The organism is Streptomyces aureus (assembly GCF_001418135.1).
Lineage (GTDB): Bacteria > Actinomycetota > Actinomycetes > Streptomycetales > Streptomycetaceae > Streptomyces > Streptomyces aureus_A.
Window position 1 is genome coordinate 1 of record NZ_LIPQ01000016.1, and the last position, 54,084, is coordinate 54,084.

A 54,084-nucleotide genomic window follows, 5' to 3' on the forward strand; every position below is an offset into this window, starting at 1 on the left:
TCGTCACCAGGTGTGGTCGCCTCGCCTGCCGTGCCGACACAGGCCTCCGATCACTCCGTGTCGCGCGCGATCCCCAGGGCGAGAGCCCGGAGGATCCGTTCGAGCGGGACGACGTACTCGGGATCGGGGCTCCGCGGGCGAAGGCGCGCTCCGGACACGCCCCGCCTCTGCACGCGGGCTGGACGGGCGTCGCTCGGCCGAATGGCCCCGCGGACCCACCTGTCCGAGCATCTCCGCCTGCCGTCGAGCAGGCCCGATGCCAGGGTCGAGTGACTGATACCTGACTCCGAGGGCAAGGGCGGAGAGGGGCGGCGCGCCGATCCGGCACGGAACCGAAGGGAACGATCATGCCTCGTGGATCGAATTCCAAGCGAGAGCGGCAGTACGAACACATCAAGGAAAGCGCGGAAGAGCGCGGGGAGAGCACCAAGCGTGCCAAGGAGATCGCCGCCCGGACGGTGAACAAGGAACGCGCTCGTTCCGGCGAGTCGAAGACCGCGAGCAAGTCCTCGACCCAGGACGAGCCGTCGTCGAAACGAGGCGGCCAGCGGTCCTCGGGCGGATCGGAAGGCCCCACGTACGACCAGCTGTACGAGGAGGCCAAGCGCCGCAACATCCACGGCCGGTCGTCGATGAACAAATCCGAGCTCAAGAAGTCGCTCGGCCACTGACACCCTGGTCGTCCCGCCCCTCGTCAGGCCGGACCCTGAAGGACGGGGTGTTCTGAGGTGGCCGACGACAGCCAGAGAATGCCGGGCGACGTGCCGCCGTTCCTCCGGAGACGGGCGCGCGTCATGAGTTCGCGGAGGCGAACGATGAGCTTTCCCCTGCCCGACACCGTCGACGCCCTCAAGGGCATGATCGGCCGAGAGATCACCACCCTGCGTGCGGCCGTGCGCCGGAACGCGGAGCGCCCTCTCGACGGATCGGCCGGTACGGAGCTGACGTCGCCGTTGCAGTCCCTGGCCGTCCTCCCTCCGTCCGCGGACACGGACGGGACGTCACCCTGCCTGTGCGGCGCCCACGAGCCGGGCGGCAGCGGCGTCTGCTCGGTACTCGCCGCGATCCCGGCCTCGGCCGTACTGCTCGAACCGGTCCAGGACGACTCGGGCGCCATTCTCGACTTCCGCATCGTGGCCGGCAATCGGGTCCGGTCGGGGGACTGGCTGGAGGCGCCGGACCACCAGGTCGGCCAGCGGTTCCTGGAGGCCCGACCAGGCGCGGCGCACTCCGGACTGCTTGCCGCGTTGGCTGATGTCATGGACACCGGCAAGCCCTTGGACGGTCTCGTCGTGGACTACACGGAGCAGCGGCTCGGCCGGCTCCACCGGGCCCCGCTGCTGTACTCCGCCGCCCGGTGCGGCGATCAGGTGCTGGCGACGTGGCAGCCCGTGCAGAGCCGGGCGGAGCTGCTGACGATCGACGCGCAGTTTCTGGCGTCGATGGGATGGGGGCACTGGGATCTGCTCTCCGGGAAGGTCACCTGGTCGGAGGGGCTCAGCCGCATCTTCCACGCCGACGTGCGCATGCCGTGGACCCTGGAGCAACTGTGCGACGCGTTGTTGCCGGACGACCTGACGGCACTCGCGGAGTTCCTCAGCTCGGTGCTGGCCGGTGAGGAGCCCGCCTGGACCCGGATCCGCTTCCTCGTGCTCGGCGAGCTGCGCACCCTCGACCTGCTGGGACGGCCGGTCACCGGCACGGACGGCAGAGCGTGGGCGCTCAACCTCGTGGCCCGCGATCTCACGCCACAGATCCGCAGCCGAAGGCGGCTGGCCGAGACGGAGCGGGAGTCGGATCGGCTGAGGCGGCAGACGGAGGCGGAGCGGAGGGTCGCGGACGCGCTGCGCGAGGCGATCCTCCCCACGCATTCCGAGGCGCTCGCCGCGGTCGGGCTGACGGTGGCGGCTTCGTACCGCCCGGCCGAGCCCGACGCCGCAGTGGGCGGTGACTGGTACAAGTGCCGACTGCTCCCGGACGGCCGGGTGCTCGTCGCCATCGGCGACGCGTCGGGACACGGCTTGGACGCCGTGGCAAGGATGGCCCAGCAGCGGCACGCGCTGGCGGGGCTCGCGCAGACAGGGGCTTCCGCCGGCGAGATCACGACGTGGCTGAACGATCTGGTGTGCAGTGACCCGGCGGGGCAGACGGCCACCGTGGTGGTCGGTCACCTCGACGAGGACAAAGTCCTGCACTGGGCAGACGCGGGGCACCCCGCGCCCCTGCTGCTGCGTGACGGCCGGGCCGAGCCGCTGGAGGCCGAGCAGCGAGGCCCCCTCCTCGGCGCGCTGCCGGGATACGCGTACGAGACCGCGTCGACGCGGCTGCGGCAGGGCGACCTGCTGGTGCTCTACACCGACGGCATGGTCGAGCGCCGCGGCGAGGAAGTGACCGAAGGGATCGCGCGACTGGCCCATGCGGTGGCGGCCGCGTCCCTCGGGGACCCGCGGGGGGTGATCGACGTGCTGCTGGAGGACCCCGGGATGGCGGGCCACGAGGACGACGCGTGCCTCCTGGCGATCCGGGTGGACTGAGGCCGGCGGAGGTGTCGGCCGTACCGCGCCGTCCCTATCGCTCGGGCGAACCGTCCCCGGGCCACTCGTCATGGTGAAGTACCAGCTCAGGGGTGTGCGGATGGTGGCTTCTGTCCGCATAATGTCAGTTGCACCGCTGCTGCTGCGCGCGAAGCGCGACCCGCTCTCTGCAAGGTGTCCACCTGGAAGGAGACTGTCATGGTCATCAGCCACGCCTTCGCGGACGGGGTCCTGTACGTGACGCTCCCGCCCGACCTGGACGTCACCAACCGGGCCGCGGCCGCCCTGGAGACGGAAGCGCTCGTCCACGCCCACCGCCCCCGGCTCGTCCAGATGAGGCTGGACGGCACCGACCCGTCGCCGGCCTCGCTCAGCGCGCTCGCCCGTGCTCGGAGAGTGTGCGCGAGTCTCGGCATCCCTCTCACCTTCACCGCCGTCGGCCCTGCGACGACGGAACCGGACGACTCCGCCGCGCCCACCGCGGCGTGAACTCCCGGCCCGAGTCCGGGGCGCGACGGCTGCGGCGGGCGTGCTCCCCGCGTGATGCGACCCTCGACGACGCGGGTTCCCTCCCCGCCTCGGACATCGCCTCAGCGTCGGACTTCGAGACCCGGATGAATCAGTGGGTCGCTCGTGTCTTCGGAGTGCGCGGCTCTGCTCGTTGAGTGAGTCCCGGTCCGTCTCGGTGCTCGAACTCTGCTCGTCCGCACCGCACAAGGCGTCCCATCCGCAGCTGCGGGGCGAAGTCGCGCGGACCCTGGCGGATGCCCGCGTCCTCGGCAACGAACTCGGCGAGGCGGGGGCGCTGGCGGTCGCCGCGTTCGGCGAGGCGTACGAGGGCGACGTGGCCGCAGCGACCGAGTACGCGGCGCATGCCGCCGGGTTACTGGACGGCCTGCCCGACGACGTACCGTCGAGACCCACCTCTCGCGGGTGTTCCGTAAGACCGAGATCGTCTCAAGGTCGGCTCTCGCCGCCCTCATGGCCCGTTCCTGACACCAGGAACCACCCCCCGGCCGCCCCTCTTCCGGGCACGGGGCGGGCGCCCTCCGCGCCAAGACCCGCCATGCCGAGACCCGCCGAGACCTGGCATGCCGAGACCCCGAGGTCCGGCCGGGGGTCGCTCGGAGTCCTAGATCCGCGAGTTGCGCACCGACTGCCACACAGCCCCGGCCAGCGCCCGCGTCGAGCGGGGGACCGACAGCCCCTCGTGCCGGCGGTACAGCTCCCAGTTGTACGGGACCAGCGAGAGTTTGTTGGAGGACAGCGAACCCGCCTGATGGGACCTGTACACCGCAAGCGGTTCGGCCAGACCCCGGGCGTCAGCGCCGTCCCGCATGATCGACAGCCACAAGGCGTAGTCCTGCCGCTTCCGCATCTCCGGCATCAGCCGCGAGCCGAGGACATTGCGGTCGTACATGGCGGTCAGAGCGCCGATGTAGTCCCTCACCAGCATCGCGCGGTAGTCCACGTGTTCCCGCGCGCGGACCACCCGACCGTTCGGGACGAAGTCGACGCTCTCGCCGTCGTAGTCGGCGTCCATCTTGTAGTAGGAGGTGAACGTCAACGGCGCGTCACCCGCGGTGGCGAACTCGATCTGGCGCTCGGTCTTCTCCGGAAGCCACAGGTCGTCGCTGTCGAGGAACGCGACGTAATCCCCCCGGGCCCGTCCGATGGCGAGGTTGCGCGCCCGGCCGGCACCGCCCTGCTCCGGTGCGGACTGCGGCTTGACGCGCTCGTCCTGCCGGGCGAACTCCATGAGCAGGTCCAAGGAGCCGTCGGAAGACTTGTCGTCGGTGACCAGCAGCTCCAGATCACTGTGGGTCTGCGAGAGCACCGACCGAACCGCCGCACCGAGCGTCGCTGCCGAGTTGTAGACGGGCATCACGACGGACACCAGGGGCACAGCGCTTCTCCTTGCTCGGTCAAAGACGACATCCTATTCAAGCACTGGAATCGTAGTGGGGGCTGCCATGCACGGTGCCGTCGCCGGCCGGCCGTGAGGACCTCGGCCGGACGGTCCCGTCCGGCGTCATCCATCGGCCAGCCGCCGGACGGCCTTGAGCACCCGGCCTGCTCCGTCCTCGACCGCCAGGTGTCGCGCCGCTCCCGCGGCGGCCGACGTTCCGGCTCCGCCATGGTGGACCACCGCGGCCAGCCGTGGGAACAGCAGGGCGTGCGGTACGTCACCGATGGTGAGCACGTCGTCGCCGTCGGCCGCGAGCCCGGCACTGCCGGCCTGAAGAACGCCGCGCAGCCCGGCGCGACGCAGGGCTCGCACAGCGATCTCGCTCAGCCGTTCCCCGTCGCCCGCCGCCATGCTCCCGAAGCCGATGAAGACGGGCCGGGGTCCGGCACGGAGGAAGTCCTCCAGGTCCGAGGGAAGCCGTTCGGCCGCATCGTGATGGGGCCACCAGTTGCCCACCACCTCCAGCCCCGGCCGCCAGTCGGAGGGGCGTGGTACCAGTGCCGTGCTGAAGCCGTACAGGATCGGCCAGTTCGCCCGTTCCTGCCGTCGGCGCATCGCGGCCGCGGAGGCCGGGGGGCGCGGTCCGGGGGCGAGGGGCGTGGATGGCGCGGGCGGGGGCGTTCCGCCCGGCGGTGCGTCAGCTCCCGTCCGTCAGGCTCCGGTCGAGAACGCCCGTGAGCCGTGCTCCCGCGCGGTCGGTCGCGCGGCGCCCCCGCTGCGCACCCCCTGAGGCCTTCTCCAACCGCAGCCGCGCGGTGCGTCCACGCAGTGTCAGCGTCATCAACTGATTGCCGAACCACGGTCCGCCGGTGCGCTCCCACCGGACCGCCGGCCTGGCGACCCGCCCGTGGCGGGCGAGGAGATGCCCGATCCCCTTGGCGAACCGGCTCCAGCCGAAACGGAATCCGGCCCGTATGGCCGCGGGCACCGAGTTGTGCAGCGGCGAGCAGGTGAACTGGAAGACGCGGGAACGCGGTTGCTGCCCGGCGGGCCAGACGGGCTCCGCCACATACGCGTGGTGCACGTCCCCGGAGAGCACGCACACCGTTGCCGGGGCGTCGTCCGCCCGTCCCACCTCGGCGACCGTGTCCGTCAGCCTCCCGAACGACGCGCTGAACGCCGCCCAGTGCTCCAGGTCGGCCCGCCGGCGCAGCCACTCGCCGAAGCGGGCCCAGCGCGGTCCGCGTTCGCCCCGGCAGAGCGCCGCGTGCCAGCCCTCCGCGAAGTGGACCATGGGGGGCAGCAGCCACGGGAGCGAGGTCCCGATCAGGAGGTGGTCGACGCCGCCCGGGTCGTCGAACGCCTGCGCCCGCAGCCAGGACGCCTCCTCGGCGTCCAGCATCGCCCGGTGCTGCTCCTCCAGCACCCGCGCGGCCCGGGTGTCGACCATGAGCAGCCGCGTCCGGCCGAAGTCCCTGCGGTAGCTCCAGCGCACCGTCGCCGGGTCGGCCTCGGCGCGTTCCGCGAACGCGCGCAGCACCTCCGTTCCGTCGTCGGCCGCCAGGACCGCCGCGTACAGCTTGTCCTCGGCGAGCTCGGCGGGGGAAAGGTTCCCGAGATGCTGGTAGACCCAGTACGACATCAGACCGCCGGTGATCCGCTCGTGCCACCAGGGTGTGGCCCGCATCTCGGCCACCCAGGCGGCGCTGGTGTTCCAGTCGTCGATGACGTCGTGGTCGTCGAAGATCATGCAACTGGGTACGGTCGACAACAGCCAGCGCAGTTCGGGGTCGCCCCAGGACTCGTCATAGAGGTGGGTGTACTCCTCGTAGTCGGCGACCTGGTCCGGCGGGGCGGCGGAGCCGGTGCCGGCGGACCGCCGATGCCGGGCGATCCAGGCACGGGTGTCGGCTGACGTCTCGTCCGCGTACACCTGGTCGCCGAGGAGGACGAGAACGTCCGGACGCACGGCCTCCGGGTCGGCGGCGAGCCGGGCGGAGAGGGTGTCGAGGACGTCGGGACCCACCGGATCGGAGCTGCCCTCGGCAGGCGCCGCCCACCGGCAGGAGCCGAAGGCGACCACCGCGTCCGTCGCCGGGACCCGCGGTGTGTGGATGGTGCTGGGCGGCTGGGGCGAGTCCGCGAGGGGCCACACCCGCCGGCCGTCGAGCAGTACCTCGTACGTCGTGGCGGACCCGGGGGCGAGTCCGGACACCACCACCAGTGCGTAGTGGTGGCCGCCGACGTGGAAGGTGGGAGCCGAACCACCGGCGCCGCCCGGGCATCGGACCTCCACCGTGCAGGCCTGGTCGGTCTCGACCCACACCGTCGCGCTCGTACCCGACTCCCAGTCCACGTGACGCAGGAGCGGCCCCAGCCTCAGACCGGCCATCGCGAGTCCCCTTCCGGCGTTCCGTACGGTACGGAACGGCCGCTCCGTACGGTACTGAACGACGATGGAATCAGCGCCGTTGTGGCGCCCCGCCGCACCGCGCCGTGCCCGACGGACCCGAGAGCGTCGGAGTACCGGTCGTTCAGGATCGCCGGACCGGGCGCCGGACGCCGGACGCCGGACGCCGGACGCCGGACGCCGGGCGCCGGATGGCGGACACCGACGGCCGGTACACCGGTCGCCTGAGGTCGTCGGCGTCGGAGGCTGCCGACCCCGCGGCCCGGGCCGGTCACCCACCTGCCGGACCGGCAGATCCTCAGGGGGTGGTTCGCACGGGGAAGCTGAAGGTGCGTCCCTGTTCCTTGAGCCACGGCAGAACCTGCTTGAGGGCCTCGACGGTCTGACCACGGTCGCCGCCGCCGTCGTGGAAGAGGATCGTCGGCCCGTTGGACAGCTCGCTCTTGACCGTGCCGACGATGGCGCCCGTGCCGGGCTTCTCGAAGTCCTTGGTGTCCACGTTCCACCCGAGCGGCCGCATCCCCGCCTCGGCGGCGATGCGCCGGCTCTCGGGGGTGAACGCACCGCCCGGCGCCCGGTAGTACTCCACCTTCGCGCCCCCGGCGGCTTCCTCGATCATCCGCTTCGCGTCCAGGATCTGCTGCTTCTGGTACGCGACGGACTTCTTGTCCATCGCGGTGTCGTGGGACGTGGTGTGGTCGCAGAGCCGATGTCCGTCCGCCACGACCCGCTTGACCAGGTCAGGGAACTCCTTCGCCCGCGGTCCGACCATGCAGAAGACCGCCTTGACGTTGTGCTCCTCAAGGACCTCCAGCACCTTGGGCGTCCACTGCGGATCGGGCCCGTCGTCGATGGTGATGTTCACGGCCTTCCCGCCCGCCTCGGCGGCATGGGCGATCCCCTGGGGCATCCTCACCTTCGACACGGGCGGCGGGCCCGATGCCGGGTCCTGCGTCCGTCCCTCGGGCCCGGTCCCCTGCGCACCCGCCTCCGCCCGGGCGGCGGCCTCGGTGTCCGTCAGCGCGGTGGCCCCCCACGCCGCCAGGCTGATCGCGACCGCCGAAGCCGCCACGGCTATGTGCGCGGTGTACTTGCCCTTCAGCCCCATGTCCTGCCACTCCTTGCCGGTTCTCTACGCTCTCCCGGAGGGGAGGACGGCAGAGACGGCCGGAAGGTTTCAGCCGACCCGCCCCCAAGAGCGGAAACCTCTGGCGTGAGCTGCTCAGACTGAGGTGCTTCTGCTGAACCAGCCGCTGAACGGCGGCGCCCCCGCCGTGGATTCGGCCCCGGCTCCCGTACCCGCCCCGGTGCCTTCGCCGAGAGCGTACCGCTCGGCTCTCGCCAGTACTCTCTCCGCCTCCGCCCGCCAGGTCGCCGCGTCCGCGTCCGGACGGGGCGGTGGCAGGAACGGGCCGCGCTCCGGTGCTTCGGAGGCCGCTCCGAAGAAGTCACCGCCCTTGCGCTTGAAGTCGTCCGTTCCCCACGGGCGGCCGTGGCCGCGGGCGGGGACCTTCTGGAGGTGGGGGATGTGCTTGGCGCAGTGGATGTACGCCTCCTCGACGGTGATCACCACCCATACCAGGGCCCGTCGGCCGGGCACTTGGTCGGCGGGGAGCCAGGGGTGGGCGCGGCGCATCTCGTCGTCGGCCACGCTCCTGGCGCGGCCGTTGACGTGGAGTCCGACGCGGTCCCGGAGGAAGTCGACCATGAGGATGCCGACCTGCGGGTTCTCCTCGATGTTGCCCAGGCTGGCGTGGACGCCGTTGCCCCGGTACTCGGGGTAGGCGAGCGTCCCGTCGTCCAGGACGTGGAGGAAGCCGGGCGGTCCTGCGCGGAAGGTGTTGTCGCACGCGCCGTGCCGGTCGGCGGTGGCCAGGAAGAACATCTCCTGCCGGTTCACGAACTCGCGCATCCGGGGGTTCAGCCGGTCGAGGACCTGGTCGGCGTAGAAACGGTCCGCGCGCTCGGTGGTGCCCATGCGCTGCTGGACCAGGTGTTCGCCGTCGCTGCCCGGGCGGGTGGTGCGGAGGGCCGTCGTGCCCTGCCGCCCGGCGTGTTCGAATGTACTCACGTCGATGCCCCGACCAGTTCTTCGATGGAGTCGTGCCGTATGCGGTGGGAGGGGATGCCGATGCCCACGAGGGTGTCGACGCTGCGCCGGATCATTCCGGGCGGGCCGGACAGGTACGCGTCGTAGGTGTGCCACGGACCGAACTCGCGTACGGCCTCCGGGATTCCGCCGGACAGCAGGCCGACGGGACCGTCGTCGACGACCGGGCGCACCGAGAGCCAGGGGTGCGACTGCTGCAGCCGGAGCATCGTGTCGATGTCGTAGAGGCCGTGGTTCCGGCGAGCGCCGTAGAACACGTCGACGGAGCGGCGCCGACCGTGCTGGGCGACATCCTCCACCAGGGCCTTGATGGGCGCGATGCCGGTGCCGCCGCCGAGACACAGCAGCCCGTTGTCGCTGGTGTGGTCCACGGTCATGGAACCGGTGGGAGGACCGAGCCGGATGACGTCTCCGGTGCGGGCGCGGTGGACGAGGGCGTTGGAGACCCAGCCCGCCGGGACGGCCTTGACGTGGAAGGAGAGGAGTCCGTCGGAACGGGGCGCGGAGGCGAAGGAGTAGTGCCGCCAGACCCGCGGCCACCAGGGGGTCTCCAGTGCCGTGTACTGCCCGGCGAGGAAGGGGTACGGCCCGTCCGGCCGTACCGTGACGACCGCGATGTCCTTCGTGCGCATGACATGGGCGACCACCTCGGCCTGCCACCAGGCGGGCGCACGGAGCTCGTCCTCGGTCGCCGCGTCGATCATGATCTGGGAGATCGTGGTGTAGGCGCCCACCCACGCGGCCTCGGTCCGTGGCCCCCAGGTCTCCGGGGCGTGGCGGGCGAGGGCGCCGATCAGGGCCTCGCCGACGGCCGGGTAGTGCTGGGGGAGTGTGCCGTACTTCCGGTGCCCGCGGCCGAGGTGGGTCAGGTACGTGGTCAGGGTGACGGGGTCGTCCGCGTGGGTCGCGGCGGTGAGCAGGGCCTTGAACAGCCGGTCGCGCTGGGTGTCCATCGCGGCGGGGAAGAGGTCCCGCAGACCGGGGTGGTGGAGGAAGAGCAGTGCGTAGAAGTACGAGGTGACCCGGTCGGCGATCGGCTCGATCTCGGCCATCGTGCGGCGCAACAGCTCCGTGGCGGACGGGACCGCTCCCGGAGTCGGTGCCTGGGCGGCTGCCGGGGCCGGTTGGTGCTCTGCCGGGTGCGCGGACCCGGGGGCCGACCGGCCGGTCTCCGGGTGCCCGGGCCGCTGGGGACCGTGCGCTCCCGTCTGACCTCGCCCGAACCAGCCCCCGTCCTGACCGCCGGCAGCGGCACCGGAGCCGTAGCCGTCGGCCGACGGGGTGGTCGGAGCTTCCATCGGTTGCCTCGCCTCGAACGTCTTTGGTCGGTCTTCGCCCACGGGGTCTGCATGTGCCCCGTTTCTCTTGTCGCCACGGATTCGACGAATACTCGGACAGGTGAGCGGGCCCGACCATACCCCGCCCGTCGGAATTCCGGGGATTCCCCCCGACCGGCCCCTCGGAGAGCGCGTTTTGGCTGTTCAGAGGCTGGTTACTAATGAGTTGGAAGGGTTCGAAAGTGTTTCCGGCGCGGCATGGGTTGGGAATTCGCCGACCGAAAACTCACGCGGTGACCCGAACTTCTCCACATCTCCCGGACCGGATCGGCGAGGGGCCGGTGGCGGTGGTGCCGGCGAAGCCGGGCCGAAAAGGTTCTCCGTGTCCTTGACGTCGCGGGCGGGGAGCGGCGTGGGAATTCCGCCCGTGCGACGGCAGCCGCGGCCCCGCCGTCCGCTTCGGCCGGACGGCCCAACCCTCGACCGGGTGAGCCGGGTTCCGTCGCGTCGATGAATCCGCGGCCGACCGGCAGGGGCTATCTGTTGACGGAGACAACCGACTCATCGGGAGCAAGCCATGGGCCTCATCACCATCGAGATGTTCGCGACCCTCGACCTCGTCGGGCAGGCGCCCGGCGGTCCTGACGAGGACCCGGTGGGATTCCCGTTCGGCGGCTGGCAGGCGCCCCTGCTGGACGAGGTCGCCGGGGCGCAGATCGGTGCCGCGTACGAGGGCACGGACGCCCTCCTGCTCGGCCGGCGGACGTACGACATCTTCGCCGCCTACTGGCCGCACCAGGACGGCGGCGAGGACAGCGAGATCGCCACGCTGTTCAACAGCATCCCGAAGTACGTGGTGTCGCGCGGCAGGCCCGACCTGTCGTGGGCCGGGTCCACGCAGCTCGGCCCGGACCTCGCCGACGCGGTGCGCGGGATCCGTGACCGGCATGAGGACGTGAAGGTCGTCGGGAGCCTGAACCTCGTGCAGACCCTGCTGCGCGAGAAGCTCTTCGACCGTCTCGATCTCTGGCTGCACCCGATCGTGCTCGGCGTCGGGAAGAAGGTGTTCGACGACGGCGCGGTGCCCACCAACGTCACGCTCCTCGCGCCCCCGGTGGCTGGCCCGACGGGGACCGTGTTCCTGCGCTACGGGATCGCCGACGGCACCCCCGGGACGGGGGACATGAGCCTGCCCGATCGCGGTCTCGGGACCAACGGCTGAGGCCCCGCCAGGTCGAGCTCTCCCCGCTGGCCATCACCTCCTCTCCCGACGGCCGACTCGCCCGTGCGGCATGCGCCGTCGCCGCCACCGTCGATGTCGTCGACGTGCAGAGCTGCATCGCCTGGCCCGGCCGGCCCGGCTGGACATCGCCGAGCCCGGCGAGGCCGGGGCGCACGGCCTGGCCTCTCTCCCGCGCCCGGCCGGATCGCGCCGCCCGGCGTCGCCCACCCGGCGAGCATCCATGGAACGCGGGTACCCTCTCGCGCGTCAGCGGGCGGTTCCCCGCTCCAGAAGGGTCATCAGCGCCCGCGCTGCCGGACTGGTGGCTTGCGGCGGGGGCAGCAGGGCCACTGTCCCGTAGACCGCCTCGCCGGTGTCGGCGAGAGGGATGGCGTGCAGGGAGTCCCGCTTGTGCCGGAAATGCCGCGGCACGGCAGCGACACCGAGGTCCTCCTCCACCAGGTCCAGGAGGCTGTGCACGTCGTTCACCTCCAGGGTCACGGTTCGCAGTACGCCTGCGGAGGCGAAGGCCCCGTCCGTGGCCCGGCGTGGTCCCCAGCCGGGGTGGAAGTCGACGAAGTCCTCCTCCGCGAGGTCTCGGAGCGCGAGGGCCGGGCCAGCCGCGGTGAGCGGGTGCCCGGGATGGCACAGAAGTGTCATCGGCTCGGATGCCAGGGGAACCGAGCGCAGTTGGTCGGAGTCCGCCCGGGTGCGGTAGGCGAAGGCCAGGTCCAGGCGGCCGGCGGCGACGTCCTCGGCCAGTGCGATCCCACCCTCCTGCCGCAGCCGTATCTCCACCTCGGGGTGCCGCCGCCTGAACGCCGCCAGCAGCCCCGCCACGTGCACTCCCGCGACACACTGCTCGGCCCCGAGGCGGAGCGTGCCGCGCACGACGCCCTGGACGGCCGCCACCGCCTCGTGAGCGGCCCGTACCTGCGCCAGGATGCGCTCCGCCTCCGCGAGCAGCGCCCGTCCGGCCTCCGTCAGCGTCACCCGGCGGGTGCTCCGTACGAACAGCGGAGCCCTCAGATCGCGCTCCAGGGCCCGGATGGACGCCGAGAGACCGGACTGGGAGACCATGAGCCGCTCCGCGGCCCGCGTGAAGTGCCGGGCCTCGGCGACGGCGACGAAGTGCTGGAGATGCCGCAGTTCCATGATTCAGCAGCCTACGCGCTGAATCCCATCGGATTCTCCTGTTGGATTCATGCCCGTGGGTCAGGGGAGATTGGTGGCGGCACGACAATCTCCCCGCCCCCGTTCACCGGGGGGCGTCCCCACACCATGGAGTCGCGTTGTACACCGCACATTCCGACCGTTATGCCGACATGCTCTACCGACGCGCCGGGCGCAGCGGCCTCAAGCTCCCCGCCCTCTCCCTGGGGCTGTGGCACAACTTCGGTCCGGACCGCCCGGCGGAGACCCAGCGCTCCATCCTGCGCCGCGCCTTCGACCTCGGAATCACCCATTTCGACCTGGCGAACAACTACGGCCCCCCGCCCGGCGCGGCGGAGTCCGCCCTCGGCGACTTCCTGCGCACGGACTTCGCCCCCTACCGCGACGAACTGGTCGTCTCCACCAAGGCCGGATACCTGATGTGGCCCGGCCCGTACGGCGAGTGGGGCTCTCGCAAGTACCTGCTGTCGTCGCTGGACCAGAGCCTGCGCCGACTCGGCCTCGACCACGTCGACATCTTCTACTCGCACCGTTTCGACCCGGAGACGCCCCTGGAGGAGACCATGGGCGCCCTGCACTCCGCGGTCCAGCAGGGCAAGGCACTGTACGTCGGCGTCTCCAACTACTCCGCCGAGCAGACCCGCGAAGCCGCTCGCATCCTGGCCGAGCTCGGCACCCCCCTCACCCTTCACCAGCCCCGCTACTCGATGCTCGACCGGCGCCCGGAGGACGAGGGCCTGCTCGACGCCCTCGACGACCTGCGCATCGGTTCCATCGCCTACTCGCCGCTGGAGCAGGGCCTGCTGACGGGCCGCTACCTGGACGGCGTCCCCGAGGACTCCCGGGCCGCGAGCGACAGCCCCTTCCTGAACCGGGACGCCGTCACCGAGGACGTCGTGACCCGGTTGCGTGCCCTGAACGACATCGCCGCGTCCCGCGGCCAGACCCTGGCCCAGCTCGCCCTCGCCTGGGTGCTGCGCGGCGGCCGCGTCACGTCCGCCCTGGTGGGAGCGAGCAGCACACGGCAGCTCGACGACAGCGTCGCAGCCCTCCACAACCTCGACTTCGACATCGAGGAACTGGCCCTCGTCGACGTGCTGGCCCGCTCCTGAAGCGCGAGAGCCGACCACCGATCGCGTGGGGCGCACCGCGCCTCGCCGACACCGGTCGCGCGGGGCGAGAGGCGGGTTGACGAGCACCACGAGCCGTGGCGGCACCCTTCACCAGGTACTCAGTGGCGGTACGCGGCGGCTGTCGCGATCTCGATGAACGGTCGGATCAACGGGTGGGTGTCACCCTCGTTCCACACCGCTACCACTCGGCTCGGCGACATGTCGGTCAGCGGCACCACTGCCGGCTCTGCCGGCAGGTCGTGCCCGAGCGGGGCCAGGCCGACCGTGCCGTTCCACAGCACGGCCCGCACGCATTCCTGGACGACGCGCACCACCGGGCCCTCGCGCGGCTCGCCGCCGTTCCCGTACGACTGCCAGATCGGGTCGGCTCCCTTCGGGAACTGGAACCAGCGGCGGTCGCCCAGGTCGGCCGGCCGCAGCCAGCCGCGGCCGGCCAGCGGATCGTCGGCGCGCAGGACCACACCCACCGGATCGGTACGCAGATCACGCACCGTCAGCGCGGTCTCGTCGAACGGCGCCCGAGTAGGGGCGACGTCGACCAGTCCGGCGCGCACCCCGCAGGTCGGGTCGGTGAGGTCGGTGTCGCGAATGCGGATGTCGACGCCGGGGTGGCTGCGGCGGTAGGCGGCGGCCAGCCCGGTCGCTCCCGGGTCGGTGCTGTCGCCCAGGGTGCCGACGGTGATGGACGCGCCGCCGGCCGCCGCGTTTACTCGGCGCGACCGGGCTGATCCTGCCGCCCCTGTCCGGCATCGCGCCCTGGCTCGCACTGGCCGCGGCCATCGGGTTCGTGCTCCTGCAGTCCGGTGCGATCGTCGTCCACCTGACCGGCGAAGACCGCCGGATCGCACTCAACGTCGGGCTCGTCGCCGTGGCGGCGGTGACCAGCCTGCTGGCCATCGCCTGGCTGTGATCAAGGACTGTTCTCGACCGGTGGCTGCGGCTGCGGGCCAGCCGCTTCACGGCCGCTGCTGGTCCTCGTGATCGTCGAGTGCCGTTGATCATCGAACACGCGGCCATCCGTGTGCTGACCGGTGACCCCGGCGAGTAGCGCCGACGGCCGGTCCGCCGGGTGGTGGGCACGGGTGGCCGGGAGCAGTGTGGGAGGTATCCGCAGCCGCAGAAGTCCGGCTCCGTGTTCGGACGGAGGGCGCTCCCGATGATTGAGCCAGCCGACATCCGTGAGTGGCGCACGCAGGACGTGGTCGATCCCGACGGTCACAAGATCGGCACTCTTGAGGCGGTCTACGTGGATACGAGTACGGACGAGCCCGCCATGGCGACCGTGGAGGTGGGGCTCCCGACCCGTCGCCGCCTGGTCTTCGTCCCGCTCGACGGCGCGGTCGTGGGGCCCGGCTACGTCCGGGTCGCGTACGGAAAGGCGCTCGTGAAGGACTGTCCCGCGATGGGCACGGACGACGTCCTCCCCGCGGAGGAGGAGCCCGCGGTGTTCCACCACTACGGTCTGCCGTACCAGCCAGGAGCCAACGGCGAGCGACAGCTCGCACGGCGCTGACGCGCACCCGGGTTCGGTACGACGGACTGCTCCGAAGACGCCCCCCGGCCGGTCGGTAGCCTGCCCTTCATGACGCGCATCTGGGCTCTGCCGATACTGCTCGTGCTCTGCGGCTCGGCCGTCGCGACCGGACTCATCCGCAAGGACCGCCCCGGCGAGGCAGTGGCGCTGCTCGGGGTGTTCCTGCTGCTCGCCGTGACGAACTCCCCTCTGATCTTCCCGAGGTCGATCGGCGCTCTCGAGGCGCAGCGTCGCAGCGCGGACGACGGCCGGCCGATCGTCTTCTGGAGGCCGGGCTGTGTGTACTGCCTGCGCCTGCGCATCCGGTTGGGGCGCAGCGCCCGACGCATGTACTGGGTGGACATCTGGCGTGATGCGGCAGGTGCGGCGGCGGTGAGGGCGGCCAATGACGGCAACGAGACGGTGCCGACCGTCCTCGTGTCCGGACGGCCCCACGTCAATCCCGATCCCGCCTGGGTGCGGGAGCAGCTCCGCCGTTCCGCGTGACCTCTGCCGGTCGTCGCGGACCACGAACGGATCTTGAGACCACGAGCAGGCCATGGCAGGCTCATGCCGCATGATCGATGAGTTCGCGAAGGGCAACCTGCACGAGAGACAGCGCCGGGACCGCAAGGCGCTGCTCTGGAAACTCGACGGCTTGTCCGAATACGACGCCCGCCGGCCCCTGACGGCGACCGGGACCAACCTCCTCGGCCTGGTCAAACACGTGGCCACCGTCGAGGCCAGGTACTTCGGCGAGGTCTTCGGCCGCCCTTCCCCGGAACCGCTGCCCCGGTGGCAGGACTCCGACGGCAGCGATCTGTGGGCGACCGAGGACGAGACCCGCGATCGGATCATCGGGTTCTACCGCCGCACGTGGGAACACTCGGACGCGACGATCAACGAGCTTCCCCTCGACGCCCCCGGCCACGTGCCGTGGTGGCCGGAGCCTCATTCGAACACGAACCTGTTCGCCGTCATGGTCCATGTCCTCGGCGAGTCCATCCGGCATGCCGGACACGCCGACATCCTGCGCGAGGGCCTCGACGGCCGGACCGGGGTGCGCGCCGAACACGAGCAGCAGATCGACGAGGAAGCCCGTGCGGCCCACCGCGCGAAGATCGAGCAGGCCGCCAGGTCGGCCGCACCGATCAAGACACCCCCTAGAGATCGCCTCACGTGAGGTGATGTCCGGGCGGCATGCCGCCGGTCGTGGGTGGTGGCCGGTCGCAGGGCCTGACCACCTTGAACAGAACGACAACCTGGCCGGAGCGACAACCTTCAGATCGACGAGGCGACACCAGGGGCCGGGCGGTCGGAGCGGCGCGCCGTCGGAGCGCCGGGCGTGCTGCCCAGGCGGCTGCTGCGGATCCGGTGACGACTGGCGTCCCCGTCCCGGGGTAGCCGCCGATCGGTGGCTGCTTCCACGACGGCACGAGTGCGGGGAGGAGGAGGCCGTGACGGAGACGGGAACGCTGGCGGGCTACCGGGGCCGGCGGGACTTCGAGAAGACGGCCGAGCCGGAGGGCGGGTCCGCGGCGCAACCGGCCGACGGTCCGCCGTCGTACGTCGTACAGATCCACGACGCGCGCAGCATGCACGTCGACGTCCGGCTCGAAGCCGACGGCGTACTGAGGTCCTTCGCCGTTCCCAAGGGCCCCTCCAGAGATCCGCACGACAAGCGCTTCGCCACGCCGACGGAGGACCATCCGCTGGAGTACCGCGCTTTCGAGGGCGTCATCGCGGAAGGCGAATACGGCGGCGGCACCGTGATCGTGCGGGACGAGGGAACCTACCGCAACGCCACGAAGGACCGGCGGGGCCCTCGGCACCATCGACCGGCGCCTCGAAGAGAACCCCTGGCACGCCCCGCCGAGACCCCGCTCGCTCACCAAGGCCCGTACACGTCTCACCGCAATCACCCCGTGAACCGGCCCCTGGCAGAGGCCTGCCGGAGGCCGCAGAGAGGTCTGACCGGAGGCCGGACGGAGGCCGGACAGAGGGTCTCTGACGGAGGCCGGACGGAGGAAGGCCCGCCATGACACAGCGCACCACGGTCCGAGACCTGCTGGACGAGCACGGACGCACCCACGCAGAGGAGGCGGGCATCCGGCTGAAGGACACTCCCGCCCCTCTGTACCGTCTCCTGACCCTGTGCGTGCTCTTCTCTGTACGAATCAAGGCCGGCATCGCGGTGGCCGCCGCCCGCGAACTCCACGCGGCGGGTATGGGCACGGCCCGTGCGATGACCACCGCCTCCTGGCAGGACCGGGTGGACGCCCTCGGCCGAGCCCACTACCGGCGCTACGACGAGAGCACGGCCACAGCCCTGGGGGAGGGTGCTGACCTGCTCCTGGACCGCTACCGCGGAGACCTGCGCCGGCTGCGCGACGCCGCCGACGGGGACCCGGACCGGATCCGCGAGCTCCTTCAGGAGGTCCCGCGGATCGGCCCGGTCGGAGCGGACATCTTCTGCCGCGAGGCCCAGGGCGTGTGGCCCGAACTGCGCCCCGCCTTCGACAGCCGCGCCCGCGAGACCGCCGCCAGGCTGGGGCTCCCCACGACGCCCGCGGGCCTCGCCCGTCTCGTCCCCGCCGAGGACCTGCCGCGGTTCGCGGCCGCGTTGGTACGGGCCGGCCTCTCCTGAGCATGCGGAGTGGGCTCCCGACGGCCAACGGGGCTTCACCCGTCGTGAACCACTTCACCCGTCGACGATCTTGCGTACGTTCTCCGGACTTCCGCAGTCCGAGGCCAGCAGCTTCGCGCGCTCCTTCTGGAACGCGACACCCAACTCGGCCCTGCGCTCGTCGGGGACGTTCTCCCTCGCACCGTTGAGGATCGTCCGTTCCTCCTCGTCGACGTGGTGGGAGACCGCCTCCACCAGCTCCTCCAGCCGCTCGTCCCACTCCTCGGAGCCCACGTCCTCGACCTCGAGCAGGGCCAGAAGCGCCTTGTTCCCCTCGGCGTGCTCCTCCGTGCCGTGCTCCACCTCCTCGTCGTCGACGCCCCGGAAGCGCTTGAGCGCGCTGTAGACCTCCGCCTCCTCGGCCTCGCCGTGCGCGATGAGCAGAGCGGAGAACTCCTTCAACGCGGTGGCGCGGTCGGCCTCGACGCTCCGCATGCGGCGGAAGAGTTCCTCCATGGCGCGGTGGTCCTCGAGAATCACCGCGACGACGTCCTGGTCCAGCTTGCTGTCGGTGCTCACCTTGTCCTCCTTGATCGACTGTGGGTCCGGCCTGCCGGTCGGGGCCGGGGCCCGACGAGGCCCACGTGCTCTTCCTGCCGGTCCCGGGCGCGCAGGACGCGGCTGCCCGCACAACGCGGCGCGAAACCGCGGCCGTGCGTCGTCAGCGGGCCGAACAACAACCGGCCCGTCCGGAATGCTCGGCCATCGAGGCTCCGTGGCACGCCTCCGCGACGACCGGCCCGGCCCTGCCCGAGACGCGGGCGGCCGGGCCGGAATAGAGGACCCGGTACCGGGTAGGCGCGTGCCAAGTGAGGAGTCGCGATGAGTGTCCTGACGATGGGCGTCGAGGAAGAGTTCATGCTGGTGGACCGCGTCACCCGCGCGCCCGTGAACCGCGCGCCACAGGTGATCGACCGGGCCTCCCGCGACCTCGGTGAGCAGCTGCAGAGCGAGTTCTTCAACGCGCAGATCGAGATCTGCACCCGGGCGACGTCGCGCCGGACGGCCCTGCGCGACGAACTCTCGTGGATGCGTGGAGTCGTCGCCGCGGCCGCCCGGAGCGAGCACTGCGTGCCGGTCGCGTGCGGCACCCCCGTGCTTCCCCCGGAGGAGCAGCTGACGGTCACGAACACCGAGCGCTATCGACTGATGGCCCGGCGCTACGCGCCGCTGATCACGCGCGACGACGGGACCACGCGCGACGACGGGCTCGTCTGCGGATGCCATGTCCACATCGGGGAGCTCGACCGCGAACAGGCCCTGGCCCTCGCCCAGCACATGAGACCGTGGCTGCCGGTCCTCCAAGCCCTGGCCGGGAACTCCCCGTTCGCGCAGCGCCGTGACACCGGTTACGCGAGCTGGCGCGCCGTCGAACACGCGCGCTGGCCGACCGTCGGCCCCACCCCCGTGCTCGACGAGCCCCAGTACGTCGCCCATGTCGCACGGCTCGTCGAGAACGGGACGCTCCTGGACAACCGCATGGTGTACTGGCACGCACGGCCTTCGGAGCATGTGCCGACCCTGGAAATCCGGATCGCCGACGCCAACGCGGACCTCGACACGGTGGTGCTGCTCGCAGTTCTGGTCCGCGGGCTCGCCGGCACCTTGCTGCCCCGCGTCGCCGCCCGAGTGCCCGCGCCGCGGATGCCCTGCCCGGACCTGTTGCAGGCGCACCGGCTCGCGGCCGCCCAGGGCCTCAGGGGACACGGTATGGACCCGGTCGACGGCCGGGAACGGCCCGCGGTGACCTTGGTGGACGCACTCATCGACTTCGCCCGTACCGCCCTGGACGCGAATGACGACACTGAGTGGGTGCGTGCGCAGTGGGATCGGATCCGCACGGACGGGGGCGGGGCGGACAGGCAGCGAGCCGTGCTCCGTCGTAGCGGGCAGTTCGCCGCGGTGGTCGATTCCCTGGCCGCTGCCACGGTGCGGGGCTGAGCACGCCGCGCGGGTGCGGGGCTGAGCACGCCGACGGGTGGCGCGGGCCGACGGGTGGCGGGGGCTGACGGGTGCCGTGGACGGCAGGCGACGGTCGCAGACGGTCTGCGACGGTCTGCGACCGTGCGTTGTGCGGAGCGGACGATGGTGCGGGAGGCGACTCAAGGCTCAGCTGCCGGAACCATGGCCGTGGACGGACAGCTGGTACAGCGCGAACGCGCCGTCGATGACCGGCTGGGCGACGTTGCGCACGCGTACCCCGCCCGCTGTCCTGCCGTGTTCCGTGCCGAGGTGCGCGTGACCGTGTACGGCGAGGTCGGCGCCCACCGCGTCGATGGCCTCGGCGAGCAGATAGCTGCCGAGGAAGGGGTAGATCTCCACGGGCTCGCCCGCCAGCGTGTCCGGCACGGGGGAGAAGTGCGTCAGCGCGATCCGGACGTCGCAGCGGTCGGCGGACAGCTCCTCCAGCGCGGTCGACAGACGCTCGGCGCCGATGTGCGCCGTACGGACCCAGGCCTTCATCTCCGGTTCGCCGAACGCGCCGGCGCTGCGGCCGGCGAAGCCTCCGCAGAAGCCCTTCGCACCGGCGACGCCGACGGTGTGACCGGCCACGGAGAAGGTGACGGACTGTCCTTCCAGGACGCTGACGCCCGCGGCCGCGAGGACCCGCGTGATGTCGGCCTCCTCGTCCGAGTGGTAGTCGTGGTTGCCCAGCACGGCCACCACCGGGACGCCCAGGTCCCGGACCTCGTCCGCCACCACCGCGGCCTCGTCGACGGTGCCGTGCCGGGTCAGGTCGCCCGCGAGGAGGAGAAGGTCCGCGCACTCCGGCAGCGTCGCGAAGGCGGGGCGCAGCAGTCCGGCGCAGTCGGGGCTCAGATGGATGTCGCCCACGGCCGCCACTCGGACCACACCGTCCGGCTGCGGGGTGCCCGGCCCCGGACTCATGACAGCTCCTCCATCCGCTCGGGTGCGTCCGTGGAGGCCGACGCGAGGTCGTCGAAGACGGTGAGTCCGGCGAGTTCGATCCGCGCCAGCCGCAGGATCTCGTCGCGCCGGGCGGCCGTGGGCACGGTGCCGGAGAGCAGCACGGCATCGCCCCGGAGTTCCACCCGTACGCCGAGTTCGGCCACGTCGTCAGCGGCCAGCCGGTCCCGCAGCCGGGCGAGCCGGTACTCGAGCTCGTGCGTCACGGGTTCACTCATCGGACCGGCCTCCCTCTGCCTGGCCGTCGTGGGGCGGGATGACGTCGAGCAGTTCGAGCAGGTACAGGAAGGCAGCCGCCATGGGTCTGTCCGCGGTGTCACGGCGTACGAGGTCCCAGTCGACGCGCTCCCGCAGCCCGCGCGCGACCGGGAGGAGCGGGCCGTAGTCGCAGTGGTGCTCCGAGAGCGCCGCCAGCCGCCCGGTCATGAGGTCGGTCGGTTCGATGACCGGCATGTGAACCGAGTCCACGGGCAGGGTCGGGGCGCGATCGAGCAGCTCGGTGGTGACGGGCCGGCCGGCCAGGGCGAAGATCAGATCGATCTGTTCGCCGTCCTTGCGTGCCTTCACCAGCCAGTCCTCGGGAGGGTCGACGACCTCGATGCCACGCTCGCGCAGCAGGTCGGTCACCTTCTCGGCGTCCTCGCGCCGCACGACGAAGTCGGTGTCGTGCTGCAGCCTGACCGGGATGCCGTACGCGTAGACCGCGACGCTGCCGACCAGGGCGAACGGACACCCTGACGACTTGAGGACTCCGGCGACCTCCTTCGTGACCTCCAGGATGGCCTGGGTGTGGTCCGGCGGCAGGGCCTGGGCCTGCCGCACGCCCTCGGCGGCCTCCGCCGCGAACGGCGAGTGCGACCGCAAGGGCAGCGAGCCCGTGGGGGGAGGGCCGCCGTCGGCTCGGCGTCCTTCGGCCAGGTTCATGCGATGCCTCCTGCCGTATGCCTTGTGCTGTGTGCCTTGTGCCGGGTGTCGCCGTCGTCGGTACGAGGCGGGGAACACGCGGGTACCCCGTGCGCCGGGAAGAATGCGCGGGCGTGGGAGGCCGCGCGAGCGATCACGAGTTCTGCGTTTGACGGCAGCCCGGCACGGGGCTGCACTGGATTCATGGACGCTGCGGCGACTCCGTCCGAGGGAGAGCAGCGATGACAACCGTGGAGAGTTTCGACCTTCTGCAGCCGTACAAGATCGCCGAGGAGACCTTCGTCATCCCGTGGGCTCTTGAAGCCCCGCCGGTCGGCCACTTCCCGATGAACTCGATGGTGATCCGGGGAACCGAACCCATCCTCGTGGACACCGGGGCGCCCGCGGTGCGCTCCCAGTGGCTGGAGGCGGCCTGGTCCGTCGTGGATCCCCTGGACGTACGGTGGATCTTCCTCACCCACGACGACCGCGACCACGCCGGCAACCTCCTGGCGGTCCTCGCGGAATGCCCGAACGCGACCCTGCTGACGACATGGTTCTCCATCGGCCGCATGGCCGAGGAGTGGGAGACCCCCGTCAACCGGTGCCGCTTCATGACCGACGGCGACACGATCGACGCGGGCGACCGCACCCTGGTCGCCAAGCGACCGCCCCTGTACGACAACCCCACCACCCGCGCGCTCTTCGACCCGAAGACCGACGTCCTCTGGGCAGTCGACACCTTCGCCACCAACGTGCCGACCCCCATGCCCGAAACGGCAGCGCTGGCGCCGGACGAGTTCCGCGACGGCCAGCTCTTCGGCGGAAGGCTGGTCTCCCCCTGGGTCGCCCTGCTGGACGCCCAGAAGTTCGGGACGGTCGTCACCGACTTCCAGCACCTGAACGCCGAGGTCATCGCCGGTTGCCACTGTCCTGTCCTCCGCGGCAGCCAGATACCCGAGGCCTACGACCTCCTCCGCCGACTCCCCGAAGTCCCACCGTGGACGGAGTTCACCCAGGCCGACCTCGACCAGTGGATGGAGGCGGCCGAGAGCTCGGTTCCGCCGGAGCAGCCGCGGCCGTCGGGGACATGAGCGGCGCTGCATGCCTGATGTCACCGGCATGATCTCGTTCCGGACGACCGCCCGCGACTGCCGCGGACGGCCCACCCAGCACACCAGCAACTCCTGAACACGTCCTAGGCGGCGGAGAGAGCCTCCAAGAGGTCGCCGACCTGGGGGTCGGGCAGAGCGCGTGCCACATCGGCCTGGGCGACGACACCGACGAGCACGTGCTCGTCGATCACCGGCAGACGGCGCACCTTGTGTTCCTTCATGGTGCGCAGGATCTCGTCCGCCTCGGCGCCCGCGTCGATCGTGACGACTTCGCCCTGGGCCAGCTCACCGGCCTGGCAGGTTCCGGGGTCCTTGCCCCGGCCCAGTACCTTCACGACGATGTCACGGTCGGTCAGCATGCCCTTGAGCTTCTCGTCGGTGCCGCAGATCGGCAGTGCCCCGACGCCGAGCTCGGCCATCTTCCTGGCCGCGTCCAGGACGGTGTCGGTGGCTTTGACGCACGTCGGGTCCGGGCTCATGATCTCCCTTGCGGTGGGCATCACCAGTCTCCTTTCGCGTGGGACCGTGTCATCGCCCCTGCCCGGCAGGACACCGCCTATGCAATCCGGGCGGTCCCGGCCCACGTGGGCGGGCGTGGCACCGACGGCCAGGAAGCGCGTGGCCACCTCGGTCCGGTCGGTGGCGGTACGACAGCCGTGCGTCACCCTCGCGCCGCGCCACGGCGGTCGGACGAGCCCCCGCCGGGCGGTCTGCGAGGCCTCCCGCCGGAATCAGGACCTTCGAGCCGGCGCAGGTCGTGGGCGTCCCAGGCACGGGTGTCGCGCGGCTCGGTGTACGGCTCCTCGTCCGGGGGCATCCCGCCGAGCACAGCCCGCTGTCGCACCGCCTCGGCGTCGAACTCCAGGCCCAGGAGCAGGGCGAGGTTGCCGATCCACAGCCACACGAGGAAGACGATGACGCCGGCCATGGTGCCGTAGGTCTTGTTGTACGAGGCGAAGGCGCCGACGTAGAGCGCGAACCCGGCGGAGGCGGCCGCCCACATCAGCAGCGCCAGGACGCTGCCCGGAGTGATCCATCTCCAGCCCTTGAACCTGGCGTTGGGGCTGGAGGCGTACAGCAGCGCGATCGTGAAGGACACCAGCACGATCAGAACGGGCCACTGCGCGATCGACCACACCGTCAGTGCCGTGTCACCGATGCCGAGCGCGGCTCCGGCGTGGCGCGCCACGGACCCGGTGAACACCAGGATCAGCGCGCTCAGCGCCGCCAGCACCATCAGCACGGCCGTCATCCCGACCCTGAGGGGGAGGAGCTTCCACACCGGGCGGCCCTCGGGCATGTCGTAGACCTGGTTGGCCGCGCGCATGAACGCTCCCACGTATCCGGACGCCGACCACAGCGCGACCACCACCCCGACGACGGCCATGGCCGAGCCCGCGGCGGAGTGGCCCTGCAACTCCTCCACCGCACGGCCCAGGACGTCACGGGCGGGACCGGGAGTCAGCTCGCCGACGTGGTCCAGCACCTTCTCGGTGGTCGACGACCCGCCGAGGCCGAGCAGGGCCACGAGAACCATCAGCGCGGGGAAGAGGGACAGGACGCCGTAGTACGTGAGGGCCGCCGCGCGGTCGGTCAGTTCGTCGTCCCTGAACTCCCTCACCGAGCCCTTGAGTACAGCGAGCCAGGACCGGCGGGGCAGTTCCGTCGGATCGCCCGGGGCCCGTCGCTCCACTTCGGGCCCGGGGCCGACGTCTTCGGGGGCCGGCGTCTCAGGGGCCCGAGTCTCGGGCGCCGGTGTCTCGCCGGCCGGCGCCTCGCGTGCCGCGGCCCTGCCGGCGCGGTCGGCGTGCACTGATCGATTCGATTCGGCCATGCCCGTTCGGGTACCCCGGTGCCGTGTCCCCAGGCCCTCGAAGAGGCAGGGGCCGCGACCGGCCACACACGGCCCGCCCCAGCGGCCAGGTCGTCGCCCTGCGCCGTCATGCGGCGTCGGCGTGCCCCGCATCGTGTTCGACGCCCGGAGACCGGCCCGGGTCCTCGACCAGCCGCAGGTGGTTCTGTCTGGCGTGCCGCGCCCGCTTCGGCGCGGCCGCCACCCGGTTCTCGAAGCGGTCCATCATGAACAGGAGCAACCCCATGACGGGCAGCAACAACACGGCAACCGCTATCACGGCCCCTTCTCCTCTCGGCCGGACCCCGTTTCGTCGCTGTTCCTTGCTCCTGTCCGCGTTCCCGCGCGAACGGACGGTTCACGACCGCGGATGTGAAGGTCTTGCGACCGTCGGGAACCGATGGAAGTCGTGCCGCGAACCGGGTTCGCTCCGGTGGAGTCGGGCAGACGGAAGACATGAGTGCCGGCGAATCGACCAAGGAAGACAAGTCAGGGCGTGGCGGCTCGCATGCCGCCCAGCCGAAGACGGCCGATGCCGGGGCGACGGTATCCGGAACTCTCACCGCGCTCCCCGCGCCGATGGCCGAGAAGACGCTGGCGGCCATGCACGCGGTACGGGGCACCGTGGGCCGGGGCGGCTGGATCTGGAGCGATCCACGCACCCGCAAGGCCCTCGCGGGAGGCGCCGCCGCGGGCACGGCGGCCGCCCTCACCGGGGCGTACGCCCTCGGGCTGAGGGTGGGACGTCGTCGCCACGGTCTCCTCTCCCGGTTCACCGGGGGTTCGGGGCCGAGCAGCTGGTGGGCGCACGGGTAACGCAGGCCGCGCACGAGCCACCGGACCCACAGGCAAGGCCGCCGTCAGACGACGGCGGCCTTGCCTGCGACGGCTGGTGGCCCCGTTCAGGCCGCCTCGTACCGGTGCGGGCGGCTGCCCCGCCAGGTGACCCAGGCGGGGTCGTCGAGCAGGTCTTCCGCTTCGGGAAGTCCGGCGCGGCGGAGGAACTCGACGACATCCTCGTCGCGGTGGGCCAGACCGAGGATCTCGCCACGCACGGTGACCCGCCGGCCCCCGGTGGGGGAGGGCGGGTGGACGACGATCGGAGCGGTACCCACCCCTCCAGGGTGCCTCCGACCGGTCGAGAACGCCGAGCTCGCCGCCCCGGACCGGCGGGCCGGCGGGTTCCGAGCGGCCCAAGCGGCACCCGGGGTCGGCCTGCTCAGCGGCGGGCGCGTCATGTCGACCTCCCCGGCGGGGAGGCCACTCCCGAGGGACCGGCCATGGCCAGAATCGTCGCCAGGCCGCGAGCCGAGGCCGTGGACATCGAGACGCCAGCGGCGCGCATGAGCGACGTCGCGGTGATCGAGCACGCGCCCAGCGCCCGGCGGAACCGTTCGTGCTGACAGAGCCCGAACCGGCCTCCGGACGAGTTCCCGTCGTACGGGCAGTCTGTCGCCCGCCCCTCATGCCGAGGGGCGGGCGACAGACTTCGGGGGGCGAGGGACCGCGATCGGTCGGCGCGTCGGCGCGATCCGAGCTCGTGACGGAGTGGTCAGGTGGGCCGACGAGCCCGTGGTCAGCTCAGGCGGGGCCCGTCGGAGCCGCCCGGCGGCATCGGCCAGGCCTCCTGGGCTCCCGAAGGGGTACTCGTCGGGCCGGGCGCGCCCCGGGTCCCCGGGGCCTCGCGTACCGGCGCGTCGGACGGCGTCGGTGTGGCGGGGGGCGGCCCGTCGGCGGTGTCCGAAGGCTGGACGCGGCCACGCCAGCCACCGGTCTCGTGACCGTGATCCTCGATGAAGCCCTTGAACCGCTTGAGGTCCCCCTTGACCCGCCGGTCGAGGATGCCGAGTGCGTCGGCCGCCTTCTCGGCCATGCCGTCGGGTTCCACGTCCATGGCGAGACTCACCCGGGTGTGGCCTTCGTCGAGCCCCTGGAAGGTCACGACGCCCTTCTGCTTCACGTCGCCGCCGACCGTGCGCCACGAGATGCGCTCGTCGGCCAGCTGGTCGACGATCTCGGTGTCGAACTCGCGCCGGACGCCCGCGATCTTGGTCTGCCAGTGGCAGTGCCGCTCGTCGAGCTGTGTGACGTCCTCGACGCCCTCCATGAAGCGAGGGAACTCCTCGAACTGCGTCCACTGGTTGTAGGCGTTCCGTACAGGAACGTCCACGTCGATCGTCTGCTTCACCATGCTCATGGCGGTTCCTCCTGCCTGCGTAGCGAATGGTTCGGGGCCTTTCCGCGCGTACCCGGCGACGCCGAGTGCAATCGCGGGGCGCCCGATCCCACGCCGAAGATCCCCCTCCGCTTCCCGTCCGCCGTCCCGTTCGCGCCCTTCGGGCGTTTGTCACTCGTCACCCAGCGGTGTCCGGGGCCTCGTGGCCCTCCGGTGCCTCGATCGCCGCGTCGGGCAGTCGGCGGACGAGCGTGAAGCGGTGCTTCACCTGGGCGTGCTCGACCCCCGCGACGTCGCTCATGCGCGCCGTCACGTCGTACATGCCGCAGTGGGCGCGCCCGAGGGGCAGCCGTTCGGGCGGAAGGCGGATCTCGTACGGGCCTCCGGCGCGGAAGCTGCCCAGGGCGGCCCGCCGAGCCACGGGCTCCTCGCCCTCCCCGACCCTGACGGTTTCGAAGACCAGGCCGTTGGTGTCCGCCCCCAGCCGGAAGGTGAGCGCGATGCTGACCACCGCACCCTCCGGCAGTTCGTGGGGGACGTCGGCATCCGGCCCTTCGAGGGGCACCGTGAACGTTCCCAGCTCGTCGGAGACGACCGCGAGCTCCATCAGTTCGACGGCTCGCGGGGCGAGTCCACTCCTGTCCTCGGAGGAGGGATCCGGCGGGGAGGACCGGGATGCGCGCGTGACGGCCGGCATGGGAATCAACTCCGCGAGGTGGGCTCGCGTCGGGCGAGCCCGACGCGGGCAAGGTTCGGGACGACAGCGAACAAGGCGAAGCGTGCCCGTCCGCGGGAACAGGTGGTGCAGCTGGTGGGGGTTCCGATCAGGAGCAGGTTGTGAGGGGAGAAGTGAGCAGCGAGCAGTCGCCCACGAGCGTCTCGGCCCGGTGGACGCGTGTCGCGTCCGGGGGCGTGAGGTCGCGAGCGGTTGTCATGGCCGGTCACCTCGTACGGGTCGCGGTGAGCGCTTCCCCCGGGCGCATGCCCGCTGCTCGATCCCACAACCGTCGGAAGCGCGGTTCCTTGCTCGCCCCCGTCGCCCTCGTCCGCTGCGCGGCCCCGGTTCGCTCGGACCCCCGGGCGCGAGCGGTTCGCCCGGTGCGGGCGGGCCCCGCCGGTGGACGACGGCCGCATGACATCGTCGAGAACGGGAAACCGCCGGGGAACGGAGTCCGCGCTGAGGACGGCCCGACGGCCCCGGCGGCATGCGGAGGTGACGTCATGGTTCCCCTGCTCCTCGTCCGGCGCCGCTCGACGCACTCACCGTGCCGCGCCCGGCGGGCGGACCTACGGTTGCCTCATGAGCGACCCGGAGAAGAACAAGGCCACGGCCAAGGCGTTCTACGACCTGATGTTCAACCAGTGCCGCCCCGCCGAGGCCGTCGACCGGTACGTCGGCGGCACCTACGTCCAGCACAACCCGCACGTCGGCGACGGCAAGCAGGCGTTCGTCGACTACTTCGAGCGAATGGCCGCCGAGTACCCGGGCAAGCGCGTCGAGTACAAGCGTGCCTTCGCCGACGGCGACCACGTCATCCTGCACTGTCACCAGACCTGGCCCGACGAGGAGTACGCCGGTATCGACATCTTCCGTTTTGACGCCGACGGAAGGATCGTCGAGCACTGGGACGTCCTCCAGGTCGTCCCGTCCTCGTCCGAGAACGACAACACCATGTTCTGAGCGGGGCCGACAGGAAGCCGGGAGTTCGGTGAGGCAGGTGGTGGTCATGGCGCGGCCGGTGGGGTCAGGGAGTCCGACGTTCGGAGTCCGGGCGACCCCGCCGCGGAGAACCGGATACCTGGTAGGGAGAAACAGTGTCACTCGAAGGCAAGAACGTACTGATCCTCACGACGAACTACGGCACGGAGCAGGACGAGTTGATGAAGCCGGCCGCCGACCTGCGGAAGGCCGGGGCCCACGTCACCATCGCCGCACAGAAGGACGAGGCGGTCCACACCGTCGTCTCGGACCGCAAGCCGGGCGCCATCGTCCCGACGGACACGACTCTGACGAAGGCGACGGCGGACGGGTTCGCCGCGGTGGTCGTGCCCGGCGGCACGGTGAACGCCGACCGGTTGCGGACCGACGCGGACGCACGGCGTCTCCTCTCGGCCTTCGCCGAGGCCGGCAAACCGGTCGCCGCCATCTGCCACGGACCCTGGCTTCTCGTGGACAGCGGGCTGGCCCGCGGCCGTGAACTCACGTCGTACCCCTCGCTCCGCCCCGACCTCGAGAACGCGGGTGCCACCTGGCTGGACCGGGAGGTCGTCGTGGACACCTCCGGAAGCCATCCCCTCATCACCTCCCGCAGGCCCGGGGACCTCGACGCCTTCGCTTCGGCGATCGTCGACGCCCTCGACGCCGGAGGAGACCGGGACTGACACCGACCGGCGGAACCGCACGGCGACGCCGAGACGGCGAGCGAGACGGCCGCGGCTCGCGGCGGACACAGGAGACCTGCGCCGAGGGCGCTCCGCCGTCAGCGGCGGCTGGGCCGGTCGCTGTCGGCGTCTTCCCCGTCGGCGGTGAAGACCTGTGCCGCTCGGTCCACGCGGAGCGTCTCCAGGACGTGGATCTGCCGTTCCGCCCGCCGCAACAGATCGCGAACGTGTGCGACGTCGATGCGCGAGTCGGTGCCGGCCAGGGCTTCGAGACAGCGCCAGACACAGGCCTTGCCTTCGACGCCCAGGCGCATGGCCTCCAGTTCGAGAACGTCACTCAGCGGTGAGCGTGTAAGGACACGGCCGTTGAGCTTGAGCCGGCCCGCCCTCTCGGCGAGCCGGCCAAGAGCCACGCGGTGTCGCTTCACGGGGAGGTCGAGGGCGGCCATGATGCGGCGGAGGCTCTCGCGGTCCTGGCTGACTTCCAGGGCCATGGATGCCAGGGGCGGGCCGAGGGCGGTTCCCCGGTGGACCCGGGCCGCGCGGCGGAACAGTTCGACTCCGGCGGCGGCGCCGGCCAGATGGTCGTTGAGGTAGATCCCGAGGAACTGCGGGCGGACGGTCATGACGGCGGTGCCTTCCGTGAGGGGGTTCGCGGCGGGGTGCTTCCGCCCCGCCGCCGAGGGGGCCTGGGCGTGCGATCACCTTCCGTCGTCCGAACGGGCCGGGCTCGGCGGCAGCGGAAGAGGCGGGCTCGGCCGGAACCGTCCCCACACGGCCGGGCTGTGCTTACGCGGCCGGAACCGCCCCACGCGGCCGGAACCGTCCCCACGCGGCCGGGACCGTCACCCGGCTCGTGGTCGGGATCGTCACCCCGGCTCGTGGTCGGGATCGTCACCCCGGCTCGTGGTCGGATGCTGCCGACCGCTCGCCGTTCTCGTCCACGCCCGTGTCGACGTGCATCGCGGCCTCCTCGGCCGGCGCGGCACCGTCGTCCAGTCCGACGTCCCGGGCGACCGCGTGATCATCGTGCCCGGCCGCTGTGTCGACCGGCGCGAGCCGTCCGGCACGGGTGGCGCCTGCCTGTTCGTCGATGGGCTCTCCGGCGCCCCCCGGGAGGTCTCCGATGCCGTCGTCCTCCGGCGGCGGCGCTTCCGGAGGGTCGGGGATCTCCTGCGCGAGACGCTCGTCGAGGGATTCGCCCTCCTGCTGTTCCCGTTGGGTGGTGCCGTGTCGGTTGACGCCGCGAGGGCGCTCGGGCGGGGAGTAGCCGGGTACCGCCATGTCGTCGATCGGATCCGTCATGAGCGCGTTGTCGGGGTCGAGATCGCCGGAGGGGTCGGACGCGTCGGAGGCGGCGGGCTGATACACGTCGTCACCGCGGGACTCGTTCGCGTCCGGCTGGTCGCTGCCGGTGGTGGAGTGGGACTCGTCGCGGGCCATGGCATTCCCTTTCGCTGTGGCGCCACCGAGGCGGGCGAGGCGGTGTCCTCTCTGCTCGCGTGGCCGCGTGGCGCATGCGGAGTACGGCTCAGCCGCCGAGCGCGGGCAGCACCTTCTCGCGGTAGGCGGCGAAGAACTGCTCCTGCCCCTGTCCGATCTGGCCGACGTACACCTCGTCGAATCCGGCGTCCACGTACGCGCGAACGGCATCGACGTGTTCCTCGACGTCCGGGCCGCACGGCACGGAGTCGGCCACCTGATGTCGCGTGACGAGCTCAGTGGCCTGCTCGAAGTGCGCGGGAGTGGGGAGGATCTGGTTCAGTTCGCCGGGCAGCTGCTCGGTCGGCCACATGCGGTGCGCCGTGTCGACGGCCACGTCCCGGTCCTGGTCCCAGCACACCTTCAGGCCGCCCACGACGGGCTTGCCCGCCCCGCCTGCCTCGCGGAACGCCGCGAGGGCGTCCTCGTCGGGGCCCATGGTGACGAAACCGTCCCCGATGCGTCCCGCGAGTGCGGCGGCCTTGGGGCCGAAGCCCGAGACCAGAATCGCGGGCGGCGCCACCGGAACGGTGTAGAGGCGGGCGTTGTCGACCGTGTAGTGGCGGCCCCGATGGCTGACGTCCCGGCCGGTGAACAGCTCCCGCATCACCTTCACCGCCTCCTCCAGCATGTCCGCACGCTCGTCGAACGCGGGCCACCGGTCACCGAGCACATGCTCGTTGAGGGCCTCCCCGGTGCCCACGCCCAGAGTGAACCTGCCGCCCAGCAGCACACTGGAGGTCGCCGCCGCCTGGGCGGTCACAGCCGGGTGCAATCGCACGGTGGGGCAGGTCACGAGCGTGGTGACGGGCAGTTCCACCGTCTGGGACAGGGCACCGATCATCGACCAGACGAAGGGGCTGCTGCCCTGGGTGTTCGTCCATGGGTGGAAGTGGTCGGAGATGGCCAGGCGGGTGAAGCCCGCGTCCGCCGCCAGGCGTGCCTGGCGGAGCAGCTGGTCCGGGGTGAACTCCTCGCAGGACAGGAAGTAGCCGAAGGACGTCATACCGCGTTTCCCTTCACGTCGACCCCCCTTGGTCCGGCTACCCGGGCAGGGCGTCCCAATGCCCCACGGGAGGGATCGACGGACTCCGCGACTACGAAGGCCCTCCCGGGGGCGCTGGTGCGTCGGGGACATCGCCGGCCGAGGGCCGGTCTGGCGGCAGGCGCGGCGCTCGCCCACGGCAGGTCTCGCGGCAGGCGCGGCGCCCCCCGGACGTGGCGCGATCCCGGAGCGCTGGACGGGTGCGAGCTGGGTGTGGGGCCGGCCCTCGTCGTGTCGCCGCGGTCCCACCCCGGTGGATGACGGAGACTTGGAGACAGGGGCACGTGACGAGAGGCGGCGGCTTTCATGCCTCGTACGGCGCTCATCGTGATCGACATGCTCAACACCTACGCGCACGAGGACGCCGAGGCCCTGGTGCCGTCCGTCCGCGAGGCACTCCCCGGGATCACGACGTTGTTGCGGCACGCACGTGCCGAAGAGTCGCCCGTCCTCTACGTCAACGACAACTTCGGCGAGTGGCGCTCGCACCACGGAGAGATCCTGAGGATTGCCCTCGACGGCCGCCACCGCGACCTGGTGGAGCCGGTGGCGCCCGACGAGAACTCCCTCTTCGTGGTCAAGGCGCGTCATTCGATCTTCTTCGAGACCCCGCTGGCCTACCTGCTCGGCCGGCTGGAGGTCGAGCGCCTGGTGCTGTGCGGACAGGTGACCGAGCAGTGCGTGCTGTACTCGGCTCTGGACGCCCACATCCGGCACTTCGACGTGGTCGTGGCGGCCGACGCGGTCGCGCACATCGACGCAGACCTGGCCGGAGCGGCCCTGCGGATGATGCGTACCAACATGTCCGCGACGATCTGCCGGGCGGACGAGATCGCCTTCGGCGCAGGACGGCCGGACTGACATCGGGGCCGGACCCCGCTCAGCGGGGAGGACGGCCGTCCCGGTACAGGATGTGCACCTGCGCCCCGGCGAAGGAGTGAACGGCCGACGGGGGCTCGGGTGGCACGAAGCCGCAGCTCATGACACGTGCGCGCGGCTCGACGCCCGCGCCGGGTCTACGGTGGAAGTGTCCCGTCCCGTAAGCGTGATACGAGGGTGACGGCCGTGTCGACGTCGAGTCATGAGATCGCGGGCGCCCCGTGCTGGGTCAGCCTGATGGCCCGCGAGCTGGCCGCCGCGCAGCGCTTCTACGCCGGAGTGCTCGGCTGGCGGTTCCGGGCCAGCGGCCTGGGGGACGGCTTCGCGGTCGCTCTCCACGACGGCACGCCCGTCGCGGGGATCGGCGCCCTCGCCGAGCCCCTCGACATGCCGGTGGCATGGACGCCGTACTTCGCCGTCGATGACGCGGATCTCACGGCCTCGCGGATCTGTGAACGCGGGGCGACCATGGCCGTGGGTCCCCTGACCTTCGGTACCGGCCGGGCCGGACTGGCCGCGGATCCCGCCGGAGCGGTTTTCGGGTTCTGGGAGGGGGCTGTCGTCCCGGACTGGTCGGTGGGGAGCGGCAGCGCGCCGGCCTGGCTGGAGCTCCGCACCCACGACCCCCTCGAATCGTCGGTCTTCTACGGGGAGGTCCTCGGCTGGGCGGGAAAGGGGCCGGGCCGGTGTGTGGCGTCCTACGAGCACGACCACGTCGTTCTCCGCCACGGCCACGACACCGTCGCACGCATCAGCGGCGGGGCGGACGCCGCGGCCCCGGACCCGGAGGAGCAGCCGCGCTGGCGCGTCCGATTCCCCGTACCGGACCTGGAGGGGACGATCGCGTCCGCCGAGGAGCTGGGGGGCGCGACCGTCTCCCCGGTGGGTACGACCACGGCGGCCCGGTGGGTCGACCTCACGGACCCCGACGGGGCGCGCTTCACAGTGGTTGCGCCTCACCCTCATGGGAGGGGCCGGCGGGACCGCGCGACCGGGGCACCGGCCCCGACCTCCAGCTGACGATGCCCGTCCTGCCGTCGGTCCTCCCCGGCGCCACGAGAGGCGGCCCAGGTGAGCTGTGCGAGGAGGAACCGTCAGGGAGTCGTCAGACGTGTTGGGCGCGGTGGAGGAGGGCGTGCAATCCCTGGGCCCTGAGTGCTGCCCGCGCGGCGTTCGCACCGGGTGCTCCGTGGACTCCTCCGCCCGGGTGGGCGGCCGCGGAGGCCAGGTAGAGGCCCTTGACGGGGGTCTCCGGGCGCCCGGTGCCGGGGGTGGGACGGAAGATCGCCTGTTGGTGGAGGGCGGTGGTGCCGTTGTTGATGGCGCCGTTGTGAAGGTTCTCGTCCATGGCCTGGAGGGTGGTGGGGGCGAGGAGGCGGCGGGCGCGGATCAGTGTGCGGAAGCCGGGTGCGAACCGTTCCACCTGTGCCTCGATGCGGTCGGCCATCGCTTCTTGTTCGCGGGTGTCCCAGCGGCCGGTGATGCGGTCGGGGCCGGCGTCGGAGGCGATGCGCTGGGGCAGGTGGGTGTAGGCCCACGCGGATTCGGTCCCGGCTGGGGAGCGGCTGGAGTCCGCTGTCGTCATCTGCCCGAAGAGGGCGAAGGGTTCGTCGGGGACGTGGCCCATGGCGATCTGTGAGGCGAATCGTGTCAGGCCGTCGACGCCGTCCGCGACGTGGACGGTACCGGCCCCGGCGGCCTGCGGTGCCGTCCACGGCACCGGGCCCGCCAGGGCCCAGTCGACCTTGAAGGTCGAGAAGTCCCACTGGAAGCGATCCAGGTCCCGTAGCAGGCGGGACGGGAGGTGGTCCTGCCCGACGAGGTCCCGGTAGAGCGCGATCGCCGAAGTATCGGCGAGCACGGCCCGACCTGCGCCGATCGTCTCTCCGCCGGCCGTCTCGACCCCCACGGCCCTGTCGCCGCGTACGACGACGGACGTGACCCGCTCCCCGCAGCGCAGCACTCCGCCGCGGCGCCGGAGGCGGCTGACGAGTGCAGAGGTCAGGGCACCGGCCCCTCCGACGGGGACCGGGAAGCCGTGGCTCTGGCCGAGCATCGACATCAGCCAGCCGAAGCCGCCGCTGCCGGCGGCTTCCGGTGCCAGGTCGGCGTGGAGGGCGTTGCCGGCCAGCAGCAGTCGGCCGCCGGCGCCCGCGAACTCCTCCTCGCCCAGGCGGCGCACGGGCAGGGCCAGCTTCCGGGCCAGCCGGAGTCCGCCTGCGGCTCGGAGCTTCGCGGCCAGCCGGAGGCCGGCGCGGACCGGTGGGAAGGGGGTGAACAGGGCCTGGACGAGATCGGGTCCGACGCGGCTCCAGACCGTGTACATGTCGTGCCAGGCGTCGCCGTCGGCCGGCGCGAACGCCGCCAGCCCGGATGCGGTCTCCTGTACGCGGCGTTCGAGCACCGCGCACCTGCCGTCCAGCAGGGGGTGGGCCAACACGCGTGGGGCGTGGCTCCACCGCAGGCCCTCGGCGGAGAGGTCGAGGCGGGCGAGGACCGGTGAGGCGGCGGTGAGCGGGTAGAACGCGCTGAAGAGGTCCGAGACGTAGTCCGGATGGACACCGCGGTCGCTGCGTACCGCCCCGCCTGGTTCCTCCTGCGCCTCAAGGACCTCCACGCTCCAGCCGGCGTCCGCCAGCAGGTTCGCGGCCACCAGCCCGTTGGGGCCCGCGCCGATCACGACCGCGTCAGGCATGGGGCACCTTGCCGTGCCGCAGTTCCACGATCTTGGCCAGGCGGGCCAGCATGCCGCGGTGGCGGAGTTGGAGCAGTGCTTCCGTGGCGGAGTTGTGGAGGGTGCCTCCGATGCCGCGCAGGGGGTGCTCGTCGCAGACGACGAGGGTCTCCTCACCCCACGGCCGGAGCTGGAGGAAGATCCGTGCCGTACCGAGGGGCTTGAAGGAGGCTTCCAGTTCCAGCTCCCGGCCCGGGTCGGTGTGCCGGACAGTGGTGATGCCGTCGAGCGACCAGGGGCCTACACGGACGGAGTAGCGGAGCCGCGAGCCGGCCCCGGGCCAGGCGCCGTCGAGAGGCGCGGACTCGGAGGGCCCCACCACCCACTCTCCGTACGCGTCCGGATCCGCGAGCACCGCCCACACCGCCTGAGGGGAACGTCGGATCAACTGGTGTCGGACAGCCATGGGAAAAGTCCTTCTGCCGGGGCGGACAGGGCGGGGAAGCCGCAGTCGTGCGGGGGTGCGCCGGACGGGTGGCTGAGGGCGGGACGGCTGCCGTGTGGCCGCGAGACCTTGCTGTCCGATACGGCGGCACCGGCGGTGCAGTCTCCGGCCACCTGCCGTGGCGACCTGGCCTCTAGCCCCTTGAGGCGCCGTCGTTGTGCGCGCCAGGAGCAGGGGCCGCCCTGGAGGAGGTGGCGGACGGTCGAGGACGGGGCGTCAGCCGGCGCTGCGCGTGCCTGGCGGGTCCTGGGGGTCGACGCCGGTGGAGCCGGATGCGTCCTTGGTCCCGCTGGGGCGCTGGGAGCGGCCTCGGGGGCCGGTGTCGTGCATGCCCTTCTCGTCACTGCCGGCCTTGCTCTGGTCCTCGCCCCGGCGACTCGTGCTCTTCACGGGCTTGCCGTGCGGGTTCCCGGCTTCCTCTTTGGAGACCTCGCGCCCGGGGCCTTTGTCGGGGGCGAACTGGTCGGGGTGGAATGAGCGGTGGGCGCTCGGGTTGTCCTGCTCACGGGTCTCGTCGACATCGGGCGACCAACCGTGCTGTTCGGTGCCCTTGTGCGGGCTGGGGCCCTCGCCGTGCGGGGGTTGGGGCGACTTTCGCTGTTTGCTCATGATTTCACTCGCCTGCCTTTCCTGCGGACGGGGAGAAGCCCCGGTGGTGGCCGGCCTATGAACAGGAGTGTTTGGCGTCCGCCGACGGAGTGTCCGGGGGTGCCGACGACCCGGGGAATGGCTCCGACAGCGACGATGTGACGCTCCTTTCAGCCTAGGCGCCTTCGTCTCCCTCGGCGTGCCGTGCAGGGCGGGGGGCCCTGGCCGGCGAGCCGGGGCGTGGTGGGCCACCGGCCACCGACGCCGAGGTCAGGGAACCCGCAGCGCCAGCAGGGCGACGTCGTCTTCGGGGGGTGGGTAGGCCATCCGGCTGGTGATCCGGCGGAGCAGTCCGGGCAGTGGACCGTCACCGTGGCGGACCAGCAGGCCCGCGAGCTGTGCGATGGAGGCGTCGATGTCGTGGCCGCGTCGTTCGATGAGACCGTCGGTGTAGAGAAGCAGGGTCGAGCCAGGACTCAGTTCGCGCCGGTGCTCGGCGCGGGAAACGTTCCCGAGGGCCTGGTGGAGGAGGGCGTCGTGCTCCTCCAGGGGGTTCACCCGGCCGTCGGGGGCGCGCAGGAGCGGGGGTGGGTGGCCGGCGTTGGACCAGGTCAGCGTTCAGGGCATGCCGGGCGCGGCGGGGTCGAGGCGGGCGTGGACCAGGGTGCCGCCGGCCTCGATGGGCAGGACGGCGCAGGCGGCGTCCAGGGCGGCCAGGGCGGTTGCCGGGCTGTGCGGGGGATGGTCGAGGGTGGCCTGGCGGAGCATGCTGCGGATCTGCCCCATCACGGTTGCGGCGTGCATGTCGTGGCCGGTGATGTCGCCGACGGTGACCATCAGTGCGGAGTCTGTGCCGGGTGACCTGGGCGGCAGGTGGTAGGCGTCGTACCAGTCCCCGCCGATCATGTGATCGTCGGCGGCCGGCTGGTAGAAGGCACTGATCTCGATGCTGTTGGCGAGGGGCAGATCGGTGAGCATGGCCTCCTGGAGCTGGCGGGCGACGGAGATCCGCTCGTCGAGGTACTGGGCACGCTCCACCGCCTGCGCGATGTAACCGGAGGCTGCGGTGAGCGTGGCGCGCTCGGTGATGCCGACCTTGTGCTGTTTGGCCCAGCCGATGGCGAGGACTCCCAGCAGGGCGCGGCTTCCCCACAGCGGCAGGCACATCACGGTCGTGAGACCCAGCCGGTCGAACAGACCGACCGCCTCAGGGCTGTATTCGGCTACGAGGGTCTCGCGGTCCGGCACGAACACCGTCCGGCTTTCCCGCATGGCCCGGGCGCTGGGAAACGCGGCGCCCGTCGGAAGGGTGAGGACCGCGCGCTCCGCGGAGCTCGCGTCGTCCGGGTCCGGGATCCTGCGCAGCTCGTTCTGGTCGGCGACCAGCAGGCCGACGTACGAGGGCTTTCCGACGCCGGCGAGGAGGTCACGGAGGCGGCGCCGTACGTCCTCCAGCCCCGAGGTCTGGGCCAGTTCCTCCGAGGCCTTCAGCAGGAGCTCGGCGTGGTCCAGACCGGCCTGGGCCTCGTGCTCCAAGCGCTCCGCTTCGCTCCGCGCCCGCTCGGCGCCGGCGCGTGCGATCTCCAGTATCTTCTGGGCGGATTGACGCTGCGCCGACAGGATCCGCAAGCGCAGCTCGGCCGAGCAGGCCGCGGCCAGATCCTCCAGGTCGGCCAGTTCACCGGCGTCCCAGGGCCGCGGCTCGCGGTCGATCGCGCACAGGGCACCCAGGACCAGCCCTTCGCCGTCGGTGAGCGGCATTCCGCCGTACGCGGCCATCCCGAGGGACGGGACTGCCGGGCTGGTGCGCAGCCGCTCATCCGCACGGACGTCGGATACGACCATCGGCTGCCCCGAGACCACCACGTACCGGCAGGGCGAATGCGAGAGGGGCAGCGCCCGCTGTCCGGCCCAGGGCTCGGGCAGGCCGATCATGCCGGGCAGGATCTGACGGCCTTCCCCGGCCAGCGAGACGAAGGCCGCGGGTACGTGGAGCAGTCGTGCCACCAGCCGGGCGAACCGGTCCATCCCGGGGTCGGGGGCGGCCGACAGCCCGGCCAGCCGCAACACCCGCCGCCGTGCGGTTTCGCCCGCTCGTGGATCCCGGTCCTGGCGCGTCATCTGTCCTCCGGTCCCGCTGTCCCGAGGGCTTCTCAGCAGCATCGAGGGCTGCTCAGCAGCATCGTAGAACGGCTGGGGCGGAACGACCGGTCGGTCCGAACCGGACGCAGCCGGCAGGTCTTCCGGCTCCGGTCGGCGGGCCGGGCTGTGGGCAGTCCGCGCACTGCGGCGATCAGCCCGCCAATCGGCCGGACGCCCACCTCGAACGGGTGAGGTGCTGGCTCCGCCGCGCTGTCGTCCGGCTCACGCTGCCCGATGATCGCAGGCGGTTGGTGGACCGCGGTTCCCAGAGCCGCACCGTCCACCGCGACCCGGAAAGGCCGCCCATGCGCATCCTGCTCGTCGCCAGCAGCTTCAACAGCCTCACCCAGCGTGTCCTGGTCGAGCTGCGCGACCGCGGGCACACCGTTCCCGTGGAGGTCACCCACGACGGGGCTGCCGTGCGCGAGGCCGTGGCGCGCCACGCGCCCGACCTGGTCGTGGCCCCCATGCTGAAGGCCGTCGTGCCCCGCGATGTGTGGACGGCGCACCGTTGCCTGATCGTGCACCCGGGGCCCGTGGGCGACCGGGGCCCGTCCTCGCTGGACCACGCGATCCACGACGGGGTCGAGGAGTGGGGCGTCACCGTCCTCCAGGCCGACGAGGAGATGGACGCGGGCGACGTCTGGGCGACCGCCACCTTCCGCGTCCCGGAGGTCGGCAAGAGCGATCTGTACCGCAACGAGCTGTCCGACGCCGCGGTCGCCGCCGTGCTCCTCGCCGTCGAGAGGGTCGCCGCCGGAGCGGCACCGCGTCCGCAGACCGGTGAGGTCCGCGCCCGTCCCGCGCTCCGTCAGGAGGAGCGGCGGATCTCGTGGGGCGAGGACACCACCGAGAACGTCCTGCGCACCCTTCGGGCCGCCGACTCGCAGCCCGGTGTGCCGGACCGGCTGCTTGGCGCCGAGTGGTTCCTGCACGGCGGCCACGCGGAGGACGGCCTCCGCGGGCGGCCCGGGGCCCTCCTCGCGACCCGGGCGGGCGCGGTCTGCCGCGCCACCGTGGACGGCGCGGTGTGGATTCCCGAGCTCCGCGCCCGCACCGGCCGCGGCAGCCCGCGTGCCTGCAAGCTCCCCGCCACCCTGGCCCTGGCCGGCCGGCTGCCGGATCTCCCCGAGGTGCCGGCGCCCGCCGACCCGGCGCCGGGCCGGCGGACCTGGTCCGACATCCGGTACCGCGAGCAGGGGCCGGTCGGCGTTCTGTCCTTCGCGTTCCCCGGCGGGGCGATGAGCACCGACCAGTGCCGCCGCCTCCTGGCCGCGTACAAGGCCGCCTGCGGGCGCCCCACCTCCGTCCTGGTACTCGGCGGGCAGCGCGACTTCTTCTCCAACGGCATCCATCTGAACGTCATCGAGGCCGCCGCCGACCCTGCCGCGGAGTCCTGGGCCAACATCAATGCCATGAACGACCTGGTCGAGGCGGTTCTCACCACGACCGACCGGCTCGTCGTGAGCGCGATCGGAGGCAACGCCGCCGCAGGCGGGGTGATGCTCGCCCTCGCCGCCGACGAGGTCTGGTGCCGTTCGGGGTCGGTGCTCAATCCGCACTACCGGCGCATGGGCCTGTACGGATCGGAGTACTGGACCCGGACCCTGCCCGGGAGGGTGGGCGAGGCCCTGGCCGCGCGCCTCACCGAAGAGGCCCGGCCGGTGTCCGCCGCGGCATCACTGGACATGGGTCTGGTGGACCGGGTCGTCGACTGCGGACCCGGGGAGTTCGCTGCCGAGATCACTCGATCGGCCCTTCACCTGGCATCCGGTGGCGGTCTTCAGTCGCGGATCGCGGCGAAGAAGGCGGAGCACGAGCGCCGGGAGTCCGTCGTTCCCCTTGCGGCCCACCGTGAGCAGGAGCTCCTCCGGATGCGGTCGATCTTCGACGATCCCGCCGCGAGCTATCACGCACGGCGCCGGGCCTTCGTCCGGAAGGAGGCCCCCGAGCGGCGTTCCCGGACGGCCCAGGTGCGGGCGCGGACGGATCGGCCGACTGTTAAGCAAGACCTAGGCCCGAAATGAGGCCTTCGCCCCATCCCTCCTCAGGAGGCGACTCATGAGCGCAGTAAAGCCGGCCCCGGTCGAGGACCAGGGTGCCGCACCCGGCAGCGAAGAGAAGCCGATCCACATCCTCTGGATCAACGCGGGTCTGAGCTGCGACGGCGACTCGGTGGCCCTCACCGCCGCCATGCAGCCAAGCATCGAGGAGATCGCCCTCGCGGGGCTGCCAGGGCTGCCCAGGATCGCGGTCCACTGGCCACTGATCGACTTCGAGTGCGGCCCGGTGGGCGGCGCCGACACGTTCATCGAGTGGTTCTTCAAGGGGGAGCGGGGCGAGATCGACCCGTTCGTGCTGGTCGTCGAGGGTTCCATCCCGAACGAGGCCATCAAGCAGGAGGGCTACTGGAGCGGCTTCGGCGACAACCCGGAGACCGGTCAGCCCATCACCACCAGCGAGTGGATCGACCGGCTGGCACCCAAGGCCCTCGCCGTGGTCGCGATCGGCACCTGCGCCACGTACGGCGGCATCCACGCCATGGCGGGGAACCCGACCGGCGCGATGGGCCTCCCGGACTACCTCGGCTGGGACTGGAAGTCGCATGCCGGCATCCCCATCGTCTGCGTGCCCGGCTGCCCCATCCAGCCGGACAACTTCGCGGAGACGCTGACCTACCTGCTCTACCAGGCCGTCGGATCCGCGCCCATGATCCCGCTGGACGACAAGCTCCGTCCGACCTGGCTGTTCGGGGCGACCGTGCACGAGGGATGCGACCGGGCCGGCTACTACGAGCAGGGCCAGTTCGCGTCGACGTACGACTCGCCCAAGTGCCTGGTCAAGCTCGGCTGCTGGGGCCCGGTCGTCAAGTGCAACGTCCCCAAGCGCGGCTGGATGAACGGTATCGGCGGCTGTCCCAACGTCGGCGGCATCTGCATCGCGTGCACGATGCCCGGATTCCCGGACAAGTTCATGCCGTTCATGGACGAACCTCCCGGCGGCAAGGTCTCCAGCACCGCCAGCGGCGTGTACGGCTCCGTCATCCGCCGCCTTCGGACCATCACGGCCAAGACCGTGGACAAGGAGCCGAAGTGGCGGCACACCGGCGAGCGCATCACCACCGGCTACCGGCCGCCCTGGTGACCGTGACGCCGTCGCACCACCCCCGCAGGACCCCCCATCCATCCCACTGTTCGCGAAGTCGAAGAGTTGACGAAGGGCACCACAGCGACCATGGCATCTCCGGCGAAGACGACGGGTGACGGCTCCGGCCTTGTGGAGATGGCCTGGGATCCCATCACCCGGATCGTGGGCAGCCTCGGCATCCACACGAAGATCGATTTCAAGCAGAAGCGCGTCGCGGAGTGCTACAGCACGTCCTCCGTCTTCCGCGGCTACAGCGTCTTCATGCGGGGCAAGGACCCCCGCGACGCGCACTTCATCACCAGCCGCATCTGCGGCATCTGCGGTGACAACCACGCGACCTGCTCCGTGTACGCGCAGAACATGGCGTACGGCGTGAAGCCCCCGCACCTCGGTGAGTGGATCATCAACCTCGGCGAGTCCGCGGAGTACATGTTCGACCACAACATCTTCCAGGAGAACCTGGTCGGGGTCGACTACTGCGAGAAGATGGTCCGCGAGACCAACCCCGGCGTCCTGGAGCTGGCCGAGCGCACCGAGGCGCCGCACGCCGCCGAACACGGCTACCGCACGATCGCGGACATCATGCGCTCCCTCAACCCCCTCGAAGGCGAGTTCTACCGCGAGGCGCTCCAGGTCAGCCGGTACACCCGGGAGATGTTCTGCCTCATGGAAGGGCGGCACGTCCACCCCTCCACCCTCTACCCCGGCGGTGTCGGCACGGTCGCGTCCGTGCAGCTGTTCACCGACTACATGAGCCGCCTCATGCGGTACGTGGAGTTCATGAAGCGGGTCGTCCCCCTCCACGACGACCTCTTCGACTTCTTCTACGAGGCGCTGCCCGGCTACGAGGAGGTCGGCCGCCGCCGTGTGCTGCTCGGCTGCTGGGGCGCACTCAACGACCCCGAGCACTGCGACTTCACCTACGCCAACATGACCGACTGGGGCCGGCGGATGTTCGTCACCCCCGGTGTCGTCGTCGACGGCAAACTGGTGACCAACGACCTCACCGAGATCAACCTCGGCATCCGCATCCTGCTCGGCAGCTCGTACTACGAGGACTGGCAGGGCCAGGAACAGTTCGTCACCCACGATCCCCTCGGCAACCCGGTCGACCCGCGCCACCCGTGGAACCAGCACACGATCCCGGCCCCGCAGAAGCGGAACTTCGACGACAAGTACAGCTGGGTCATGTCCCCGCGATGGTTCGACGGCAAGGACCACCTGGCGCTGGACACCGGTGGCGGCCCCATCGCGCGCCTGTGGTCCACCGCGCTCTCCGGCCTCGTCGACATCGGCTACATCAAGGCCACCGGGCACAGCGTCGTCATCAACCTCCCCCGGACGATGACCAAGCCGGAGACCACCTTCGAGTGGAAGATCCCGAAGTGGAGCAACGCCCTGGAGCGCAACCGCGCCCGGACGTACTTCCAGGCGTACGCGGCGGCCGTCGCCCTGCACTGCGCCGAGAAGGGCCTGGAGGAGGTCCGCGCCGGACGCACACAGACGTGGGAGAAGTTCGAAGTGCCCGACGAGTCCATCGGCGTCGGTTTCACGGAGGCCGTACGTGGCGTCCTCTCGCACCACATGGTGATCAGGGACGGCAAGATCGCCAACTACCACCCCTATCCGCCGACGCCGTGGAACGCCTCCACGCGGGACACGTTCGGTACCCCCGGCCCGTACGAGGACGCGGTGCAGAACACCCCGATCTTCGAGGAGAACACGCCCGAGAACTTCAAGGGCATCGACATCATGCGCGCCGTGCGCAGCTTCGACCCCTGTCTGCCGTGCGGCGTCCACATGTACACGGGCAACGGCAGGACCGTGAAGCAGATGCACGTGCCCACCGGCCTGAGCGGTCTGGCCGGATGAGCACGGCCACCGCCGAAGCGGCGGGCCGACGCGTCGAGGAGGTCCTGGACCGGCTGGCCGAGAACGGCGACGCCGAGGCCTGCGCGGCCGCGGAGGAAGTCGTACGCGTCCTCATGGAGTTCTACGGCAGCGGCATCGCCCGCGTGATCGAGCTCCTCGGGAGTCCCGCAGCCCGTCCGCCCGCCGACCCGCTGGCTCCGCTGCTCGCGGACGAACTCGTCGCGAGCCTCCTCAACCTGCACGGACTGCACCCCGAGGACACGCCGACCCGGATCGACCGCGCCCTGTCCGCCCTGCCGCAGCCCGTGGAGAACGCCGGATTCGACACGGCGACCGGCGTGCTGCGGCTGCGGGTCACCGCCTCGACCGGCTGCGGCTGCTCCGGCACCCAGGAGTCCGTCCGGCAGGCGGCCGTGGACGCCCTCGCCTGCTTCGCGCCCGAGGTCACCGGCGTGGAGCTGGAGACCGGCGCCCCACGCGAGCCGGCGCTGCTCCAGATCGGCACCCGTCCGTCCCTCGCGGGCGCGGACGGCCGCTCGTCGGCCGCCCTGTGAACGGGCCGCCGAACGGCGCCGCGCGACCCCCGCGGCCCACGGGCCTGCGCCGGTTCACCGCCCCGCGTCCGCCCCGCGAGGAACGGTGCGAACTGTGCGGGGCGGCACTCGCGGCCGAAGCGCGGCACCCGCACCTCGTCGACACGGACAAGCGGGCCCTGGTGTGCGCATGCGGCCCGTGCGCGCAGCTGATGGACCGCTCCGCCGCCTCCCCGGGCCGCTTCAGGGCGGTGCCCGGCCGCTTCCTGAGCGACCCGGGGCACCGGATCGACGACCGGGCATGGGAGTCGCTGCGGATCCCGGTCTCCGTCGCGTTCTTCTTCCGCAATTCCGCCCTCGACCGCCCGGTGGCGCTCTACCCGAGCCCCGCCGGTGCCACCGAGAGCGAGCTGGAGGACGACGCCTGGCAGTCCGTCCTGGAAGCCACCCGGCTGGCCGCCCACCTCGAACCCGACGTGGAGGCCCTGTTGCTCCGCCGCCACGAGGGCCGCACCGAGTGCTTCCTCGTACCGATCGACCTCTGTTACGAACTGGTGGGCCGCATGCGACTGCACTGGCAGGGGTTCGACGGGGGCGCGGAGGCGCGGGCCGCCCTCGACGCGCTCTTCACCCATGTACGCGGCCTGGCGCGCGAACCGCAGGGGAGCCGGCCGTGACCGAGTTCTCCTTCAGCTGCACCGACGTCCGCGCCGATCCCTACGCGGCCGGCCCCACGCTCGTGTTCCGGCTGCGGATCACCGCCACCGGCGGCGCCCGGGTGCACGCGATGGCCCTGCGCTGCCAGATCCGCATCGAACCCGCCCGGCGCGGCTACGACGACCATGAGGCCGCAGCCCTGGGCGACCTCTTCGGCGAGCGCTCCCGGTGGGGCAGCAGCCTCAACCCGGTGCAGTTCGCCCAGGCCTCCGTCATGGTGCCGGGCTTCACCGGCGAGATCGAGACCGACCTCGTCGTACCGTGCACCTACGACACCGACATCGCCGCGTCCAGGTACTTCCGGGCGCTCTCCGACGGTGACGTCCCGCTGCTTCTGCTCTTCTCCGGCACCGCGTTCACCGGCGCCGGCGGCTTCCACGTCGAGCCCGTTCCCTGGGACAAGGAGGTCTCCCATCGCATGCCCGTGAAGGTGTGGCGCGAGATGATCGACCAGCACTTCCCCGGCTGCGGATGGATCAGGCTCCCGGGCGACGCGATGGACGCCCTGCTCGCCTACCGCTCGCGCCGGGCCCTCCCGTCGTGGCAGGCCACCGTCGAGTCCCTGCTCGAAGCGGCGGGGGAGAGGACAGCATGACCACCGTCGCCTTCAGCCCCGGCACCGAGGCGCGGTTCGCCGTCGCCCGGCACGTCGCCGACGCCGTCCTCTTCGAGGGGTACGTGCTCTACCCGTACCGTGCGTCGGCCGCCAAGAACCGGCTCCGCTGGCAGTTCGGCGTCCTGGTGCCGCCGTCCTGGAGCGCCGCCGCCGAGGAGCACGACTTCCAGCACACCGAGTGCCTCATGGAGCCCAGGACCGGCGCCGAACTCGCCGTGGAGGTCCGCTTCCTGCGCGCTCAGCGGCGCACCGTCGAAGAACTCCGTGCGGACGGGACATACGCCCCCACCGACGAACTGCGCCTGGCCGACCGGGTCCTGGTGCCCTGGGACGAGGGCGTCGAGGAGCGGGTCACCCTCGCCGTCCCCGTCGCCGAGCTACGCGGTGACGGCGTCGCCCTGCCGTTCACCCGCCCCGCGGCCGACGAGGTCGAGCAGGTCACCGACGACGGACGCGTCCTCGGCCGCCTCGTACGCCGGCGCGAGGAGATCAGCGGTACGGTGCGGATCTCGGCCGCGGAAATCGACGGCCCGTACCGTGTCGAGCGCCTCTCGGTCACGGTGGAGAACACCAGCACCTGGACCGCCGAACGGGACACCGACCGCCACGCGGCACTGCCGTACTCCCTCGTCGCCGCGCACACCCTGCTCCGCCTCGACGGCGGCTCGTTCCTGTCGATGACAGACCCGCCGGAATGGGCCAAGGGCGCCGTCGCCGCCTGCCGCAACCTGCACACCTGGCCCGTCCTGGCCGGCGAACCCGGCCGTGACGACCTGATGCTCTCCTCGCCGATCATCCTGGAGGACCATCCGGCCATCGCACCCGAGAGCCCCGGCGCCCTCTACGACGCGACCGAGATCGACGAGATCCTCGCCCTGCGCACGGCGGCCCTCACCGACGAGGAGAAGCGCGAGGCCAGGGGGACCGACGCCCGCGCGGCGGCGGTGATCGAACTCGCGGACACCATGCCGCCCGAGGTCCTCGAACGCCTGCACGGAGCAGTGCGGAGCCTCCAGAGCGTCACGGGGAGCCCGAAGCCGGCCGGAAACATCCTCGAACCGGAGACGCCCTGGTGGGACCCGGGCGGCGACACCGGTGTCGATCCGGACAACGACCACGTCCTCGTCGACGGACGCGCCGTCCGCGCGGGCAGCAGGGTCGTCCTGCGTCCACGGCTCCGCCGCACGGACGCCCAGGACCTGTTCCTGGACGGACGCAGCGCGCTGGTCGAGGCGGTCCTCCACGACGTCGACGGAGGAGTCCACATCGCGGTCACCGTGGAGGACGACCCGGGCGCCGACATCCGCCGCGAACAGGGCCGGTTCCTCTACTTCCAGCCCGACGAGGTCGAAGCCCTGGAGGACATGTGAACGGCCCCGGGCCCGAGGCCGCAACGCCCGGCACGGCCCGCACCCTCGTGGCCGGGGTGGGCAACATCTTCCTCGGCGACGACGGCTTCGGCGTGGAGACCCTGCGGCGACTCACCCGTGAGGAACTCCCCGTCTCCGTCGAGCTGGCCGACGTCGGCGTCCGGGGCGTCCACCTCGCCTACGAGCTCCTCGAAGGCTGGGACACCCTCGTCCTCGTCGACGTCACCGCCCGCGGCGGTGCACCGGGGACGCTCTATCTGATCGACGCCTCGGCGGCCGACGAGCGCGGCACGGAGCCCGCGCCGCTCGACGGCCACCGGATGACGCCCGACGCCGTCCTCGCCCTGCTCGACACCCTGTGCGCCGGAACCGGGGCCGCGCCGCCGCGGCGGATCCTCGTCGTCGGCTGCGAACCGGCCTGCCTCGACGAGGGCATCGGGCTCAGCCCGCAGGTCGCCGCGGCCGTGCCCGAAGCCGTGCGCATGGTGACCGAACTGGTCCGTCAGGAAGCCGTCGTATGAACATGGAAACGGAGAGCACCATGCACAGGAACGTCCTCGGCATCGCAGCCGTCGCCACCGCCGCCCTGGCCGTCGCGGCCGTCGTCGTCGGAGTCCTCCCCGACGTCCGGCGCTACCTGCGTATGAGCAGGATGTGACGCACCCGCGGGTTCGGTGGCGGCGGCTGCACCGAATGGACGACACCGACGTCCGGTCCCGGCGTGCCGGGCGATCCCCCGCCACCCCCCGTTCTCTAATGGCGCCCGAGACCCACCCGGGCGCCCAGGACGGAGACCGATGCACGAGATGTCCCTCGCGGTCGCCGTCGTCGACCAGGTCGAGACCGCGGCGAGGTCTCGGGGGGCCGTCGGTGTCAGCAGCATCGAGCTGGAAGTGGGCGAGCTGGCCGGCGTCGTCGCCGACGCCCTCGCCTTCTGCTTCGAACTCGCCTGCGCCGGAACCGTCGTCGAAGGCGCCGAGCTGATCACCCGTACCGTCCCCGGAACCGCGCGCTGCACCCCGTGCGCCGAGGTCTGGCCGGTCGGCATGCCGCCGCGACTGCTCTGCCCCGGCTGCGGCGCCGCGGCCGACGGAATCGTCTCCGGCCGCGAACTCCAGATCCGGGAGGTCCGCTGGGCCGACCCGGAGGCGCCGCGCGAAGAACAGCACCAACCCATCACCGAGAAGAGCTGAGCATGTGCCGAGCAGTCGATCTCCAGCGTGCCGTTCTCGCGAAGAACGAGGCCGCGGCACAGATCCTGCGCACCGAACTGACCGCCCGCGGCACCACCGTGGTCAACCTGCTCTCCAGCCCCGGCAGCGGCAAGACCGCCCTGCTGGAGCGCGAACTCCGCCTCGCCGGCGAACGGGGCGTCAGCGCCGCCGCGCTCACCGCCGACCTCGCCACCGAGAACGACGCCCGGCGCCTGGCCCGCTCGGGCGTCCCCGTCAAGCAGGTGCTCACCGACGGCCTCTGCCATCTGGAGGCCGACATGGTCGCCCGGCACTTGCACGACTGGCTGCCCGAGTCGACCCGGCTGCTGTTCGTCGAGAACGTCGGCAACCTCGTCTGCCCCGCCGGCTACGACCTGGGCGAGTCGCTCCGCGTCGTGCTCGCCTCGGTCACCGAGGGAGAGGACAAGCCGCTCAAGTACCCCACCGCGTTCGGCCTCGCCCAGCTGGTGATCGTCACCAAGACCGACATGGCCGAGGCCGCGGAGTTCGACGAGACGGCCTTCCGCGCCAACGTGGAGCAGGTCAACCCCGGCGTCGAGGTCGTTCTCAGCTCGGTGCGTGACGGCCGGGGAGCAGGCACGCTGCTCGACCGGGCCCTCGCCACGGCTGCGGGGAACCGAGCCCACACCCCGGTGATGGCACGGGCCGGCGCGTGACCACGGCGCGACCCGGACCCGCACCCGCCACGGCCCTGCGGCGCAGCCGTGTCGTCGTCCGCGGCGTCGTGCAAGGTGTGGGTTTCCGGCCCTTCGTCTACGCCCTCGCCACCGGCTTGCGGCTGTCCGGCCACGTCACCAACACGGCGGACGGCGTCGTCGCGGAGGTGGAGGGAGACCCCACGGCCGTCGCGACCTTCTGCGCCCGCCTCGCGCCCGACGCCCCGCCCCTGGCCCGGGTCGAGTCGGTCGAGGCGGCCGACGTCACCACGAGCGGCGGCAGCGGATTCACGATCGCGCCCTCCCGTCAGGGCGGCTCCGTCCGCACCCTCGTCCCGCCGGACACCGCGACCTGCGACGACTGCCTCGCGGAGCTCGCGGACCCGGCCGACCGGCGGTATCTGCACCCCTTCATCACGTGCACCCACTGCGGCCCGCGCTTCACCATCGTCACGGGACTGCCCTACGACCGGGCCCACACCACCATGGCCGGCTTCCCCATGTGTCCGGACTGCGCCCGGGAGTACGCGGACCCGGCCGACCGGCGCTTCCACGCGCAGCCCGTCGCCTGCCCCCGCTGCGGCCCCCGGCTGCGGCTGGTCACCGCGCCAGGCGGCCCCGCGTCCTCCGGTACGGAGCCGTCCCCCGACCACGCCCGGGCCGACCCCGGCGGCGATCCCGGGGCCGACCCGATCGCCGCCGCACGCAGGATGCTCGCCTCCGGCGCGATCCTCGCCGTCAAGGGCCTCGGCGGCTACCACCTGGCCTGCGACGCGACGAACCCCCACGCGGTGGCCGAACTGCGCCGCCGCAAGGCACGCGGTGACAAACCGTTCGCGATGATGGCCGCGGAACTCGCCGACATCGAGCCCCTCGCTCACCTCTGCCCGCTCGAACGAGAACTCCTCACCGGCAACGTCCGCCCCGTCGTGCTGCTGCGCCGCCGCGACGACGCGCGGCCGCGCCAAGGGGCCGCGCCTGCGGGGGCGGTGGCGCCGGGCAGCCCGGACCTCGGCTTCATGCTCCCGTACACCCCGGTGCACCATCTCCTCCTCGGCCTCGGCACGGAGGACGGTGAAGGGCCCCGGCTGCTGGTGATGACCAGCGGCAATCTCGCGGGCGAGCCCATCGTCACGGACGACGGGGAGGCACTGACCAGACTCGCCGGTCTGGCGGACGCCTGGCTGCTGCACGACCGGCCGATCCATGTGCCCTGCGACGACTCCGTCGTCCGCGTCTGCGACGGCGAGCAGCTGACGCTGCGCCGCTCCCGGGGCTATGCGCCGCTGCCGGTCGCGCTGCCCGTGGAGGTCGCCCCCGCCCTCGCCGTCGGAGGGGACCTCAAGAACGCCTTCTGCCTCGGCGACGGACGCCAGGCCTGGCTCTCCGCCCACATCGGCGACATGGACGACCTCGCCACCCAGCTCGCCCTCACCTCCGCCGAGTGGCGGCTCGAGTCCGTCACGGGCGTGCGGCCCGGACTGCTCGCCGCCGACCGCCACCCCGCCTACCGGTCCACCCGCTGGGCCCGCGAACACGCGGAGGGACGGCCCGTCGTCCCCGTACAGCATCACCACGCGCACGTGGCGGCGGCGATGGCCGAGAACGGCCTCGACGGCACGGCTCCCGTGATCGGCGTCGCCTTCGACGGCACCGGCTACGGCCTCGACGGCGCCGTATGGGGCGGTGAGTTCCTGCTCGCGGACTACGCCGGGTTCGAGCGGTTCGCGCATCTGACCTACGTACCCCTGCCCGGCGGCGACGCGGCCGTACGACGGCCCTACCGCATGGCCCTGGCCCACCTTCGCGCCGCGGGTCTCGCCGCCGACAGCGCTCTGCCCTGCACGCGAGCCTGCCCGCCCGGAGAACTGCCCGTACTGGAAAGGCAGTTGGCGGGAGGGGTGAACTGCGTGCCCACGTCCAGCATGGGCCGCCTGTTCGATGCCGTCTCGTCCCTCGTGGGGATCTGCCACCACGCCGGATACGAGGCGCAGGCCGCGATCGAGCTGGAGGCCGCGGCCCTGCGCGCACCCGACGTGGCCGAGGACGGACGATACGTCTTCCGGCTCGGTTCGCCGCGGTCCGGCGCCCCGCTCACCGCCGACCCCGCACCCCTTCTCCGGGCGGTGGCCGCCGACGTGCTGGAGGGGGCCCCGACAGCCGTCGTCGCGGCGCGGTTCCACCGCGCCGTGGCCCGACTCGTGCGTACGGTCTGCGTCGCCGCCCGCGGCGGGACCGGTGTGGAGACCGTGGCCCTGACCGGGGGAGTGTTCGCCAACACGGTGCTCTCCTCGGCCTGCGCCGAAGGGCTGCGGGAAGACGGCTTCACCGTGCTGCGCCACCGCTCGATCCCGCCGAACGACGGCGGTCTGGCGCTCGGCCAGCTCGTTGTGGCCGCCCGGATCACGGACCGAGCGGCCCCCGCCACGCCGCGACGAGAGCGGCATTGAGGAGACACCCATGTGCCTGGCGGTACCCGGAAGAGTGCTGGACGTCGAGGACCGGGACGGTACCCGGATGGCCACGGTCGACTTCGGCGGCGTGGTCAAGGAGGTGTGTTTGGAGTACCTGCCGGACCTGAAACCCGGCGAGTACGCCATCGTCCATGTGGGCTTCGCCCTTCAGAAGCTCGACGAGGAGTCGGCCAAGCGGACGCTGGAGCTGTTCGAGTCCCTCGGCCTGCTCCAGGAGGAGTTCGGGGACCCGTGGGAGGCCGCCGAGGCCGCGGTGAGCGAGTGGCAGGCGCAGGACGACGTCCACGGAGAGGTGCGGCCGTGAAGTACATCGACGAGTTCCAGAACCCGGACCTGGCACGTCGGCTGCTCGACGAGATCAAGGCGACGGCGACCCGCCCCTGGGCCCTGATGGAAGTCTGCGGAGGCCAGACGCACAGCATCATCCGGCACGGCATCGACCAGCTCCTGCCCTCCGAGATCGAGCTGATCCACGGCCCGGGATGTCCGGTCTGCGTCACTCCGCTGGAGATGATCGACAAAGCCCTGGAGATCGCCTCCCGGCCAGGGGTGATCTTCTGCTCCTTCGGTGACATGCTCCGCGTCCCCGGCACGGGCCGCGACCTGTTCCAGGTCCGCGGGCAGGGTGGCGACGTCAGGGTGGTCTACTCCCCGCTGGACGCGCTGCGGATCGCCGAGCAGAACCCGGACCGGGAGGTGGTCTTCTTCGGCATCGGCTTCGAGACCACGGCGCCACCCAACGCGATGACGGTCCATCAGGCGCGCAAGCGGAACATCCGCAACTTCAGTCTGCTCGTGTCCCACGTCCGCGTCCCCCCGGCGATCGACGCGATCATGCGGTCCCCGGACTGTCGCGTCCAGGGTTTTCTCGCGGCCGGACACGTCTGCAGCGTGATGGGCACGGCCGAGTACCCCGAGCTCGCGCAACGCCACCAGGTGCCGATCGTGGTCACCGGATTCGAGCCACTGGACATCCTGGAAGGCGTACGCAGGACCCTGCTTCAGCTGGAGCGGGGCGAGCACACGGTCGAGAACGCCTATCAGCGAGCCGTGACGGCCGAGGGCAATCCGGCGGCGCAGGCGATGCTGAGTGACGTCTTCGAGATCACCGACCGGGCCTGGCGCGGCATCGGCGTCATCCCGGACAGCGGCTGGCGCCTGTCCGAACGCTACCGTGACCACGACGCCGAGTACCGTTTCTCCGTCGAAGGAATCGTCACTCGCGAGCCCGCCGAGTGCCGCAGCGGCGAGGTCCTCCAGGGCCTGCTGAAACCGAACGAGTGCGAGGCCTTCGGCACCACCTGCACGCCTCGCTCCCCGCTCGGCGCCACGATGGTGTCCAGCGAGGGCGCCTGCGCCGCCTACTACCTCTACCGGCGGCTCGACGCGGGAACCCCGGGACCGCGACCCCCCGCGGCGGCCCGCGTGGCCTCTGGAACCCCGTCCCCGGCCACCGCTTCCCTGGAGGGCAGCCCCCTTGCCTGACACCGTCAGCACCACCCCGGCCGTCGACGCCGCACAGCCGGCACCCGACATGCTCGCCTGGACCTGCCCGGCGCCACTGCGCGACCAGACACGCATCGTCATGGGCCACGGCGGCGGAGGCGCGCTGTCCGCCGAGCTGATCGAGCACGTCTTCGCGCCCGCCTACGGCGGACCGGCCCTCGCACACACCGCCGACGCGGCTGAGGTCCGCATCGGCGGCGCCCGCCTGGCGTTCTCCACGGACTCCTTCGTGGTGCGTCCGCTGTTCTTCCCCGGCGGCAGCATCGGCGACCTCGCCGTCAACGGCACCGTGAACGACCTCGCCATGATCGGCGCCCGGGCGAGCCACCTCTCCTGCGGGTTCATCCTGGAGGAAGGCGTCGAGACCCACGTGGTCGCCCGTGTCGCGCAGGCCCTCGGCGCGGCGGCGCGCGTGGCCGGCGTTCAGGTCGTCACCGGGGACACCAAGGTCGTGGAGGCCGGTCACGGCGACGGCATCTACATCAACACCTCGGGGGTCGGGCTGATCCCCGACGGAGTCGACCTGCGTCCGCAACGGGTGGTGCCCGGAGACGTGGTGATCGTGAGCGGCCCGATCGGTATGCACGGCGTGGCGATCATGAGTGTGCGGGAGGGTCTCGAATTCGGTGTCGAGATCACCAGCGACTGCGCACCGCTCGGTGGCCTCGTCGAGGCGATGCTCGCCGTCACGCGGGACCTGCACGTGCTGCGCGACCCCACACGCGGGGGCCTGGCCGCCTCGCTGAACGAGATCGCGGCCGCCTCGGGCACGGGCGTCGTCATCCAGGAGCGGGCCGTTCCGATCCCCGAAGCGGTCGCCAACGCCTGCGCGGTGCTCGGACTCGACCCGATGTACGTGGCGAACGAGGGCAAGCTCGTGGCCTTCGTCCCGCGAGAGCACGCGGACGCCGTACTCGCCGCGATGCGCGCCCACCCCTCGGGTACCGAGGCGGCGGTGATCGGCGAGGCGGTCGAGACCCATCCGGGCATGGTGGTGGCTCGTACCGGACTCGGCGGAACCCGGGTCGTCGACCTGCCGCTCGGAGAACAGCTGCCGCGGATCTGCTGAGCTCAGGCCCGCCGGCCGCGTCCCTCGCGGGAGGTGTCGAGGGTCCACATGTGAGTGCAGTTCGGGCACTGCAGGTGGACCCGGTGCCCGTTGCTCCCGATCAGATAACGCCAGTGGCTCCGGCAGTTCCGGCGTTCCAGGCAGGTTCCGCAGTCGCGGGCGTCGTCGCAGCCGGGGCAGGCGACCCAGGCCCGCCGAGCCAGGTCGGCGTGGGGATCAAGCGGAAGACGCACGGCCCGGCACCTCCCCGG

Annotated in this window: 57 protein-coding genes and 4 pseudogenes (1 of these 61 only partly in view); 34 read left to right on the forward strand and 27 right to left on the reverse strand. The window is 71.7% G+C overall.

Going from position 1 to position 54,084, the window contains the following annotated elements; translation table 11 throughout:
- Positions 1–347: 347 nt before the first annotated feature.
- The 3 genes from AOK00_RS01730 (at position 348) to AOK00_RS01740 (ending at position 3,023) form a co-directional block, all read left to right on the forward strand.
- Complete coding sequence (locus tag AOK00_RS01730; protein WP_055598544.1) at positions 348–671, forward strand: hypothetical protein; 324 nt, start codon at positions 348–350, stop codon at positions 669–671.
- Between the two features lie 144 nt (positions 672–815).
- Complete coding sequence (locus AOK00_RS01735) at positions 816–2,534, forward strand: PP2C family protein-serine/threonine phosphatase (RefSeq protein WP_055598545.1); 1,719 nt, start codon at positions 816–818, stop codon at positions 2,532–2,534.
- 198 nt (positions 2,535–2,732) lie between these two features.
- Positions 2,733–3,023, forward strand: coding sequence for a hypothetical protein (locus AOK00_RS01740; RefSeq protein ID WP_055598546.1), 291 nt, complete (start codon positions 2,733–2,735; stop codon positions 3,021–3,023).
- 643 nt (positions 3,024–3,666) lie between these two features.
- On the opposite strand, the gene AOK00_RS01745 is transcribed toward AOK00_RS01740, so the two are convergent.
- The 6 genes and pseudogenes from AOK00_RS01745 to AOK00_RS01770 all read right to left on the reverse strand — a co-directional run bounded on the left by AOK00_RS01745 (position 3,667) and on the right by AOK00_RS01770 (position 10,261).
- The gene (locus tag AOK00_RS01745; protein ID WP_055598547.1) at positions 3,667–4,440 is read right to left on the reverse strand and encodes a glycosyltransferase family 2 protein; all 774 of its coding nucleotides are present in this window, start codon (positions 4,438–4,440) and stop codon (positions 3,667–3,669) included.
- Positions 4,441–4,566: 126 nt separating this feature from the next.
- Positions 4,567–5,079, reverse strand: a pseudogene (locus AOK00_RS01750) (glycosyltransferase); the annotation flags it as partial.
- A 61-nt stretch (positions 5,080–5,140) separates the two neighbouring features.
- Positions 5,141–6,835, reverse strand: a complete 1,695-nt coding sequence (locus AOK00_RS01755) for an alkaline phosphatase D family protein (protein ID WP_055598548.1) — start codon at positions 6,833–6,835, stop codon at positions 5,141–5,143.
- 316 nt (positions 6,836–7,151) lie between these two features.
- Positions 7,152–7,961 (reverse strand): polysaccharide deacetylase family protein, encoded by an 810-nt coding sequence (locus AOK00_RS01760; RefSeq protein ID WP_055598549.1) that lies wholly within the window; start codon positions 7,959–7,961, stop codon positions 7,152–7,154.
- A gap of 114 nt (positions 7,962–8,075) precedes the next feature.
- A complete protein-coding gene (locus AOK00_RS01765) occupies positions 8,076–8,831 on the reverse strand; it encodes a pyridoxamine 5'-phosphate oxidase family protein (protein ID WP_437441375.1) in 756 nt (251 codons plus the stop codon).
- Positions 8,832–8,920: 89 nt separating this feature from the next.
- The gene (locus tag AOK00_RS01770; RefSeq protein WP_173861487.1) at positions 8,921–10,261 is read right to left on the reverse strand and encodes a globin domain-containing protein; all 1,341 of its coding nucleotides are present in this window, start codon (positions 10,259–10,261) and stop codon (positions 8,921–8,923) included.
- Positions 10,262–10,817: 556 nt separating this feature from the next.
- Between AOK00_RS01770 and AOK00_RS01775 the strand changes: the two genes are divergently transcribed.
- On the forward strand, positions 10,818–11,462 hold the full coding sequence (locus AOK00_RS01775; protein ID WP_055598552.1) for a dihydrofolate reductase family protein: 645 nt from the start codon (positions 10,818–10,820) through the stop codon (positions 11,460–11,462).
- A 267-nt stretch (positions 11,463–11,729) separates the two neighbouring features.
- Here AOK00_RS01775 and AOK00_RS01780 read toward each other — a convergent pair whose 3' ends face one another.
- Positions 11,730–12,617 (reverse strand): LysR family transcriptional regulator, encoded by an 888-nt coding sequence (locus AOK00_RS01780; RefSeq protein ID WP_055598553.1) that lies wholly within the window; start codon positions 12,615–12,617, stop codon positions 11,730–11,732.
- A 137-nt stretch (positions 12,618–12,754) separates the two neighbouring features.
- Here AOK00_RS01780 and mgrA point away from each other — a divergent pair, with 137 nt between their 5' ends.
- Complete coding sequence (gene mgrA, locus AOK00_RS01785; protein ID WP_055598554.1) at positions 12,755–13,747, forward strand: L-glyceraldehyde 3-phosphate reductase; 993 nt, start codon at positions 12,755–12,757, stop codon at positions 13,745–13,747.
- A 119-nt stretch (positions 13,748–13,866) separates the two neighbouring features.
- Here mgrA and AOK00_RS01790 read toward each other — a convergent pair whose 3' ends face one another.
- Entirely contained in the window at positions 13,867–14,535 is a 669-nt protein-coding gene (locus AOK00_RS01790; RefSeq protein WP_079041784.1) for a LysR substrate-binding domain-containing protein, read from the reverse strand.
- Between AOK00_RS01790 and AOK00_RS01795 the strand changes: the two are divergent.
- From AOK00_RS01795 to AOK00_RS01820, 6 genes and pseudogenes are all read left to right on the forward strand, one after another.
- A pseudogene (locus AOK00_RS01795) lies at positions 14,475–14,678 on the forward strand (DoxX family protein); the annotation flags it as partial. The gene AOK00_RS01790 and the pseudogene AOK00_RS01795 overlap by 61 nt on opposite strands.
- A 246-nt stretch (positions 14,679–14,924) precedes the next feature.
- On the forward strand, positions 14,925–15,281 hold the full coding sequence (locus AOK00_RS01800) for a PRC-barrel domain-containing protein (RefSeq protein WP_055598555.1): 357 nt from the start codon (positions 14,925–14,927) through the stop codon (positions 15,279–15,281).
- Positions 15,282–15,350: 69 nt separating this feature from the next.
- A complete protein-coding gene (locus tag AOK00_RS01805; protein WP_055598556.1) occupies positions 15,351–15,788 on the forward strand; it encodes a glutaredoxin domain-containing protein in 438 nt (145 codons plus the stop codon).
- A 70-nt stretch (positions 15,789–15,858) separates the two neighbouring features.
- Positions 15,859–16,464 carry a DinB family protein gene (locus AOK00_RS01810; protein WP_055598557.1) on the forward strand — a complete coding sequence of 202 codons (606 nt, stop codon included), beginning with the start codon at positions 15,859–15,861 and terminating at the stop codon, positions 16,462–16,464.
- Between the two features lie 274 nt (positions 16,465–16,738).
- Positions 16,739–17,323 (forward strand): DNA polymerase ligase N-terminal domain-containing protein, encoded by a 585-nt coding sequence (locus tag AOK00_RS01815; protein ID WP_055598558.1) that lies wholly within the window; start codon positions 16,739–16,741, stop codon positions 17,321–17,323.
- Positions 17,320–17,928: a hypothetical protein gene (locus AOK00_RS01820; protein ID WP_055598559.1), complete on the forward strand. Its 609-nt coding sequence runs from the start codon at positions 17,320–17,322 to the stop codon at positions 17,926–17,928. Before AOK00_RS01815 ends, AOK00_RS01820 begins: the two co-directional genes overlap by 4 nt.
- A gap of 54 nt (positions 17,929–17,982) precedes the next feature.
- Here the strand turns inward: AOK00_RS01820 and AOK00_RS01825 are convergent, their stop codons facing one another.
- On the reverse strand, positions 17,983–18,486 hold the full coding sequence (locus AOK00_RS01825) for a hemerythrin domain-containing protein (protein WP_079041786.1): 504 nt from the start codon (positions 18,484–18,486) through the stop codon (positions 17,983–17,985).
- A gap of 303 nt (positions 18,487–18,789) precedes the next feature.
- Here AOK00_RS01825 and AOK00_RS01830 point away from each other — a divergent pair, with 303 nt between their 5' ends.
- Positions 18,790–19,908 carry a carboxylate-amine ligase gene (locus tag AOK00_RS01830; RefSeq protein ID WP_055598560.1) on the forward strand — a complete coding sequence of 373 codons (1,119 nt, stop codon included), beginning with the start codon at positions 18,790–18,792 and terminating at the stop codon, positions 19,906–19,908.
- Positions 19,909–20,076: 168 nt separating this feature from the next.
- Here the strand turns inward: AOK00_RS01830 and AOK00_RS01835 are convergent, their stop codons facing one another.
- Genes AOK00_RS01835 through AOK00_RS01845 form a run of 3 tightly spaced genes read right to left on the reverse strand, consistent with a single transcriptional unit; the run spans position 20,077 to position 21,819 of the window.
- Positions 20,077–20,820, reverse strand: a complete 744-nt coding sequence (locus AOK00_RS01835; protein ID WP_055598598.1) for a metallophosphoesterase family protein — start codon at positions 20,818–20,820, stop codon at positions 20,077–20,079.
- A gap of 32 nt (positions 20,821–20,852) precedes the next feature.
- A complete protein-coding gene (locus tag AOK00_RS01840; RefSeq protein ID WP_055598561.1) occupies positions 20,853–21,113 on the reverse strand; it encodes a BON domain-containing protein in 261 nt (86 codons plus the stop codon).
- Positions 21,106–21,819: a nucleotidyltransferase family protein gene (locus tag AOK00_RS01845; protein WP_079041787.1), complete on the reverse strand. Its 714-nt coding sequence runs from the start codon at positions 21,817–21,819 to the stop codon at positions 21,106–21,108. Before AOK00_RS01845 ends, AOK00_RS01840 begins: the two co-directional genes overlap by 8 nt.
- Before the next feature lie 221 nt (positions 21,820–22,040).
- Here AOK00_RS01845 and AOK00_RS01850 point away from each other — a divergent pair, with 221 nt between their 5' ends.
- Positions 22,041–22,892 (forward strand): MBL fold metallo-hydrolase, encoded by an 852-nt coding sequence (locus tag AOK00_RS01850; RefSeq protein ID WP_055598562.1) that lies wholly within the window; start codon positions 22,041–22,043, stop codon positions 22,890–22,892.
- A gap of 104 nt (positions 22,893–22,996) precedes the next feature.
- On the opposite strand, the gene AOK00_RS01855 is transcribed toward AOK00_RS01850, so the two are convergent.
- From AOK00_RS01855 to AOK00_RS01865, 3 genes are all read right to left on the reverse strand, one after another.
- Positions 22,997–23,413 (reverse strand): CBS domain-containing protein, encoded by a 417-nt coding sequence (locus AOK00_RS01855; RefSeq protein WP_055598563.1) that lies wholly within the window; start codon positions 23,411–23,413, stop codon positions 22,997–22,999.
- Positions 23,414–23,574: 161 nt separating this feature from the next.
- Entirely contained in the window at positions 23,575–24,747 is a 1,173-nt protein-coding gene (locus AOK00_RS01860) for a YihY/virulence factor BrkB family protein (RefSeq protein ID WP_079041788.1), read from the reverse strand.
- A gap of 106 nt (positions 24,748–24,853) precedes the next feature.
- A complete protein-coding gene (locus AOK00_RS01865; protein WP_055598565.1) occupies positions 24,854–25,045 on the reverse strand; it encodes a hypothetical protein in 192 nt (63 codons plus the stop codon).
- Between the two features lie 176 nt (positions 25,046–25,221).
- Here AOK00_RS01865 and AOK00_RS38035 point away from each other — a divergent pair, with 176 nt between their 5' ends.
- On the forward strand, positions 25,222–25,581 hold the full coding sequence (locus tag AOK00_RS38035) for a hypothetical protein (RefSeq protein ID WP_159041665.1): 360 nt from the start codon (positions 25,222–25,224) through the stop codon (positions 25,579–25,581).
- A gap of 86 nt (positions 25,582–25,667) precedes the next feature.
- Here AOK00_RS38035 and AOK00_RS01875 read toward each other — a convergent pair whose 3' ends face one another.
- The gene (locus tag AOK00_RS01875) at positions 25,668–25,880 is read right to left on the reverse strand and encodes a hypothetical protein (protein ID WP_055598567.1); all 213 of its coding nucleotides are present in this window, start codon (positions 25,878–25,880) and stop codon (positions 25,668–25,670) included.
- A 165-nt stretch (positions 25,881–26,045) separates the two neighbouring features.
- On the opposite strand from AOK00_RS01875, the gene AOK00_RS41115 reads away from it, so the two are divergent.
- Positions 26,046–26,168 (forward strand): hypothetical protein, encoded by a 123-nt coding sequence (locus AOK00_RS41115; RefSeq protein ID WP_301554180.1) that lies wholly within the window; start codon positions 26,046–26,048, stop codon positions 26,166–26,168.
- Between the two features lie 323 nt (positions 26,169–26,491).
- On the opposite strand, the pseudogene AOK00_RS01880 reads toward AOK00_RS41115, so the two are convergent.
- A pseudogene (locus tag AOK00_RS01880) lies at positions 26,492–26,962 on the reverse strand (SRPBCC family protein); the annotation flags it as partial.
- 157 nt (positions 26,963–27,119) lie between these two features.
- Positions 27,120–27,638, reverse strand: coding sequence for a hypothetical protein (locus AOK00_RS01885; protein ID WP_159041666.1), 519 nt, complete (start codon positions 27,636–27,638; stop codon positions 27,120–27,122).
- A 603-nt stretch (positions 27,639–28,241) separates the two neighbouring features.
- Here AOK00_RS01885 and AOK00_RS01890 point away from each other — a divergent pair.
- Entirely contained in the window at positions 28,242–28,622 is a 381-nt protein-coding gene (locus AOK00_RS01890; protein ID WP_055598569.1) for a nuclear transport factor 2 family protein, read from the forward strand.
- Between the two features lie 134 nt (positions 28,623–28,756).
- Positions 28,757–29,323: a type 1 glutamine amidotransferase domain-containing protein gene (locus tag AOK00_RS01895; RefSeq protein WP_055598570.1), complete on the forward strand. Its 567-nt coding sequence runs from the start codon at positions 28,757–28,759 to the stop codon at positions 29,321–29,323.
- A 98-nt stretch (positions 29,324–29,421) separates the two neighbouring features.
- Here AOK00_RS01895 and AOK00_RS01900 read toward each other — a convergent pair whose 3' ends face one another.
- From AOK00_RS01900 to AOK00_RS01910, 3 genes are all read right to left on the reverse strand, one after another.
- Complete coding sequence (locus AOK00_RS01900) at positions 29,422–29,949, reverse strand: hypothetical protein (RefSeq protein ID WP_055598571.1); 528 nt, start codon at positions 29,947–29,949, stop codon at positions 29,422–29,424.
- Positions 29,950–30,217: 268 nt separating this feature from the next.
- On the reverse strand, positions 30,218–30,766 hold the full coding sequence (locus AOK00_RS01905; protein WP_055598572.1) for a DUF5709 domain-containing protein: 549 nt from the start codon (positions 30,764–30,766) through the stop codon (positions 30,218–30,220).
- 88 nt (positions 30,767–30,854) lie between these two features.
- Positions 30,855–31,811 (reverse strand): TIGR03557 family F420-dependent LLM class oxidoreductase, encoded by a 957-nt coding sequence (locus AOK00_RS01910; protein WP_055598573.1) that lies wholly within the window; start codon positions 31,809–31,811, stop codon positions 30,855–30,857.
- A 345-nt stretch (positions 31,812–32,156) separates the two neighbouring features.
- Here AOK00_RS01910 and AOK00_RS01915 point away from each other — a divergent pair, with 345 nt between their 5' ends.
- Together AOK00_RS01915 and AOK00_RS01920 are read left to right on the forward strand one after the other, a co-directional pair.
- The gene (locus tag AOK00_RS01915) at positions 32,157–32,711 is read left to right on the forward strand and encodes an isochorismatase family cysteine hydrolase (RefSeq protein ID WP_055598574.1); all 555 of its coding nucleotides are present in this window, start codon (positions 32,157–32,159) and stop codon (positions 32,709–32,711) included.
- Between the two features lie 255 nt (positions 32,712–32,966).
- A complete protein-coding gene (locus tag AOK00_RS01920; protein WP_159041668.1) occupies positions 32,967–33,749 on the forward strand; it encodes a VOC family protein in 783 nt (260 codons plus the stop codon).
- A gap of 85 nt (positions 33,750–33,834) precedes the next feature.
- Here AOK00_RS01920 and AOK00_RS01925 read toward each other — a convergent pair whose 3' ends face one another.
- The 4 genes and pseudogenes from AOK00_RS01925 to AOK00_RS01940 all read right to left on the reverse strand — a co-directional run bounded on the left by AOK00_RS01925 (position 33,835) and on the right by AOK00_RS01940 (position 38,659).
- Positions 33,835–35,424: a phytoene desaturase family protein gene (locus AOK00_RS01925; protein ID WP_055598576.1), complete on the reverse strand. Its 1,590-nt coding sequence runs from the start codon at positions 35,422–35,424 to the stop codon at positions 33,835–33,837.
- On the reverse strand, positions 35,417–35,869 hold the full coding sequence (locus AOK00_RS01930; RefSeq protein ID WP_055598577.1) for an SRPBCC family protein: 453 nt from the start codon (positions 35,867–35,869) through the stop codon (positions 35,417–35,419). The genes AOK00_RS01925 and AOK00_RS01930 overlap by 8 nt, the downstream gene beginning before the upstream one ends.
- Before the next feature lie 255 nt (positions 35,870–36,124).
- Positions 36,125–36,517, reverse strand: coding sequence for a hypothetical protein (locus tag AOK00_RS01935; RefSeq protein WP_055598578.1), 393 nt, complete (start codon positions 36,515–36,517; stop codon positions 36,125–36,127).
- Positions 36,518–36,766: 249 nt separating this feature from the next.
- Positions 36,767–38,659, reverse strand: a pseudogene (locus AOK00_RS01940) (SpoIIE family protein phosphatase).
- A gap of 284 nt (positions 38,660–38,943) precedes the next feature.
- On the opposite strand from AOK00_RS01940, the gene AOK00_RS01945 reads away from it, so the two are divergent.
- The 15 genes from AOK00_RS01945 to hypE all read left to right on the forward strand — a co-directional run bounded on the left by AOK00_RS01945 (position 38,944) and on the right by hypE (position 53,833).
- Positions 38,944–40,665: a hydrogenase maturation protein gene (locus AOK00_RS01945; RefSeq protein ID WP_055598579.1), complete on the forward strand. Its 1,722-nt coding sequence runs from the start codon at positions 38,944–38,946 to the stop codon at positions 40,663–40,665.
- A gap of 34 nt (positions 40,666–40,699) precedes the next feature.
- Positions 40,700–41,782: a hydrogenase expression protein HypE gene (locus AOK00_RS01950; RefSeq protein WP_055598580.1), complete on the forward strand. Its 1,083-nt coding sequence runs from the start codon at positions 40,700–40,702 to the stop codon at positions 41,780–41,782.
- A gap of 90 nt (positions 41,783–41,872) precedes the next feature.
- Positions 41,873–43,657: a nickel-dependent hydrogenase large subunit gene (locus AOK00_RS01955; protein WP_026057905.1), complete on the forward strand. Its 1,785-nt coding sequence runs from the start codon at positions 41,873–41,875 to the stop codon at positions 43,655–43,657.
- Positions 43,654–44,211: a hypothetical protein gene (locus AOK00_RS01960; RefSeq protein ID WP_055598581.1), complete on the forward strand. Its 558-nt coding sequence runs from the start codon at positions 43,654–43,656 to the stop codon at positions 44,209–44,211. Before AOK00_RS01955 ends, AOK00_RS01960 begins: the two co-directional genes overlap by 4 nt.
- Complete coding sequence (locus tag AOK00_RS01965; RefSeq protein ID WP_055598582.1) at positions 44,208–44,867, forward strand: DUF5947 family protein; 660 nt, start codon at positions 44,208–44,210, stop codon at positions 44,865–44,867. Before AOK00_RS01960 ends, AOK00_RS01965 begins: the two co-directional genes overlap by 4 nt.
- Positions 44,864–45,502 (forward strand): DUF6084 family protein, encoded by a 639-nt coding sequence (locus tag AOK00_RS01970; protein WP_055598583.1) that lies wholly within the window; start codon positions 44,864–44,866, stop codon positions 45,500–45,502. Before AOK00_RS01965 ends, AOK00_RS01970 begins: the two co-directional genes overlap by 4 nt.
- Positions 45,499–46,893, forward strand: coding sequence for a hypothetical protein (locus AOK00_RS01975; protein WP_055598584.1), 1,395 nt, complete (start codon positions 45,499–45,501; stop codon positions 46,891–46,893). Before AOK00_RS01970 ends, AOK00_RS01975 begins: the two co-directional genes overlap by 4 nt.
- Positions 46,890–47,414, forward strand: a complete 525-nt coding sequence (locus AOK00_RS01980) for a hydrogenase maturation protease (RefSeq protein WP_055598585.1) — start codon at positions 46,890–46,892, stop codon at positions 47,412–47,414. The genes AOK00_RS01975 and AOK00_RS01980 overlap by 4 nt, the downstream gene beginning before the upstream one ends.
- Complete coding sequence (locus tag AOK00_RS38895) at positions 47,411–47,551, forward strand: DUF6893 family small protein (RefSeq protein WP_159041667.1); 141 nt, start codon at positions 47,411–47,413, stop codon at positions 47,549–47,551. The genes AOK00_RS01980 and AOK00_RS38895 overlap by 4 nt, the downstream gene beginning before the upstream one ends.
- A 139-nt stretch (positions 47,552–47,690) precedes the next feature.
- On the forward strand, positions 47,691–48,086 hold the full coding sequence (locus AOK00_RS01985; protein ID WP_055598586.1) for a hydrogenase maturation nickel metallochaperone HypA/HybF: 396 nt from the start codon (positions 47,691–47,693) through the stop codon (positions 48,084–48,086).
- A gap of 2 nt (positions 48,087–48,088) precedes the next feature.
- Positions 48,089–48,784: a hydrogenase nickel incorporation protein HypB gene (gene hypB, locus AOK00_RS01990; RefSeq protein ID WP_055598587.1), complete on the forward strand. Its 696-nt coding sequence runs from the start codon at positions 48,089–48,091 to the stop codon at positions 48,782–48,784.
- Entirely contained in the window at positions 48,781–51,234 is a 2,454-nt protein-coding gene (gene hypF, locus AOK00_RS01995; RefSeq protein WP_055598588.1) for a carbamoyltransferase HypF, read from the forward strand. Before hypB ends, hypF begins: the two co-directional genes overlap by 4 nt.
- A gap of 10 nt (positions 51,235–51,244) precedes the next feature.
- Complete coding sequence (locus tag AOK00_RS02000; protein WP_055598589.1) at positions 51,245–51,562, forward strand: HypC/HybG/HupF family hydrogenase formation chaperone; 318 nt, start codon at positions 51,245–51,247, stop codon at positions 51,560–51,562.
- Positions 51,559–52,743, forward strand: coding sequence for a hydrogenase formation protein HypD (gene hypD, locus AOK00_RS02005; protein ID WP_055598590.1), 1,185 nt, complete (start codon positions 51,559–51,561; stop codon positions 52,741–52,743). The genes AOK00_RS02000 and hypD overlap by 4 nt, the downstream gene beginning before the upstream one ends.
- A gap of 49 nt (positions 52,744–52,792) precedes the next feature.
- On the forward strand, positions 52,793–53,833 hold the full coding sequence (hypE, locus tag AOK00_RS02010) for a hydrogenase expression/formation protein HypE (protein WP_107097291.1): 1,041 nt from the start codon (positions 52,793–52,795) through the stop codon (positions 53,831–53,833).
- 2 nt (positions 53,834–53,835) lie between these two features.
- On the opposite strand, the gene AOK00_RS36615 is transcribed toward hypE, so the two are convergent.
- The gene (locus AOK00_RS36615; protein ID WP_079041791.1) at positions 53,836–54,066 is read right to left on the reverse strand and encodes a hypothetical protein; all 231 of its coding nucleotides are present in this window, start codon (positions 54,064–54,066) and stop codon (positions 53,836–53,838) included.
- Positions 54,050–54,084, reverse strand: partial view of a DUF6400 family protein gene (locus AOK00_RS02015; protein WP_055598592.1) — the end only. The gene runs 223 nt beyond the window's last position; the window shows 35 of its 258 coding nt (coding positions 224–258); its start codon lies beyond the right edge, outside the window; the stop codon is at positions 54,050–54,052. Before AOK00_RS02015 ends, AOK00_RS36615 begins: the two co-directional genes overlap by 17 nt.

What these genes read in the sequence shown, in the direction of transcription:
- AOK00_RS01730 (WP_055598544.1), top strand. Translation starts at nt 348, where the DNA reads ATGCCTCGTGGATCGAATTCCAAGCGAGAGCGGCAGTACGAACACATC.
- AOK00_RS01735 (WP_055598545.1), top strand. Translation starts at nt 816, where the DNA reads ATGAGCTTTCCCCTGCCCGACACCGTCGACGCCCTCAAGGGCATGATC.
- AOK00_RS01740 (WP_055598546.1), top strand. Translation starts at nt 2,733, where the DNA reads ATGGTCATCAGCCACGCCTTCGCGGACGGGGTCCTGTACGTGACGCTC.
- AOK00_RS01755 (WP_055598548.1), bottom strand. Translation starts at nt 6,835, where the DNA reads ATGGCCGGTCTGAGGCTGGGGCCGCTCCTGCGTCACGTGGACTGGGAG.
- AOK00_RS01760 (WP_055598549.1), bottom strand. Translation starts at nt 7,961, where the DNA reads ATGGGGCTGAAGGGCAAGTACACCGCGCACATAGCCGTGGCGGCTTCG.
- AOK00_RS01765 (WP_437441375.1), bottom strand. Translation starts at nt 8,831, where the DNA reads ATGGGCACCACCGAGCGCGCGGACCGTTTCTACGCCGACCAGGTCCTC.
- AOK00_RS01770 (WP_173861487.1), bottom strand. Translation starts at nt 10,261, where the DNA reads ATGGAAGCTCCGACCACCCCGTCGGCCGACGGCTACGGCTCCGGTGCC.
- AOK00_RS01775 (WP_055598552.1), top strand. Translation starts at nt 10,818, where the DNA reads ATGGGCCTCATCACCATCGAGATGTTCGCGACCCTCGACCTCGTCGGG.
- AOK00_RS01780 (WP_055598553.1), bottom strand. Translation starts at nt 12,617, where the DNA reads ATGGAACTGCGGCATCTCCAGCACTTCGTCGCCGTCGCCGAGGCCCGG.
- AOK00_RS01800 (WP_055598555.1), top strand. Translation starts at nt 14,925, where the DNA reads ATGATTGAGCCAGCCGACATCCGTGAGTGGCGCACGCAGGACGTGGTC.
- AOK00_RS01805 (WP_055598556.1), top strand. Translation starts at nt 15,351, where the DNA reads ATGACGCGCATCTGGGCTCTGCCGATACTGCTCGTGCTCTGCGGCTCG.
- AOK00_RS01810 (WP_055598557.1), top strand. Translation starts at nt 15,859, where the DNA reads ATGATCGATGAGTTCGCGAAGGGCAACCTGCACGAGAGACAGCGCCGG.
- AOK00_RS01820 (WP_055598559.1), top strand. Translation starts at nt 17,320, where the DNA reads ATGACACAGCGCACCACGGTCCGAGACCTGCTGGACGAGCACGGACGC.
- AOK00_RS01830 (WP_055598560.1), top strand. Translation starts at nt 18,790, where the DNA reads ATGAGTGTCCTGACGATGGGCGTCGAGGAAGAGTTCATGCTGGTGGAC.
- AOK00_RS01840 (WP_055598561.1), bottom strand. Translation starts at nt 21,113, where the DNA reads ATGAGTGAACCCGTGACGCACGAGCTCGAGTACCGGCTCGCCCGGCTG.
- AOK00_RS01845 (WP_079041787.1), bottom strand. Translation starts at nt 21,819, where the DNA reads ATGAACCTGGCCGAAGGACGCCGAGCCGACGGCGGCCCTCCCCCCACG.
- AOK00_RS01850 (WP_055598562.1), top strand. Translation starts at nt 22,041, where the DNA reads ATGACAACCGTGGAGAGTTTCGACCTTCTGCAGCCGTACAAGATCGCC.
- AOK00_RS01855 (WP_055598563.1), bottom strand. Translation starts at nt 23,413, where the DNA reads ATGCCCACCGCAAGGGAGATCATGAGCCCGGACCCGACGTGCGTCAAA.
- AOK00_RS01860 (WP_079041788.1), bottom strand. Translation starts at nt 24,747, where the DNA reads ATGGCCGAATCGAATCGATCAGTGCACGCCGACCGCGCCGGCAGGGCC.
- AOK00_RS38035 (WP_159041665.1), top strand. Translation starts at nt 25,222, where the DNA reads ATGAGTGCCGGCGAATCGACCAAGGAAGACAAGTCAGGGCGTGGCGGC.
- AOK00_RS41115 (WP_301554180.1), top strand. Translation starts at nt 26,046, where the DNA reads ATGGCCAGAATCGTCGCCAGGCCGCGAGCCGAGGCCGTGGACATCGAG.
- AOK00_RS01885 (WP_159041666.1), bottom strand. Translation starts at nt 27,638, where the DNA reads ATGCCGGCCGTCACGCGCGCATCCCGGTCCTCCCCGCCGGATCCCTCC.
- AOK00_RS01890 (WP_055598569.1), top strand. Translation starts at nt 28,242, where the DNA reads ATGAGCGACCCGGAGAAGAACAAGGCCACGGCCAAGGCGTTCTACGAC.
- AOK00_RS01900 (WP_055598571.1), bottom strand. Translation starts at nt 29,949, where the DNA reads ATGACCGTCCGCCCGCAGTTCCTCGGGATCTACCTCAACGACCATCTG.
- AOK00_RS01905 (WP_055598572.1), bottom strand. Translation starts at nt 30,766, where the DNA reads ATGGCCCGCGACGAGTCCCACTCCACCACCGGCAGCGACCAGCCGGAC.
- AOK00_RS01910 (WP_055598573.1), bottom strand. Translation starts at nt 31,811, where the DNA reads ATGACGTCCTTCGGCTACTTCCTGTCCTGCGAGGAGTTCACCCCGGAC.
- AOK00_RS01915 (WP_055598574.1), top strand. Translation starts at nt 32,157, where the DNA reads ATGCCTCGTACGGCGCTCATCGTGATCGACATGCTCAACACCTACGCG.
- AOK00_RS01920 (WP_159041668.1), top strand. Translation starts at nt 32,967, where the DNA reads ATGGCCCGCGAGCTGGCCGCCGCGCAGCGCTTCTACGCCGGAGTGCTC.
- AOK00_RS01925 (WP_055598576.1), bottom strand. Translation starts at nt 35,424, where the DNA reads ATGCCTGACGCGGTCGTGATCGGCGCGGGCCCCAACGGGCTGGTGGCC.
- AOK00_RS01930 (WP_055598577.1), bottom strand. Translation starts at nt 35,869, where the DNA reads ATGGCTGTCCGACACCAGTTGATCCGACGTTCCCCTCAGGCGGTGTGG.
- AOK00_RS01935 (WP_055598578.1), bottom strand. Translation starts at nt 36,517, where the DNA reads ATGAGCAAACAGCGAAAGTCGCCCCAACCCCCGCACGGCGAGGGCCCC.
- AOK00_RS01945 (WP_055598579.1), top strand. Translation starts at nt 38,944, where the DNA reads ATGCGCATCCTGCTCGTCGCCAGCAGCTTCAACAGCCTCACCCAGCGT.
- AOK00_RS01950 (WP_055598580.1), top strand. Translation starts at nt 40,700, where the DNA reads ATGAGCGCAGTAAAGCCGGCCCCGGTCGAGGACCAGGGTGCCGCACCC.
- AOK00_RS01955 (WP_026057905.1), top strand. Translation starts at nt 41,873, where the DNA reads ATGGCATCTCCGGCGAAGACGACGGGTGACGGCTCCGGCCTTGTGGAG.
- AOK00_RS01960 (WP_055598581.1), top strand. Translation starts at nt 43,654, where the DNA reads ATGAGCACGGCCACCGCCGAAGCGGCGGGCCGACGCGTCGAGGAGGTC.
- AOK00_RS01975 (WP_055598584.1), top strand. Translation starts at nt 45,499, where the DNA reads ATGACCACCGTCGCCTTCAGCCCCGGCACCGAGGCGCGGTTCGCCGTC.
- AOK00_RS38895 (WP_159041667.1), top strand. Translation starts at nt 47,411, where the DNA reads ATGAACATGGAAACGGAGAGCACCATGCACAGGAACGTCCTCGGCATC.
- AOK00_RS01985 (WP_055598586.1), top strand. Translation starts at nt 47,691, where the DNA reads ATGCACGAGATGTCCCTCGCGGTCGCCGTCGTCGACCAGGTCGAGACC.
- hypB (WP_055598587.1), top strand. Translation starts at nt 48,089, where the DNA reads ATGTGCCGAGCAGTCGATCTCCAGCGTGCCGTTCTCGCGAAGAACGAG.
- AOK00_RS02000 (WP_055598589.1), top strand. Translation starts at nt 51,245, where the DNA reads ATGTGCCTGGCGGTACCCGGAAGAGTGCTGGACGTCGAGGACCGGGAC.
- hypE (WP_107097291.1), top strand. Translation starts at nt 52,793, where the DNA reads ATGCTCGCCTGGACCTGCCCGGCGCCACTGCGCGACCAGACACGCATC.